The organism is Paracoccus sigandri (assembly GCF_003709565.1).
GTDB classification, from domain to species: Bacteria; Pseudomonadota; Alphaproteobacteria; order Rhodobacterales; family Rhodobacteraceae; genus Paracoccus; species Paracoccus siganidrum.
This window is the reverse complement of sequence record NZ_QNRC01000008.1, coordinates 113,501-165,925: the sequence shown is the minus strand read 5'-3', so window position 1 is coordinate 165,925 and position 52,425 is coordinate 113,501. Positions and strand designations below refer to the sequence as shown.

At 67.9% G+C, this 52,425-nt stretch carries 65 protein-coding genes and 1 other RNA gene (2 of these 66 only partly in view); 24 read left to right on the top strand and 42 right to left on the bottom strand.

All coding sequences use genetic code 11. From position 1 onward, the window contains the following. From C9E82_RS09885 to C9E82_RS09870, 4 genes are all read right to left on the bottom strand, one after another. Positions 1-428 carry the start of a bifunctional riboflavin kinase/FAD synthetase gene (locus C9E82_RS09885; protein WP_119897403.1) on the bottom strand. The gene continues 502 nt to the left of window position 1, outside the view, so the window shows 428 of its 930 coding nt (coding positions 1-428); its start codon is at positions 426-428; its stop codon lies off the left edge, out of view. A 29-nt stretch (positions 429-457) separates the two neighbouring features. Continuing rightward, positions 458-901 (bottom strand): MaoC family dehydratase, encoded by a 444-nt coding sequence (locus C9E82_RS09880; RefSeq protein ID WP_119897429.1) that lies wholly within the window; start codon positions 899-901, stop codon positions 458-460. Between the two features lie 193 nt (positions 902-1,094). Then, positions 1,095-1,964 carry a TIGR01459 family HAD-type hydrolase gene (locus C9E82_RS09875; RefSeq protein WP_119897404.1) on the bottom strand — a complete coding sequence of 290 codons (870 nt, stop codon included), beginning with the start codon at positions 1,962-1,964 and terminating at the stop codon, positions 1,095-1,097. Beyond that, positions 1,964-2,881, bottom strand: coding sequence for a manganese-dependent inorganic pyrophosphatase (locus C9E82_RS09870; protein ID WP_119897405.1), 918 nt, complete (start codon positions 2,879-2,881; stop codon positions 1,964-1,966). Before C9E82_RS09870 ends, C9E82_RS09875 begins: the two co-directional genes overlap by 1 nt. A gap of 254 nt (positions 2,882-3,135) precedes the next feature. Here C9E82_RS09870 and C9E82_RS09865 point away from each other — a divergent pair, with 254 nt between their 5' ends. Then, positions 3,136-3,651 (top strand): hypothetical protein, encoded by a 516-nt coding sequence (locus C9E82_RS09865; protein WP_119897406.1) that lies wholly within the window; start codon positions 3,136-3,138, stop codon positions 3,649-3,651. Positions 3,652-3,654: 3 nt separating this feature from the next. Here C9E82_RS09865 and C9E82_RS09860 read toward each other — a convergent pair whose 3' ends face one another. Next, positions 3,655-4,449, bottom strand: a complete 795-nt coding sequence (locus C9E82_RS09860) for a metal ABC transporter permease (RefSeq protein WP_119897407.1) — start codon at positions 4,447-4,449, stop codon at positions 3,655-3,657. Then, positions 4,442-5,299, bottom strand: a complete 858-nt coding sequence (locus C9E82_RS09855) for an ATP-binding cassette domain-containing protein (RefSeq protein ID WP_240643476.1) — start codon at positions 5,297-5,299, stop codon at positions 4,442-4,444. The genes C9E82_RS09860 and C9E82_RS09855 overlap by 8 nt, the downstream gene beginning before the upstream one ends. Before the next feature lie 60 nt (positions 5,300-5,359). On the opposite strand from C9E82_RS09855, the gene C9E82_RS09850 reads away from it, so the two are divergent. The 3 genes from C9E82_RS09850 (at position 5,360) to ssrA (ending at position 7,273) form a co-directional block, all read left to right on the top strand. Then, positions 5,360-6,382 (top strand): zinc ABC transporter substrate-binding protein, encoded by a 1,023-nt coding sequence (locus C9E82_RS09850; RefSeq protein WP_119897408.1) that lies wholly within the window; start codon positions 5,360-5,362, stop codon positions 6,380-6,382. A 75-nt stretch (positions 6,383-6,457) separates the two neighbouring features. Continuing rightward, complete coding sequence (locus tag C9E82_RS09845; protein ID WP_205962147.1) at positions 6,458-6,916, top strand: PaaI family thioesterase; 459 nt, start codon at positions 6,458-6,460, stop codon at positions 6,914-6,916. 3 nt (positions 6,917-6,919) lie between these two features. Continuing rightward, positions 6,920-7,273, top strand: a transfer-messenger RNA (tmRNA) gene (ssrA, locus tag C9E82_RS09840). A 27-nt stretch (positions 7,274-7,300) separates the two neighbouring features. Here ssrA and C9E82_RS09835 read toward each other — a convergent pair. The 4 genes from C9E82_RS09835 to C9E82_RS09820 all read right to left on the bottom strand — a co-directional run bounded on the left by C9E82_RS09835 (position 7,301) and on the right by C9E82_RS09820 (position 9,371). Beyond that, positions 7,301-8,356, bottom strand: a complete 1,056-nt coding sequence (locus tag C9E82_RS09835) for a tyrosine-type recombinase/integrase (protein WP_244936011.1) — start codon at positions 8,354-8,356, stop codon at positions 7,301-7,303. Between the two features lie 19 nt (positions 8,357-8,375). Further along, positions 8,376-8,618 carry a helix-turn-helix transcriptional regulator gene (locus C9E82_RS09830; protein ID WP_119897410.1) on the bottom strand — a complete coding sequence of 81 codons (243 nt, stop codon included), beginning with the start codon at positions 8,616-8,618 and terminating at the stop codon, positions 8,376-8,378. Between the two features lie 271 nt (positions 8,619-8,889). Continuing rightward, on the bottom strand, positions 8,890-9,216 hold the full coding sequence (locus C9E82_RS09825) for a helix-turn-helix domain-containing protein (protein WP_119897411.1): 327 nt from the start codon (positions 9,214-9,216) through the stop codon (positions 8,890-8,892). Continuing rightward, positions 9,213-9,371 (bottom strand): hypothetical protein, encoded by a 159-nt coding sequence (locus C9E82_RS09820; protein ID WP_240643478.1) that lies wholly within the window; start codon positions 9,369-9,371, stop codon positions 9,213-9,215. The genes C9E82_RS09825 and C9E82_RS09820 overlap by 4 nt, the downstream gene beginning before the upstream one ends. 121 nt (positions 9,372-9,492) lie before the next feature. Between C9E82_RS09820 and C9E82_RS24085 the strand changes: the two genes are divergently transcribed. Then, complete coding sequence (locus C9E82_RS24085; RefSeq protein WP_147393053.1) at positions 9,493-9,687, top strand: hypothetical protein; 195 nt, start codon at positions 9,493-9,495, stop codon at positions 9,685-9,687. Continuing rightward, positions 9,684-9,842, top strand: a complete 159-nt coding sequence (locus C9E82_RS09815; RefSeq protein WP_119897413.1) for a YodC family protein — start codon at positions 9,684-9,686, stop codon at positions 9,840-9,842. Before C9E82_RS24085 ends, C9E82_RS09815 begins: the two co-directional genes overlap by 4 nt. A gap of 490 nt (positions 9,843-10,332) precedes the next feature. Here the strand turns inward: C9E82_RS09815 and C9E82_RS09810 are convergent, their stop codons facing one another. The 10 genes from C9E82_RS09810 to C9E82_RS09770 all read right to left on the bottom strand — a co-directional run bounded on the left by C9E82_RS09810 (position 10,333) and on the right by C9E82_RS09770 (position 17,341). Continuing rightward, a complete protein-coding gene (locus C9E82_RS09810; RefSeq protein WP_119897432.1) occupies positions 10,333-10,839 on the bottom strand; it encodes a hypothetical protein in 507 nt (168 codons plus the stop codon). Next, positions 10,839-11,915, bottom strand: a complete 1,077-nt coding sequence (locus tag C9E82_RS09805) for a phage portal protein (RefSeq protein WP_119897414.1) — start codon at positions 11,913-11,915, stop codon at positions 10,839-10,841. The genes C9E82_RS09810 and C9E82_RS09805 overlap by 1 nt, the downstream gene beginning before the upstream one ends. 1 nt (position 11,916) lies before the next feature. Next, positions 11,917-12,471, bottom strand: coding sequence for an HK97 family phage prohead protease (locus C9E82_RS09800; RefSeq protein WP_119897415.1), 555 nt, complete (start codon positions 12,469-12,471; stop codon positions 11,917-11,919). Further along, complete coding sequence (locus tag C9E82_RS09795) at positions 12,471-13,712, bottom strand: phage major capsid protein (RefSeq protein WP_119897416.1); 1,242 nt, start codon at positions 13,710-13,712, stop codon at positions 12,471-12,473. The genes C9E82_RS09800 and C9E82_RS09795 overlap by 1 nt, the downstream gene beginning before the upstream one ends. Positions 13,713-13,720: 8 nt before the next feature. Beyond that, the gene (locus C9E82_RS09790) at positions 13,721-14,059 is read right to left on the bottom strand and encodes an HNH endonuclease (protein ID WP_119897417.1); all 339 of its coding nucleotides are present in this window, start codon (positions 14,057-14,059) and stop codon (positions 13,721-13,723) included. Then, positions 14,050-15,699, bottom strand: a complete 1,650-nt coding sequence (locus tag C9E82_RS09785) for a terminase large subunit domain-containing protein (RefSeq protein WP_420849809.1) — start codon at positions 15,697-15,699, stop codon at positions 14,050-14,052. The genes C9E82_RS09790 and C9E82_RS09785 overlap by 10 nt, the downstream gene beginning before the upstream one ends. Beyond that, positions 15,696-15,920 carry a hypothetical protein gene (locus tag C9E82_RS24080; protein ID WP_183154058.1) on the bottom strand — a complete coding sequence of 75 codons (225 nt, stop codon included), beginning with the start codon at positions 15,918-15,920 and terminating at the stop codon, positions 15,696-15,698. Before C9E82_RS24080 ends, C9E82_RS09785 begins: the two co-directional genes overlap by 4 nt. 352 nt (positions 15,921-16,272) lie before the next feature. Then, positions 16,273-16,536, bottom strand: coding sequence for a hypothetical protein (locus C9E82_RS09780; protein WP_119897419.1), 264 nt, complete (start codon positions 16,534-16,536; stop codon positions 16,273-16,275). Then, positions 16,533-17,060: a head-tail connector protein gene (locus C9E82_RS09775; RefSeq protein ID WP_119897420.1), complete on the bottom strand. Its 528-nt coding sequence runs from the start codon at positions 17,058-17,060 to the stop codon at positions 16,533-16,535. The genes C9E82_RS09780 and C9E82_RS09775 overlap by 4 nt, the downstream gene beginning before the upstream one ends. Next, positions 17,057-17,341, bottom strand: coding sequence for a hypothetical protein (locus tag C9E82_RS09770; RefSeq protein WP_119897421.1), 285 nt, complete (start codon positions 17,339-17,341; stop codon positions 17,057-17,059). Before C9E82_RS09770 ends, C9E82_RS09775 begins: the two co-directional genes overlap by 4 nt. Positions 17,342-17,610: 269 nt before the next feature. Between C9E82_RS09770 and C9E82_RS09765 the strand changes: the two genes are divergently transcribed. The 5 genes from C9E82_RS09765 (at position 17,611) to C9E82_RS09745 (ending at position 20,382) form a co-directional block, all read left to right on the top strand. After that, positions 17,611-18,087 (top strand): SspB family protein, encoded by a 477-nt coding sequence (locus C9E82_RS09765; RefSeq protein ID WP_420849810.1) that lies wholly within the window; start codon positions 17,611-17,613, stop codon positions 18,085-18,087. Between the two features lie 109 nt (positions 18,088-18,196). Further along, a complete protein-coding gene (gene fumC, locus C9E82_RS09760; protein WP_119897423.1) occupies positions 18,197-19,591 on the top strand; it encodes a class II fumarate hydratase in 1,395 nt (464 codons plus the stop codon). 20 nt (positions 19,592-19,611) lie between these two features. After that, positions 19,612-19,959: a VOC family protein gene (locus C9E82_RS09755; RefSeq protein ID WP_119897433.1), complete on the top strand. Its 348-nt coding sequence runs from the start codon at positions 19,612-19,614 to the stop codon at positions 19,957-19,959. Beyond that, positions 19,956-20,156, top strand: a complete 201-nt coding sequence (locus C9E82_RS09750) for a DUF4169 family protein (protein WP_119897424.1) — start codon at positions 19,956-19,958, stop codon at positions 20,154-20,156. The genes C9E82_RS09755 and C9E82_RS09750 overlap by 4 nt, the downstream gene beginning before the upstream one ends. Then, a complete protein-coding gene (locus C9E82_RS09745) occupies positions 20,149-20,382 on the top strand; it encodes a ribbon-helix-helix domain-containing protein (protein WP_119897425.1) in 234 nt (77 codons plus the stop codon). The genes C9E82_RS09750 and C9E82_RS09745 overlap by 8 nt, the downstream gene beginning before the upstream one ends. A gap of 8 nt (positions 20,383-20,390) precedes the next feature. Here C9E82_RS09745 and C9E82_RS09740 read toward each other — a convergent pair whose 3' ends face one another. Continuing rightward, complete coding sequence (locus C9E82_RS09740; protein WP_119897426.1) at positions 20,391-20,789, bottom strand: DUF2147 domain-containing protein; 399 nt, start codon at positions 20,787-20,789, stop codon at positions 20,391-20,393. Between the two features lie 132 nt (positions 20,790-20,921). Between C9E82_RS09740 and hisA the strand changes: the two genes are divergently transcribed. The 6 genes from hisA (at position 20,922) to aat (ending at position 25,467) form a co-directional block, all read left to right on the top strand. Continuing rightward, positions 20,922-21,638, top strand: coding sequence for a 1-(5-phosphoribosyl)-5-[(5-phosphoribosylamino)methylideneamino]imidazole-4-carboxamide isomerase (gene hisA, locus C9E82_RS09735; RefSeq protein WP_119897427.1), 717 nt, complete (start codon positions 20,922-20,924; stop codon positions 21,636-21,638). Between the two features lie 105 nt (positions 21,639-21,743). Beyond that, positions 21,744-22,505 carry an imidazole glycerol phosphate synthase subunit HisF gene (gene hisF, locus C9E82_RS09730; RefSeq protein WP_119901244.1) on the top strand — a complete coding sequence of 254 codons (762 nt, stop codon included), beginning with the start codon at positions 21,744-21,746 and terminating at the stop codon, positions 22,503-22,505. Further along, complete coding sequence (locus C9E82_RS09725) at positions 22,502-22,846, top strand: phosphoribosyl-ATP diphosphatase (protein ID WP_119901243.1); 345 nt, start codon at positions 22,502-22,504, stop codon at positions 22,844-22,846. The genes hisF and C9E82_RS09725 overlap by 4 nt, the downstream gene beginning before the upstream one ends. Before the next feature lie 121 nt (positions 22,847-22,967). Next, positions 22,968-23,474, top strand: a complete 507-nt coding sequence (gene accB / locus C9E82_RS09720) for an acetyl-CoA carboxylase biotin carboxyl carrier protein (protein WP_122449254.1) — start codon at positions 22,968-22,970, stop codon at positions 23,472-23,474. A 7-nt stretch (positions 23,475-23,481) separates the two neighbouring features. Then, on the top strand, positions 23,482-24,828 hold the full coding sequence (gene accC, locus C9E82_RS09715; protein ID WP_119897434.1) for an acetyl-CoA carboxylase biotin carboxylase subunit: 1,347 nt from the start codon (positions 23,482-23,484) through the stop codon (positions 24,826-24,828). A 9-nt stretch (positions 24,829-24,837) separates the two neighbouring features. After that, complete coding sequence (gene aat, locus C9E82_RS09710; RefSeq protein WP_119897435.1) at positions 24,838-25,467, top strand: leucyl/phenylalanyl-tRNA--protein transferase; 630 nt, start codon at positions 24,838-24,840, stop codon at positions 25,465-25,467. Here the strand turns inward: aat and C9E82_RS09705 are convergent. The 5 genes from C9E82_RS09705 to C9E82_RS09685 form a co-directional block, all read right to left on the bottom strand. After that, positions 25,434-25,793: a DUF2155 domain-containing protein gene (locus C9E82_RS09705; RefSeq protein WP_119897436.1), complete on the bottom strand. Its 360-nt coding sequence runs from the start codon at positions 25,791-25,793 to the stop codon at positions 25,434-25,436. The genes aat and C9E82_RS09705 overlap by 34 nt on opposite strands. Continuing rightward, on the bottom strand, positions 25,790-26,260 hold the full coding sequence (mlaD, locus tag C9E82_RS09700) for an outer membrane lipid asymmetry maintenance protein MlaD (RefSeq protein ID WP_119897437.1): 471 nt from the start codon (positions 26,258-26,260) through the stop codon (positions 25,790-25,792). The genes C9E82_RS09705 and mlaD overlap by 4 nt, the downstream gene beginning before the upstream one ends. Beyond that, entirely contained in the window at positions 26,261-26,635 is a 375-nt protein-coding gene (locus C9E82_RS09695; RefSeq protein WP_119897438.1) for an NADH:ubiquinone oxidoreductase subunit NDUFA12, read from the bottom strand. A gap of 230 nt (positions 26,636-26,865) precedes the next feature. Beyond that, the gene (gene clpX, locus C9E82_RS09690; RefSeq protein ID WP_119897439.1) at positions 26,866-28,131 is read right to left on the bottom strand and encodes an ATP-dependent Clp protease ATP-binding subunit ClpX; all 1,266 of its coding nucleotides are present in this window, start codon (positions 28,129-28,131) and stop codon (positions 26,866-26,868) included. 175 nt (positions 28,132-28,306) lie between these two features. Then, the gene (locus tag C9E82_RS09685) at positions 28,307-28,939 is read right to left on the bottom strand and encodes an ATP-dependent Clp protease proteolytic subunit (RefSeq protein ID WP_119897440.1); all 633 of its coding nucleotides are present in this window, start codon (positions 28,937-28,939) and stop codon (positions 28,307-28,309) included. A 163-nt stretch (positions 28,940-29,102) separates the two neighbouring features. Here C9E82_RS09685 and pth point away from each other — a divergent pair, with 163 nt between their 5' ends. The 4 genes from pth (at position 29,103) to C9E82_RS09665 (ending at position 31,941) form a co-directional block, all read left to right on the top strand. After that, positions 29,103-29,807, top strand: a complete 705-nt coding sequence (gene pth / locus C9E82_RS09680) for an aminoacyl-tRNA hydrolase (protein ID WP_119897441.1) — start codon at positions 29,103-29,105, stop codon at positions 29,805-29,807. Further along, positions 29,804-30,919, top strand: a complete 1,116-nt coding sequence (locus C9E82_RS09675) for a DUF2332 domain-containing protein (RefSeq protein WP_119897442.1) — start codon at positions 29,804-29,806, stop codon at positions 30,917-30,919. Before pth ends, C9E82_RS09675 begins: the two co-directional genes overlap by 4 nt. Positions 30,920-30,989: 70 nt before the next feature. Further along, positions 30,990-31,364, top strand: coding sequence for a DUF2237 family protein (locus C9E82_RS09670; RefSeq protein WP_119897443.1), 375 nt, complete (start codon positions 30,990-30,992; stop codon positions 31,362-31,364). After that, positions 31,348-31,941 carry a DUF4893 domain-containing protein gene (locus C9E82_RS09665; protein WP_221035977.1) on the top strand — a complete coding sequence of 198 codons (594 nt, stop codon included), beginning with the start codon at positions 31,348-31,350 and terminating at the stop codon, positions 31,939-31,941. Before C9E82_RS09670 ends, C9E82_RS09665 begins: the two co-directional genes overlap by 17 nt. 56 nt (positions 31,942-31,997) lie before the next feature. Here the strand turns inward: C9E82_RS09665 and trpB are convergent, their stop codons facing one another. From trpB to rpsA, 6 genes are all read right to left on the bottom strand, one after another. After that, entirely contained in the window at positions 31,998-33,224 is a 1,227-nt protein-coding gene (gene trpB, locus C9E82_RS09660; protein ID WP_119897445.1) for a tryptophan synthase subunit beta, read from the bottom strand. Between the two features lie 50 nt (positions 33,225-33,274). Further along, positions 33,275-33,721, bottom strand: coding sequence for a GNAT family N-acetyltransferase (locus tag C9E82_RS09655; RefSeq protein WP_119897446.1), 447 nt, complete (start codon positions 33,719-33,721; stop codon positions 33,275-33,277). After that, the gene (locus C9E82_RS09650; protein ID WP_119897447.1) at positions 33,718-34,353 is read right to left on the bottom strand and encodes a phosphoribosylanthranilate isomerase; all 636 of its coding nucleotides are present in this window, start codon (positions 34,351-34,353) and stop codon (positions 33,718-33,720) included. The genes C9E82_RS09655 and C9E82_RS09650 overlap by 4 nt, the downstream gene beginning before the upstream one ends. Before the next feature lie 8 nt (positions 34,354-34,361). Beyond that, on the bottom strand, positions 34,362-34,772 hold the full coding sequence (locus C9E82_RS09645; protein ID WP_119897448.1) for a LapA family protein: 411 nt from the start codon (positions 34,770-34,772) through the stop codon (positions 34,362-34,364). Positions 34,773-34,837: 65 nt separating this feature from the next. Beyond that, a complete protein-coding gene (gene ihfB, locus C9E82_RS09640; protein WP_119897449.1) occupies positions 34,838-35,122 on the bottom strand; it encodes an integration host factor subunit beta in 285 nt (94 codons plus the stop codon). A 239-nt stretch (positions 35,123-35,361) separates the two neighbouring features. Further along, entirely contained in the window at positions 35,362-37,041 is a 1,680-nt protein-coding gene (gene rpsA / locus C9E82_RS09635; protein WP_119897450.1) for a 30S ribosomal protein S1, read from the bottom strand. Between the two features lie 320 nt (positions 37,042-37,361). Here rpsA and modA point away from each other — a divergent pair, with 320 nt between their 5' ends. The 3 genes from modA to modC are packed head-to-tail and all read left to right on the top strand — an operon-like array spanning position 37,362 to position 39,908. After that, positions 37,362-38,114 carry a molybdate ABC transporter substrate-binding protein gene (gene modA, locus C9E82_RS09630; protein WP_119897451.1) on the top strand — a complete coding sequence of 251 codons (753 nt, stop codon included), beginning with the start codon at positions 37,362-37,364 and terminating at the stop codon, positions 38,112-38,114. Between the two features lie 4 nt (positions 38,115-38,118). Further along, the gene (gene modB / locus C9E82_RS09625) at positions 38,119-38,817 is read left to right on the top strand and encodes a molybdate ABC transporter permease subunit (RefSeq protein ID WP_119897452.1); all 699 of its coding nucleotides are present in this window, start codon (positions 38,119-38,121) and stop codon (positions 38,815-38,817) included. Continuing rightward, complete coding sequence (modC, locus tag C9E82_RS09620) at positions 38,814-39,908, top strand: molybdenum ABC transporter ATP-binding protein (protein ID WP_119897472.1); 1,095 nt, start codon at positions 38,814-38,816, stop codon at positions 39,906-39,908. The genes modB and modC overlap by 4 nt, the downstream gene beginning before the upstream one ends. On the opposite strand, the gene C9E82_RS09615 is transcribed toward modC, so the two are convergent. The 10 genes from C9E82_RS09615 to C9E82_RS09570 all read right to left on the bottom strand — a co-directional run. Next, a complete protein-coding gene (locus C9E82_RS09615; RefSeq protein ID WP_119897453.1) occupies positions 39,845-40,711 on the bottom strand; it encodes a metallophosphoesterase family protein in 867 nt (288 codons plus the stop codon). The two genes, modC and C9E82_RS09615, sit on opposite strands and share 64 nt — an antisense overlap. Continuing rightward, positions 40,708-41,658, bottom strand: coding sequence for a diacylglycerol/lipid kinase family protein (locus C9E82_RS09610; protein WP_119897454.1), 951 nt, complete (start codon positions 41,656-41,658; stop codon positions 40,708-40,710). Before C9E82_RS09610 ends, C9E82_RS09615 begins: the two co-directional genes overlap by 4 nt. A gap of 81 nt (positions 41,659-41,739) precedes the next feature. Further along, entirely contained in the window at positions 41,740-41,943 is a 204-nt protein-coding gene (locus C9E82_RS09605; protein WP_119897455.1) for a formate dehydrogenase subunit delta, read from the bottom strand. Next, positions 41,933-42,757 carry a formate dehydrogenase accessory sulfurtransferase FdhD gene (gene fdhD, locus C9E82_RS09600; protein WP_420849811.1) on the bottom strand — a complete coding sequence of 275 codons (825 nt, stop codon included), beginning with the start codon at positions 42,755-42,757 and terminating at the stop codon, positions 41,933-41,935. The genes C9E82_RS09605 and fdhD overlap by 11 nt, the downstream gene beginning before the upstream one ends. 7 nt (positions 42,758-42,764) lie before the next feature. Then, positions 42,765-45,686 carry a formate dehydrogenase subunit alpha gene (gene fdhF, locus C9E82_RS09595; RefSeq protein ID WP_119897456.1) on the bottom strand — a complete coding sequence of 974 codons (2,922 nt, stop codon included), beginning with the start codon at positions 45,684-45,686 and terminating at the stop codon, positions 42,765-42,767. Further along, positions 45,683-47,203, bottom strand: coding sequence for a formate dehydrogenase beta subunit (locus tag C9E82_RS09590; RefSeq protein WP_119897457.1), 1,521 nt, complete (start codon positions 47,201-47,203; stop codon positions 45,683-45,685). The genes fdhF and C9E82_RS09590 overlap by 4 nt, the downstream gene beginning before the upstream one ends. Beyond that, positions 47,200-47,676, bottom strand: coding sequence for a formate dehydrogenase subunit gamma (locus C9E82_RS09585; protein ID WP_119897458.1), 477 nt, complete (start codon positions 47,674-47,676; stop codon positions 47,200-47,202). Before C9E82_RS09585 ends, C9E82_RS09590 begins: the two co-directional genes overlap by 4 nt. An 86-nt stretch (positions 47,677-47,762) precedes the next feature. Next, a complete protein-coding gene (locus C9E82_RS09580; protein WP_119897459.1) occupies positions 47,763-48,650 on the bottom strand; it encodes a LysR family transcriptional regulator in 888 nt (295 codons plus the stop codon). Between the two features lie 100 nt (positions 48,651-48,750). After that, a complete protein-coding gene (locus C9E82_RS09575; protein ID WP_119897460.1) occupies positions 48,751-51,885 on the bottom strand; it encodes an efflux RND transporter permease subunit in 3,135 nt (1,044 codons plus the stop codon). A gap of 27 nt (positions 51,886-51,912) precedes the next feature. Continuing rightward, on the bottom strand, positions 51,913-52,425 hold the 3' end of the coding sequence (locus C9E82_RS09570) for an efflux RND transporter periplasmic adaptor subunit (protein ID WP_119897474.1). 765 nt of this gene lie beyond the right edge of the window; 513 of the gene's 1,278 nt are visible here — the last part of the coding sequence; its start codon lies off the right edge, out of view; it ends in the stop codon at positions 51,913-51,915.

Sequence of the window (52,425 nt, the reverse complement as noted above, 5' to 3'; positions counted from 1 at the left end):
AGCGCGCCGCCCAGCTCGGCCAGGGTGGCGGCGCTGCCGGCGCGGTCCTTGCCGAAGCAGAAGTCGCGGCCGACGGTGACATGGGCGACGCCCAGCCCCTCGACCAGCACCTCGCGCGCGAAGGCCTCGGGCGACAGGCCGGCCAGGACCGGGCCGAAGGGCAGCTCGTAAAGCTGCTGGACCCCCAGCCGCGCCAGCCGGTTGGCGCGCGATTCGGCATTCATCAGCCGGAAGGGCGGCGCGTCGGGGGCGAAATACTGGCGCGGATGGGGCTCGAAGGTCAGCACGCCCAGGGGCGCGTCGGCCGCCTGCCGCGCGGCGTCGATCACCGCGCGATGGCCCAGATGCACCCCGTCGAAATTCCCCAGCGCGATGCTGGCGCCCCTGGCGCTGGCTGGCAGTCCGGTCCAATCGCGATGGATGTGCAATGCGCCCCCTCGGGGCCGGTCGCGCCCCGTCAGTCGAACTTGCGGCTTGGCGCCAGAACGACCGCCTCGCCTTTCAGAACGACCGTATCGCCGACGAGGCAGCGGGTTGCAAGCGTCACCCGGCGTTTTGCATGTTCGATCGCCTCGACCGTCACTTCGGCGCGCACCATGTCGCCGGGACGCACGGGCGCCATGAATTTCAGCGTCTGGCCCAGATAGACGGTGCCATGGCCCGGCAATTGCTCGCCGATCACGGCCGAGATCAGCCCGGCGGTCAGCATCCCATGGGCGATGCGCCCCTCGAAGATCGTGTCCTGCGCGTAATCGTCGTCCAGATGCACCGGATTGCGGTCGGTCGAGACCTCGGCGAACAGCTCGATATCGCGATCGGTCACCTGCTTCTGCAGGTAGCGGGTCATCCCGACCTCGAGATCCTCGATGACGATCGTGCCGCGCGGAAGATTGTCAAACATGTCGCGTTCCATTGGTCTTTGCCGATGTGCTGTCGGATGCTGCATAGCAGCATGAAACCCGGTACGCAAGAAAATATCTCAATCCCGGTACAAAAGTATAACATTCTTACCCTGCCGCTTTTGCGGGCAGTCCCGGAACGCAAGACGCCCGCATCGGGCGATGCGGGCGTCGGGGCGGTTCCGTGGCGGGCGATCAGCGCAGGCGGCCGATGCTGTATTCGGGATCCTGAAGGCGTGTGGCCAGCCATTCCTGCAACAGTTCCGGGTCGGGATTCTCGACATCCGGCCCCATCGCATCGGCAGCCAGGCCGCCGGTCACGAACAGCGCGTCGACCCCCTCCTGCCGGGCGCCCAGGATGTCGGTGTTGATCCCGTCGCCGACGGCCAGGTAGCGGGCGCCCTCGCCCAGGCCCAGCAGCCGCCGGGCGCGCTCATAGATCGGCGGATGCGGCTTGCCGAAATACAGCGCCGAACCGCCCTGGTCCTCGTAGAATTCGGCCAGCGCGCCGGCGCAATAGATCCGCGTCTCGCCCATGTCGACGACGATGTCGGGATTGGCGCAGAGCATCGGCAGACCCATCTGCCGGGCCAGCAGGAAGCGGGCGCGGTAATCCTCGGGGGCCTCGGTCAGCTCGTCGAAGGGGCCGGTGCAGACGATGCCCTCGGCGTCCTCCAGCGCGACGCGGGTGATCGGCGCGGCATCGGCCCATTCCGGCGGGACCAGGGTGAAGAAGCCGTCGTCCTTCTCGGGGCCGACATGCCAGACCTTGCGGCCCACGGCGCCCGCGAACATCGCGTCCTGCGCCGCGTCGCCCGAGCTGACCACCAGGTCCCAGGCGTCGCGCGGCACGCCCATGCGGTCCAGCTGCGCGATCACCAGCGCGTTCGGGCGCGGCGCATTGGTCATCAGGCAGACCTTGCCGCCCCCCTGCCGGAAGGATTGCAGCGCGGCCACGGCGGCGGGATAGGCTTGCTTGCCGTTATGCAAGCAGCCCCAGAGATCGCAGAACAGCGCGTCATATTGCGTGCCGATCTGCGACAGGCGCTCGATGATGCGGGTCATCAGGCGGCCAGCGCCGGGATGATCTGCTTCTTGCGGCTCATGATGCCGGGCAGCACGACGCTGTCGCCCGAGACCGTGGCGCCGAAGCTCTTTTCGGCCACCTGGCGCACGAAGTCGTTGGGCACCAGGAGCGTGGCTTCCTCGCGCAGGATGTCGATGATGAACAGCAGCACCTCGTCGGCGCCATCGGCGGCGGCGACGGCGGGCATGGCGGCCATCAGCGCCGGCTTGCGGTCCAGCAGCACCTGCGGCGCGGTGGTCTCCAGCACCGAGATCCGCAGCTGCTTGCCGCCCAGTTCGTATTCCTTGCTGTCCATGCGCAGCAGCGCCTCGTCGCTGAAGGCGCTGACATCGGATTTCGCCGCGAACATCTCGGCCGCGAAATCGGTGATGTTGACGCCCAGGTCGGCGGCCAGCTTCTCGGCCACGGCGCGATCATGGGGCGTGGTGGTCGGGCTGCGGAATTCCAGCGTGTCCGACAGGATGCAGGTCAGCATCGCGCCCTTGATCCCTTCGGGAGCGCGGTCCATGTCCTCGCCGATCAGGTCGTGCATGATCGTCGCGGTGCAGGCCAGCGGGCGGACGGTGATGTTGATCGGCGTGCGGGTCTTGATGCCGCCGGCCAGCAGGTGGTGGTCGATGATCTCGATCACCTCGGCCTCGTGGATCGAGGCGGGCAGCTCGGCCGGGTTGTTGGTGTCCACGATCACGCATTGCTCGCCCGCGGCCAGGTCGCCGATGATCTCGGGCTTGTCCAGCTTCCAGCGGTCCAGCATCCAGGCGGCTTCGGTATTGGGTTCGCCCTGCAGCACGGCCTTGGCGGGCGTCTTGCGGACCTCGTTCAGATACCAGGCCCAGATGATGGGCGAGCCGGTCGAATCGGTGTCGGGGGAGGTGTGGCCGAATACCTTGATCATGATGCGCCTCTGCGGGTTCGGAATTCGCGGGCGTTATAGGCGCGCGCCCCGCTGATGTCCACGCGGCCCCGCATGACGGTCCGATGACGATGCCGGAAAGCCCGGATTCGCCGCGTTTTTCGCCTCTTGATATTTCATGGTGTTTTTGTCAGAAATTGGACCGAGCCAGCTTTCCTCACCCCTCTTGTGCCAGCCGACAATGCCGCCGGGCGGCAGGGCGATGACAGGAGGTCGGGAATGACATTGGCGCAGGAATGCATCTGTATGGCGGGCGGGTGCGGCAGATGACGGGGCACAGGCATCACCGGCCCGGCGCGCCGGATCAGCGCCTGCCGCGGCTGCAGCCGACCGAGGCCGCCGTCCTGACCGTCGCGCGCCATTTCTTCCAAAGCTTCGCGCGCCCCGAGACCGAGGGCTGGCTGGCCGCCTTCGACCATGCCGCGCGGTTCTTCGGCGCAGAGGACGGCCCCCGCATCGCGATCTCGGTCCTGCAATCGGTGCAGCGGATGCGCGAGGCGCGGCGCAGCTGCTTCCATTTCTCGAATCCCGACTGCCCGCATTGCGCCGAGGTGATCGGCGAATCCGAGCGGCATTTCATCGGCGCCTTCCGCGGCATGGCCCATGGCCGGCTGAGCGAGGCCTACGGCCACGCGCTGATCCTGTGCGAGGGCCATGACGCCGACCCGCTTCTGGCCGAGATGCGCCGCCTGGCGGGGCTGCTGCTGGACCGGGACCCGCAGCCGATGGCCGCGGCGGCGGGGCTGCACTGAACGTCAGCGCCGCGCACGCAGCGCCGAGAACAGGCTGGCGGCCAGGAAGGCCAGCGCCGCGATGCAGACGATGGTCGGGCCGGTCGGCGTGTCCAGCCGCCAGGACGCGCCCAGCCCCGCCAGCGCCGCGGCGCCGCCGATCAGCCCGGCCAGCAGCGCCATCGTCTCGGGCGTGCGGCTGAAGGGACGGGCGGCGGCGGCGGGGATGATCAGCATGGCCGAGATCAGCAGCGCGCCGACCACCTTGATCGCCACCGCGACGACGATGGCCAGCGCCAGGGTCAGCACCATCTGCTCGCGCCGCGGGTCGATATCGGCGGCCGTGGCCAGGTCCGGGTTCAGCGTCGCCGTCAGCAGCGCCGACCAGCGCCAGCCCAGCATCGCCAGGACCAGCGCCGCACCGCCCCAGATCACCGCCAGGTCGGCGGGCGTGACCGCCAGGATGTCGCCGAACAGATAGGCCATCAGGTCGACCCGCACCCCCGACAGGAACGAGGCCGCGACCAGCCCGAAGGCCAGCGCCGAATGGGCCAGCACGCCCAGCAGCGTGTCCATCGCATAGCCGCGCCCGCCCAAGCCCGATACCGTCAGCGCCATGGCCAGCGCCACCGCCAGCACGCCCAGGAAGACCGAGACCGACAGCGCCAGCGCGATCGCCACCCCCAGCACCGCCGCATGGGCGGTCGCGTCGCCGAAATAGGCCATCCGCCGCCAGACCACGAAACAGCCAAGCGGCGCGGCGGCGATCGCCACGCCCAGGCCGGCCAGCGCCGCGCGCAGCAGGAAATCGTCAAGCATCCTCGTCCCCGCCGCAGCAATGCTTGTGGTCATGGTCGTGATCGTGGCTGTGGCCGTGATGGTGGTGGCGATACAGCGCCAGCGCGCCCTGCGTGCCCTCGCCGAACAAGGCCCGGTATTCGGGGGCCGAGGCGACATGGGCCGGCGCGCCCTCGCAGCAGATATGGCCGTTCAGACAGATCACCCGGTCGCTGGCGCTCATCACCACATGCAGGTCGTGGCTGACCATCAGCACCGCGCAGCCCAGGCGCTGGCGGACCTCCTCGATGCGCAGATAGAAGGCGGCCGCGCCGGGCTGGTCCAGCCCCTGCGTCGCCTCGTCCAGGATCAAGAGGTCGGGCCGCGCCAGCAGCGCGCGGGCCAGCAGCACCCGCTGGAACTGCCCGCCCGACAGCCCGTCCATCTGCCGCCCGGCCAGCTGGCCGACGCCCGCCTGTTCCAGCGCCTCGGCCGCCGCGGCCGGAGCAACGCGCCGCGGCAGGCCGAGGAACCGGCCCACGGTCATGGGCAGGGTCGGGTCGATATGCAGCCGCTGCGGCACATAGCCGATGCGCAGCCCCGGCCGCCGCCACAGCTTCCCCTGGCTGGGCCGCTGCGCGCCGATCACCACCTTCAGCAGCGTCGACTTGCCCGAACCGTTGGGGCCGACCACGGTGACGATCTCGCCCGGCGCCAGCGACAGGCCGACATCGCGCAGGATCGTGTTGCCGCCCAGCCGCACCGCCAGGTCCTCGATGCGGAACAGCGGTCCGGCGACCGCCTCTCTTGCAGCCGCGCGGCCCGCAAGCGCGCCGCCTGCCGCCCCGTCCGTCACAACCATGCCCGTCGCCGCCATGCCCGTCATCGCCATGAGTCGTTCCGCCTCTGATCCGATATTGATATGTGATAGTATAATGCTATAAGGCAGGCAATGTTACATCATAACATCGAGGCCACCATGCGCATTTTCGTCCCCGCCACCGCCCTGCCCCTGATCCTCGCCGCCGCCGCCAGCGCCGAGGTGCCCTCGGTCGCCGTGGACATCGCGCCGGTCCATTCGCTGGTCGCGCGGGTCATGGAGGGCGTCGGCGATCCTGGGCTGATCCTGCCGCCCGGCGCCTCTCCGCATGGCCATTCGATGCGCCCGTCCGAGGCGCGGATGCTGCAGAATGCCGACCTGGTGGTCTGGATCGGGGAAGACCTGACCCCCTGGCTGGCCGGTCCGGTGGCGACGCTGGCGGGCAAGGCCGAATCGCTGGAACTGCTCGAGGCCGAGGGGACGACGGTGCTGGAGTTCCGCGAAGGCGCGACCTTCGAGGCGCATGGGCACGACGAGGAGGATCATGACCACGAGGGCGACGGGCATGAGGATCATGGGCACGAGGATGATGGGCACGACCACGACCACGCGCATGACGACGGCGATGGCCACGACCATCACGGCCATGACCCCCACGCCTGGCTGGACCCGCAGAATGCCCGGCTGTGGCTGGGGGTGATCGCCGAGCGGCTGGCCGGGCTCGACCCGGAAAACGCCGAGACCTATGCCGCCAATGCCGCCGCCGGCCAGGCCGAGCTGGACGCGCTGAGCGGCCAGATCGAGGCCGCGCTGGCCCCCGTGCGCGCGGCGCCCTTCGTGGTCTTCCACGATGCCTACCAGTATTTCGAGACTCGCTTCGGCGTGACGGCGGCCGGCTCGATCTCGCTGGCGGATGCCTCGGATCCCAGCCCGGCGCGAATCGCCGAGATCCAGCGGAAGGTGGCTGAGCTGGGCGTGACCTGCGCCTTCGCCGAGCCGCAATTCAATCCCGGCCTGATCGACACGGTGTTTCGCGGAACCGAGGCGCGGATCGGCACCATGGACCCGCTGGGGTCCGCCCTGCAGCCCGGCACACAGCTCTATCCGCAGCTGCTGACCGAGATGGCCGACAGCCTGGTCGCCTGCCTGCAATAGCCGGTGACGCAAGGTCACGTTTGCCCCCGCCGTCCGCCCTGCCAGACTGCCCGCGACAACGGGAAGGAGGGGCAGATGACGATTGGCGATCCGCTGGAGCAATCGGTGCAGGACCGCATCCGCGACAGTTTCGAGCGGCAGGGGCTGATGCGGCACCTGGGGGCCGAGCTGGCCGCGATCCGGCGGGGCGAGGTGGTGATTCGCCTGCCCTTCCGGCCGGAACTGACCCAGCAGCACGGGTTCTTCCATGCCGGCGGCACCGCCTCGATCGCCGACAGCGCCGGGGGCTATGCGGGCTATACGCTGTTTCCCGAGGACAGCTCGGTCCTGACGGTCGAATTCAAGCTGAACCTGATCAACCCGGCGCGGGGCGAGTGGCTGGAGGCGGTGGGCCGCGTCGTCAAGCCGGGGCGGACGCTGACCATCTGCCAGCTGGATGTCTGGGGCGTCGGCGAGGCGCGCGTCCATGTGGCGACGGGGCTGCAGACCCTGATCTGCATGCACGGCCGCCCCGACCAGGGCGCGAAAGACTGAGCGGCGCTTGCGGTGCCCCGGCCGGCGCCCTATATTCACCCTGTCCGGTGCAAGCCGGACTATGGACATAAACGCGCTCGTAATAAGCGGATCGGACCCGGGGGCGGTACCCGGCGGCTCCACCATTCACCTTCGTTGGGGGAACATGGGGCCGAAACAGGATCGACGAACGTCTAAAGGGGTTTGCTTTGTCCCGGTGAGCTACCACCGTTATCGGTGCAAAATGTACAGTTGCCAACGACAACCGTGCTCCGGTGGCTCTGGCTGCGTAAGCAGTTCGAGTTATCGAAACCTAAGCCCTTGCGCCTAGCAGCGTAAGGCGGGGCCCGCAGGAGCCTGGCAACAGAATCCTGCACTTTTCCACATCAGCATTAAGCATCTGATTTACTTGCCCTTCTGCTGTAAATTTTTCAGCGGTTTTACATTCCCGCTGTTTTGACGTTCACGAAGTTCCCTCACGGTCGCCTGCGCGACCGCCTTGCGGTCGGCATGACGGCAGTAGCGTTCGACCATTTCGACGGACAGGCCAACCATGTCGCTGATCTGCATCGCGGTCTTTCCTTCCAGCCGGTGACGGATACAGGCATTCGCCCGCAGCCCGTGCCAGACGGCGCCTTCAAGCTCGGGAAGATCAGCCCGCACCTCGTTGAAGACCTTCCACAGCTGGTTGGTGGTGAACGGCTTCCCGGCATTGCGGCCGCGCTCTTGCAACAGGAACGGGCCGGGCCGCTTTTCCCACGTCCGCATTTCCTGTTCGAGTTCCGGCAAGATCGGACAGACGGGGAAGGCGCCGCTTTTTTTCTGACGCAGCGGGATCACATCACCGTCAACATCGTTCCAGCCGAGCCGGATCACATCGGACACCCGCTGGCCGGTATAGCGCCCCAGCACATACGCCCGCCGCAATGCCCCGGTGAAATTGTCATCGGCACATTGCAGCTGCGCCGGCGTCCACGGCTTGAAGCCTTCGCCGCCCGTGAACTTCACGACGCCATGCGTCGGGTCATGATGCAGCAGCTCGCGCGGGCCGCGCGCCCAATTGCACATGGCCTTGAGCGCATCCAGGATGTTGTTCGCGGAAGCGGGCTTCTCGGCCCCGATCTTCTCCATCAGCGCCTGGACATGCTTCGGCCGAAGATCCTCGGCCCGCAAGCTACCCCATGCCATGCGGACCCGCTTCAGATACCTGAGGTAATGCGCCTGCGTCGAGGGCGCCAGTTTGCGCGGCAGGCCGGGCCAGGCAGCGACATAGGCGTCGATGAGGCCTCCGATTGTGTCGGTCGGAACGGCATCGTTGATGCCCTGCGCCTGCTGAACCGCGGCCCAGAACGCGGGTGAATGGGGATCATCGGGCAGACGGATGCGCGGCCCGGCATGGGCGGTCCCCCTGCCCTCCTGATAATAGAAATAATCCTTGCCCTTGGACGTGACCCAATGCACGGATCTCGGCAGCTTGATCCTACGCGACATTGGAAATCCCCGCCATGAAGGGATCGGCTTGGGGGGCAGCAAGGCCGTTCAGCCGCGCCACAACCTCGGCCCAGGACCAGCGGACGGACGAACCCGCACGGATCGGCCTCGGAAGAACGCCACGCCTCACCCATTCATCAACGGTCGATTCGCTGATGCACAGTTCAGCCGCCAGCGCGGCCTTGTCGGGATAGGCAGGGGGGCGATCCCCCGCCACAGGACGGCGGGCCATTGCTCAGCCCTCAAGGGGGATAACATGGCCCCCGGAAATAGTGCTATGATTAAGCATGTCTGATTCCTCGTTGGTTTCAGTCTAGGGCCGGGGCGGGGTAGTTTGGCGACGATGCCGCTCCGGCTTACTTATCCAAACTAAGGCTTGGGCCTTGGCGTCGTAAACTATACTTGGTGGCCTAAGCGTGGGTAATTGAGTAAAAGCGCTGATTTCACTTGAAAATCTCGCTTTTTCCTGTCCCTATTTGATAGGCACATTGCACGCTGGGAGATTAACTTTCCGAGCATGACGGACTATGAATTGTGCTGTGACGCCGGGCCGCTTCCCTCTTCACCGCCGCAACGATGGTCGTGTGATCCCGGTTCAAGACCCGCCCGATCTGCTGATAGGTCATCCCCTTCTGTCGAGCGATGAAGCAAACGATTTGGCGAACGCGGACGATTTCGGCTTTTCGGGACTTCCCAGTGATCTGGTCGGCCGTAACGCCAGTGGCGGCGGCCAGCTCCTGCACGATGGCCTTGACAGTCGCACGGGGAGCATGAATCTCCTGGGCGGCGTCAACGTCCTGCGCTGTGACGAAGTGAAAATGCGCGGTCATGCCTCCGCCTCCATCAACTTGATGATCTGGCGCAGCGCGGCGCGGACATAAGAGCGTGCCTCGCGTTCGGACTGGCTGTAGCCGGTCGGGCGCTCGGTTGCGTCCAGGGCGAGGGTCAGGCAGTCGTGGATTTCGTGAAGTCTGGTGACAGGCAAAGCGCCTGTGCTATGGCAATGAACAGCCATTCGCGATCCTCCTAACAGATCGTGTTTCGGTTAGGGCCGGGAAGTGTTACCAGCACTTGTCCCGGCTCGTCTTTTATGGTTGCCTAAATCCATGACTGATGCAACAGAAAAAATGCAACCACAAAAGAGAGGCCGTCCTGCGATTGGGAAGGGAACGCCGGTGCAGGTTCGCCTGCAACCTGACCTATTGGCCTGGGTCGATGCTGAACGGGCGAAGGTGAAACCAGAGCCAACGCGGCCTGAAATGATCAGGCATATCCTTGAGAAAGTGAAAGGTCAAAAATGAGCAATATCAATACCGGAATCGTCGTTCAGTTGAGATCGGGCGGCCCTAAAATGACCGTCAGATGGGTAGAAAATGGAGAAGCTTATTGCGAATGGTTCGCAGGAGCAGATGTTAAAGGCGCCAAGTTTGCAGTTGAACAGCTCGCGCCTGTCTAACGAATGGACAGCCGAATAGGCCGGGGCGCGCCAACACCCCGGCCATGTCAGCCCCGGTTTCGCCGTGCTGACCTGCGCCACGCCCGGAAGGAATGCGAGCCGCGCCATGACGGGGTTATGGCTCAGACAAGCCGGGCACTCACCGTCTAACCCCAATCGCTTCACGGATTACCGCAGGGCGCGATCAGGCCCTATGCTTCGCCGCTTGGCTGCGCGGCAGGGATGGGAATGCGCATCGCGGTTCACTTGCGAGCACGCCAAGCCTTCATCTGGCAGGACGTTGAACAGAAGCGGGCCACGGATCGCTTGCGTGCTGGCACCAATCCCCCGCACCATTCGCACGGAGGCCGGGCGGCCTTGGCTTCCAGCCGCGCGGCGCGCTCGATGACGCGGTATTCGCGCATGTAGCAGGCATACGAGCAATAGCATGCGTCCGAGCGGCGTCCCGCCGGGATCTGCCCCCCGCATCCTTTGCAACGATCGGTGAAGTCTAGAGCCAGTTCACCGCCAGGTCGGCCGCCGCGCCCTCGTCCGCCTCCCTGAGACGGGCGATATGATTGTGATGGGACGTCGCGCAAATACGGCTGCAGTATTTGCGCTGTTCGCCCGTCAGCGGCTTGTGGCAGCGAACGCAGCGGGTCCGCTCGATCAGGGTTCCAGCCTCGATTGTCCATTCCGGTTGCCCCTCATACCAGTCGGGACGCTCGGCCCCGATGCGCTTGAACACTTCGGCCAGCAGGTCGCGGGCCATCAGGTCGGCAGACAGCCAGCCCCATCCTTGCAGGCAGAAGTCGGCGCGCAGCCCGGCCCGCAACGGACCTTCCAGGCCGAAGATCGATGCCGTCGCGCCCGACTCGAAGGTCATGCGGACCAGCGCCGCCAGGTCCCTGACCAGCGCCTGAAACCGGCCGGCGCCGACCCTGCCGCGCAAGGCATCGCGTTCCCGGTTCCTTTCCTTGCGCAGAAGCCTTTTCGCTTCGGGGGTCATGACCAGCATCATTCCGCCCAATCGATGAAGGCCAGCGCGTCCTTGACGGTGGCGGGGTCCAGCCCGGCCTCTTTCGCCGTCGCCATGGCCTGCAGCATGGTCGCGACCGCCCGCGCCTTGCCGCCGTGGTCATAGGCCTGCATCGGCCGCACCACGTCGATGGCGACGGCTGCGCCCAGCTTCTCGGTCGCTTCCTCGGCCATCAGGTTGGCGATGGGTTGCAGCACCAGCTGCGCCAGGTGGCGCTGCGCCTCGCGCACCAGCGGGCCGGTGGTCGCCGGGTTGGTCAGGCCGGGCAGGATGCCGAAGACGTTGTAGATCTCGCCCCTGGCTTCGGTCAGCAGCTTGTCGGCCAGCGTCTTGTCCAGTTGCGGCGAAAGCTGGTCCGGGGATTTGCCGATATTGGGGTTCATGCCGGCGGCCGTCGCCTGGGCCACGCCCTCGATGACAAGGGACGCCCCCCGGTTGCCCCGGAAGCTGCGCCGCATGCTGTCCATGTCGTCGGCGCTGCCCTCGGGCACGGGGATGATCTGCGATCCGATGGGCGCATCGCGGAACACGTCGCGCAGGGCCATGGTGATTTCGTCCAGGAGGGACGCCGACAGCTTGGCACGGGCCAGCGGCGCCGATCCGGCCCAGGGGGTGACGGCATCGCAGCCGATGCGGAAATGCAGCACCTCGCCGGCCAGAACAGTTTCCGAGCGGCCGCCGCCGATCTCGGGCAGGCCGACGCGATAGGCGCGCGGCTGGCCGTATCGGGTGGACAGGTCCCAATCGGTGGCCGGAACGAGCCGGTCGCGGATCAGGAACAGGCATTCGCCCCGCAAGGCCAGCGCGCGGGCGCAGATCGCCATGCTGCGCCGGTCCAGCAGGTCGGTGCCGGTCACGTCAGCCAGCGACAAGCCGCTTTCCCAGAGGATGACCGAGGCCTGCACGGCCGAGGTCAGTTCGGCCAGCCCGGAGCCGCCGGCGATCCAGGCCTCGCGCGCCGCCATCAGCGCGGCGGTATAGCCGGGCTGCGCGGCGCGGGTTTCGGTCTGTGCAGATTTGCTCACACCCCGGCGGAAGATATCCATCAGCCCCATGTCAGGCCCTCCAGCGGTTCAGGTGATAGGCCGGGCCGCGATAAGGCTGCCGGTCCTGGTGGGTTTCCCAGGCGCGCGCCTCGATCTGGGCTTGCGAATAGGCCGGCCGGGTGACGGTCGAGATTTCGAACAGATCGGCGCGGGTGATGGTGCGCAGCGTCCCGGCCGCGCGGCGCTCGATCCGCTCGCCGCCGCGGTGGACGCGGAAACCCGGCGACAGCCCCCGGATCAGGCCCGAGGCATGGGCCGCAAGGAAGTCCCGCGCCCAGCTGGTGCCGCCGTCGATCTCGGCCTCGATCTCCAGGGCGGCATCGGTATCGCGCAGTTGCAGGGTGCCGGCCGCGCGCGAGGCCAGCGGGCGGTTGAAGTCGTGACCGGCCAGCAGGTGGATATCCTCGCCCCGCTCGATCCGATCCGCGAAGGCACGGGCAGCGATGATCTCATACCGCCCGGCTGCCAGTTCGGTTTCAGCGCCATAAGGGAACGTCGCCCGAAGGCGGGTTGCCCCGCCCTCGCTGCGCAGTTCCAGCGCCCCGAGTGACGCTCCCCACAGCATCAGTCGCCGCCTTCCGCGATGCCGGTCAGGATCCGGGTCTGCAGCCCCCGCGGCACGGTGAAATCAGCCGTGACCAGCGCCGTCAGCACCAGCTGGCCCGAAGCCGCCTTGGTGTAGGGATCGCGGATCAGGTCCACGCCGCCATAGATGCCCAGATAGCCCGGCGCGATGCCCTGGACGGTCGCGGTCAGGATCGTGGACTCGGCCGGGATGACGTTGCTGATCGCCGGGCCGGCGATGTGCTTGGTCAGGCGGTCCCATTCCGAAACGGCGGTGCCGGCGATCAGCGCATCATCCAGCTCGGCCCAGATATCCGGGCCGAAGCCCAGATTGACCTGGCTGGCCGAAGTGATCGCGTTGGCCTGCATGAAGGCCACCACCTGCGCCCGGAACGCCGCCCAGGTCGCGGCCGCGCCAACGGCGGTCGAGGCGATGCCATAGGCTGCCGCGCCGGGGATGATGCCCAGAGGCTGGCCGGCCGCGCCGCTGCCATTGACCACCACCCGGTCAAGCTCGGTGCCGATCACCGCGTTCAGGTCGCGGCGAATGGCCGATTCCAGCCCCTCGCCCGCCTGTTTCAGCGCCTTGCGGCTGATCACCATCTGCGCCCCGCCCGTCTGATCGGGGTTCAGGCTGCGCTCGGTGGTCTGGTATTCCGAGGCCGCGCCCACGTTGCCCAGCTCGGTGGTCTGCCAGCCGAACACGGCGCCTGCGGTCGCAACCGGAAACTCCAGCTCGCCCGAGGTGATGTTGATGGACTGGACGCCGAGGCGCGAGGCCACCGAAGCCGGGAACAGCCGGTCGATCACCGGGCGGATGGTCTTGGGGTTGATCTGGTCGGCCGCGACGGTTTCGCCGGCGCGGGTTTCCAGCGCCGCCAGCGGAACCGGAACGCCCTGATAGCCGCCCTTGCTGCGAAGCTCCTCCACGACCTCCCTGGTCGCGCCGGTCAGCGCCCGGCCTTCGTCGAGGGCAAGCGCCACCTGACGCAGCTCGAAACGGCCGACCAGTTCGGCATATTCGCGCTCGGAGCGGGTTTCCAGTTCCTCGCCCGCCTCGCGCCGTTCGCTATCTTCCGCGATCAGCGCGGCGCGATAGCGGGTTTCGTTGGCGCGATATTCCGCGTCCATGGTCTCCATGGAGCGGGTTTCGTCCTCGGTCGGGCTTTCCTTACCGACCAGGCCCGCCAGCGCCTGCCGGATTTCCGACTGGCGACGGGCGATCTTCACAGAATCCAGCATGTGATACCTCATGTTGCTGGGGTGGGTTGTGTCGGCAGATCGGCAACGGCTTGCGCCCAGGCATCGCGCTCGGGCGACCGGATCGGCGCGGGATGGCCGCACTCGATCCGGGTTTTCTTGGTGTGGCAGGAGCTGCACCGGGTGGCGCAATTGGCCGGGTCGAAGGCCAGCTCGGGATTGCTGCGAACCGGCCTGACGTGGTCGATTTCCAGCCGGCCGCGCTTCGTGCCGCAATCGACACAGGCCCAGCCGTCCCGTTCCAAGACGATCTGGCGCAGCACCTGCCAGCGCCTGGTTTTCAGGACCGGCCGGGAAAAGCGCCGCCATTCGTCGCGCTTCACGCCCATGTCGCCCTCGCTTTCCGCACCGGCGCGGCCTTCATCCGCGCGCCCTGCGCGACCGCCAGCACCGCAGCCGCCGCCGCATCAATCCGGCCCAGGGAACGGGCTTTCGCCAGCTTGGCATTCCCGGCCGGGTCGATCAGCGTGACGGCATCCGCGAAGGCGAAGCGCAGCAGCAGCGACGGCAGCACCTTGATCTCGCCGTCGAACAGGCTGCGCCGGAACCGCTCGATATCCTCGGCCCCGTCCTTCCAGCCGAAGCCGCGCCAGATGAACGGGACACGGCCAAGCCCTGCCGCCTGCATGGCCTCGGTGAATTCGGCATGGCGGAAGCGGTCGCCGACGATGCAGGCTGGCTGGATACCGTCCAGCTGGCGCACGATCTCGGCCAGCCATGGGCCGGGCGGAACGGTATTGTCGCCCATCACGGACAACTCGCCGCGTTCCTGCATTTCGACATAGCGCCCGGCGACGGCATCGGCCGCGCCGCGATCCGCCAGCGACGGGAAGGCCGGGAAGGTGCCGAGGGCTTCCAGCCGCCCGGTTTCCGGCCAGTAGAACGCCGCCGCCGACATGGAGCGCGACCCGCCCAGATCCACGCCGAGAATGCAGGGGCCTTCCCGCGCCGGCAGATCCTCGGGCGAAACCTCGGCCGAAAGCCATTCGTCCACCGTGACCAGCACCGAGCGGTTCTCGATCGACACCCGCTCGTTGCGGTTCAGGTTGCGGAAGCTGGACAGGGCCGCGCCGCCGCGCGCGATGGCGGTGCGGGCAGCAGAGACCAGCCATTCCGGGGTCGAGCCGATGCCTTCGGACGCGCCGGGGTTCGCTTCCAGCAGCGACGGCAGATCATCGGCCGGCAGTCCGAAGGCGGGGCGATGTTCCTGGACGTAGCTGCCGGGCGGCGGTTCATCCAGCCAGCGCGAAAAGGTGTTGGTATCGTCGGGGGCCGAGGTCGAGATGATCAGCGCCCGGCCGTCGCGCTTGCCGAGGCCCGAGAGGATGGCGTTTTCGAGATTGTCGCCCTTCTCGCGTTCCCAGGCCGCGCGTTCGTCCATGATCGCCAGCGTTGGGGCGCCGCCGAGGATCGACTTGCCGTCAGCGGCGATGCAGCGCGCCAGCCCGCCGCCGTTCCCCGCGAATTCTATCTCCAGCTTGGAGCCGCGCCGGATGGTGAATTGCGCCTGGTCATCTTCCGGCAGCCCGTTGATGTAGCCCAGCACGAAATTGAAGGCGATGCGCGCCTGGTCGCGGTTGCGGGCAGCGAAGATGATCTCGCGATTCGGCTGCGGGTTCTCTTGCAGCGCGCCGACCAGCTCGGCCAGCGCGAGGCCCGCCGAAAGCGCCGTCTTGGCGTTGCCGCGCCCGATGGACAGCACGCCGACCGTCACGCCCTTGCCAAACGACCCTTTCACGAAATTCCGCTGGAAATTCGCCAGTTTGAGGGGTTTTCCGGCCTTTTTGCCTTCGGGGACGCGCAACAGCCCCAAAAACTGGATCGCGCGCATCGACGGCGATTTTCCCCGGATTTTTTCCAGAAGGGAGAGCGGAACACTCCGCCGCCGGTCCCCAGACACAGACGAATTCCGGGCATTGGGACCATCTCCGAGCAGGTCTTGCACGGCGGCTTCGGGTCCGGTGATCATGCCGGCACCTCGGGACAGCGGGCGATCCAGCCGAGACATTCCATCACCTCGTAGCAGTACCGCTTGGCGCTGCCGGGGGCGGGATGCGCGATGCCGTGATGATCAGCCAGACGTTCGGCAAGCTCACCCCAGTTGGAAACATGCTTGACGCCGACACCATGACGCCGAGCGATCCGCGCCAACCGTGTTCTGTGATTTTTCGCTCGCGTGTTTCTCGGCATAGCCTTCCTCTCTAACTTCACCGTCGCCCCCTGCTGGTTGGTGAGGGCTTGAGCTAAGGGCATAGGACGACCAGCCCCGGCACATGGCCCGGACTAGTCCCTATGCCCTGGGCGATCTTGCTGGCCGGAGCCGGGCCGTCGCTTTGGGCCGAGCCGTGCGCGTGACCTGCGCCGGATCGTCGGTTGCAGCTTTCAGGACGTGGTCACTGTCCTGGGGAACGGGCCTCAACCTTTCGGACTGCCCTTGCCTATGTTCCCGCCCCGTGGTGGGCGCTCGCGATCCAGAGCCACCGTGTGCTAACCGTCCTCTGGTCGGCCCCCGCGTATCGTCGCGCGCGGGGGAACGCGTCGCTTAGTCCTCCTCGATCAGCGTCACATCGTCGGGCAGATCGTCGTCATGACCGATCACACCGCGATCCTGCCGCGTGGCGGCAACCAGACGCTCCATGACGGCCAGTTGCTTGTGAGAGGGGCGCCAGTCCGGCCTGCGCCGCGCTCGCTGGATGGACAGCGCAAAGCCGCGCTCCCAGCCTCGGGCGTTCGCAATCACTCGCCCCCAACTGAACAGCAGGTCATCCACCTCGGCATCGCCCGTGTATGCGTGTTCGGCCCTCATGCCCGCACCCCGCGATAGCGCCCGACGATGCGGACGAAATGGGGCGACAGGGCATTCCTGTCCGTCGAACCGCGCGCATCGTAATAGGCCGCGACCTGATCCAGCAGGGCGTGGCGCAGATCATCGGGGATATCCTCGGGCTGATCGCCAAAGCCTGCGAGGTAATCGATGATGATCTCGCCGGCCGGGCGAGGCCCTGTCAGCCGCAGCGCGGGGCGCCGGCCGGTCATTACCGCGAAATCCTCAAAAGCTTCCCCGCCCGCCGTCACGCTGACGCTGGACCAGTCCAGCAGCGGCGTGATCGGAAGATGGAAGATCGAGGCACGCGGCCAGGCCGACATGCAGACGCGGATCGTCTGCGTCAGCAGGGCAATCTGGGCGTAATCCTCGGCCTCGCGGGTGACGGCTCCGCCCATCACTTCCAGATCGGCATCATCGTCCCCGAAGTCGATGCGCCCGCGCAGCTTGGCGGCAGGCAGATCGACAGCGGCGGTGGCCGGGCGGTTCAGGCGTTCGATGATCATGCCGCCCTCTCTTGGCTGATGAAGGCGCGGAAGGCGTCCTGGTCTTCGGGCGGCATGTGGGCGAACGCGGCGGCACCATAGGCTTTCAGCTCGGCCCGGCTGGCGTTCTCAGCCCAGAAATTGGCTTCGCGCATGATCTGGGCGAATGCGGCAATCGGCATCCCGGCCCGCAGGCCATGCAGGATCGCTTCCAGAAACGGCAGGCGGTCGGCCGGATCACAGCTCATCAGCGCCTCGATCAGCGCATGAGCCTTGGCTTCGCGGCGCATGTTGTGGATCATCTCAGCGGGCGCGTTTTCCGTTTTACAGTGAAGCGGATTGTTCTGGCTCCGTTCATCGGAAGTTCCGCTTTGGCTGGAAAACGGTTCTCTTTGAAGATCAGTCGCATGGGGATATTGCGGTGAAATCCTGCACCTTCCCCCTATCTTGACGCGCCGGACGCCCTTGACCCCTTATCTGGGCCGCAGATCGTGCCCGATGGCCAATCGCCCCCTTTTCATCTTCTGACGACGCCCTATGCTGGCGCCAGGCGAGAGAGGGTGACTGAATGGTGCGGCCGGGAATTGACTATGGTGGGATGATGCATCGCGCGATGCAGCGGCTGATCGCCGACGTGCTGCGGGACGTGGCCGCGAACGGCCTGCCCGGAGAGCATCATTTCTTCATCACCTTCGACACGCGGGAGGAAGGCGTCGAGATGGCCGACTGGCTGCGCGACCGCTATCCCGAGGAAATGACCATCGTCATCCAGCACTGGTTCGACAACCTGACCGTGGATGCCGACGGCTTCACCATCACGCTGAATTTCGGCAACTCGCCCGAGCCGCTGCGCATCCCCTTCGACGCGCTGCGCACCTTCGTCGACCCCTCGGTCGAGTTCGGCCTGCGTTTCGAGACGCAGGACCACGACGAGGATGACGAGGACGAGGATGAGGACGAGGCGCCCGACGACGATGGCGGCGACGGCCCCGACAGCCCGCCTCCGGGCGGCGGCGAGGTCGTGCAGCTGGACCGCTGGCGGAAATAGGCCCGTCCCCGGCGGGGCGATGTTTGTGTCAGCATACCGTTGCATACGAATTGCGAATCCGGGTCGCGGGGGCTAGAACCCGCGCAGAACCGTGAGGGAGCCATCCGAAATGACCAAGACCCGCACCGAAACCGACAGCTTCGGCCCGCTGGAGGTTGACGCCTCGAAATACTGGGGCGCGCAGACCCAGCGCTCGATCCTGAACTTCCCCATCGGCTGGGAACGCCAGCCCACAGCCATCATCCGCGCGCTTGGCGCCGTCAAGCTGGCCGCCGCCCGCATCAACATGGCCGAGGGCAAGCTGGACCCGACGATCGGCCGCGCGATGGAACAGGCCGCGACCGAGGTTTTCGAAGGCAGGTTCGACGACAATTTCCCGCTGGTCGTCTGGCAGACCGGATCCGGCACCCAGTCGAACATGAACGCCAACGAGGTGATCTCGAATCGCGCCATCGAGATCCTGGGCGGCGTGATGGGCTCGAAGGATCCGGTCCACCCGAACGACCATGTGAACATGGGCCAGAGCTCGAACGACACCTTCCCGACCGCGATGCATGTCGCCATCGGCATGATGGCCCGCGACGTGCTGCTGCCGGGGCTGGAAAAGCTGCACGGGGCGCTGGACGCCAAGGCGCAGGAATTCAAGGACATCATCAAGATCGGCCGCACCCATACCCAGGACGCGACGCCGCTGACCCTGGGCCAGGAATTCGGCGGCTATGCCCACCAGGTCGCCAAGGGGATCGAGCGCGTCAAGCTGGCCCTGACCGACATCTACGAGCTGGCGCAGGGCGGCACCGCCGTCGGCACCGGGCTGAACACCAGGAAGGGCTGGGACAAGGCCATCGCCGCGGAAATCGCGAAGATCACCGGCCTGCCCTTCGTCACCGCGCCGAACAAGTTCGAGGCGCTGGCCGCCCATGACGCGATGGTGTTCTTCTCGGGCGCGCTGAAGACAGTGGCGGCAAGCCTGTTCAAGATCGCCAACGACATGCGCCTCCTGGGCTCCGGCCCCCGCTCGGGCCTGGGCGAGCTGATCCTGCCGGAAAACGAGCCGGGCAGCTCGATCATGCCGGGCAAGGTGAACCCGACCCAGGCCGAGGCGCTGACCATGGTCTGCGCCCATGTCATGGGCAATGACGCGGCCATCGGCTTTGCCGGCAGCCAGGGCCATTTCGAGCTGAACGTCTACAACCCGATGATGTCCTACAACGTGCTGCAATCCATGCAGCTTCTGGGCGACGCGGCGGGCAGCTTCACCGACAACATGGTGGTCGGCACCCAGGCGAACATCCCGCGGATCGAGAAGCTGATGAAGGAATCGCTGATGCTGGTGACGGCGCTGGCGCCGACCATCGGCTATGACAACGCGACCAAGGTGGCCAAGACCGCGCACAAAAACGGCACCACCCTGCGCGAGGAAGCGATCGCGCTTGGCTTCGTGGATGGCGAGACCTTCGACCGCGTCGTCCGCCCCGAGGACATGATCGGGCCGAAGGATTGATCGCGGCGATCCCGCATCTGATGTTTCAGGGCGCGATGGCGGATGCCGTCGCGCTCTGGTCCCGCGCCTTCCCGGACCTGAAGGCCGAACAGCGGGGCAAGGACACGCTGCATGTCACCGTGGCCGGCCAGCCGCTGATGCTGTTCGACAGCCCGCCGGTCCATGACTTCACCTTCACCCCCGCCATCTCGCTGCTGATCACCTGCGACCATGCCGCCGAGGTCGACCGGATCGCGGGAATTCTTGCCGAGGGCGGGCATGTCTTCATGCCGCTTGATGCCTATCCCTTCTCGCCGGGCTATACTTGGATCGCCGACAGGTTCGGCGTCAGCTGGCAGATCATGCTGCCGCCCGAGGAGACGCGATGACAGGGGTGATCAATCTGCGCCAGGCGCGCAAGCGGCGCGACCGGGCCGAACGCCGCGCGACAGGCGACGCCAACGCCGCGAAATTCGGCGAGGCCAAGCCCCTGCGCGCCGCGCGCGAGGCCGAGGCATCGCGCAGCGCCCGCGCCCATCAGGCGCATCTGCTTCGGGACGATACTGCCGGGACAGCCGATGATTGACCTGCCCCCGATGACGCCGCCGCTGAAACGCTCGGTGACGATCGAGGGACATCGCACATCCGTCTCGCTGGAAGAGGCCTTCTGGCAGGAACTGGGCCGGATCGCCGCGGCGCGGGACGAGACGCGGGCGGTGCTGATCGCCCGCATCGACCGCGCCCGCCCGGCCGAGGTCGGCCTGGCCACCGCGATCCGGCTGTTCGTGCTGGCCGAACTGCAGGCCCGCTAAGGGCGCGCCTATTGCACCCGCACCCAGGTCTGGCTCTTGCACAGAAGCCCGCCCGCGACGCAGCCCGACAGGCTCATCCGGTCGCCGCCGACGCTGGCCTTGCCGTTATAGATCCGGTCGTTCGCCGGCCGCCAGACGCGGCCCTGGTAATTGCCGCCGCCGGTGGGCGCCATGTCGATGACGATCTGCCGGCCGATATTGGGCGACTGGTATTCGGCCCGGTCCTTGAAGGTCCGGGTGATGGTGCCGCAAAAGGCCGCGCCGCAGGGGGCGATGGTGACATGGGCGAAGGCGCCCTCGTCGGGCTGGGTCTGCCAGACCCCCTCGATCGGATCGGCAAGCGCCGCACCCGCCCCCAGCACGCCCGCAACCGCCGCGAACGCGCCCGCAATGATGAATTTCCGCATGATCCCTCCTCCTCAAGGATGGGGGCAATTCTGCGCGCCGGGGGGATTCTGGCAAGCGTGACGTGAGGTCCTTTCCCTTTCCGGCGCGGCATGGCAAAGGGGCGCAAGCTCTGCATCCAGACGAGGCCCGACATGATCCTCTATCCCGCCATCGACCTGAAGGACGGCAATTGCGTGCGCCTGCTGCGCGGCGAGATGGAGGCGGCGACGGTCTTCGGCACCGACCCGGCCGCCCAGGCCCGCGCCTTCCAGGATGCCGGCGCGGAATGGCTGCACCTGGTCGACCTGAACGGCGCCTTCGCCGGCCGCCCGGTCAATGCCCAGGCGGTCGAGGCGATCCTGGCCGCGATCCGCATCCCCGCCCAGCTGGGCGGCGGCATCCGCGACATGGCGACGATCGAAAGCTGGCTGGAGCGGGGCCTGGCGCGGGTGATCCTGGGCACCGTCGCGGTCGAGGATCCCGACCTGGTGCATCAGGCGGCGCTGGCCTTCCCCGGCAAGGTCGCGGTCGGCATCGACGCCCGCAAGGGCCGCGTGGCGACCCGCGGCTGGGCCACGGAAACCGATCTCGAGGCGACCGACCTGGCCCGCCGCTTCGAGGATGCCGGCGTGGCCGCGATCATCTATACCGATATCGACCGCGACGGCGCGATGGCCGGCCCGAATGTCGCCGCGACGGAATCGCTGGCCCGCGCGGTCTCCATCCCGGTCATCGCCTCGGGCGGGGTCTCCTCGATGGCGGACCTGACGGCGCTGGCCGCGACCGGGGTGATCGCCGGCGCGATCTCGGGCCGGGCGCTCTATGACGGCGCGCTGGACCTGGCCGAGGCGCTCGCCGCCCTGCGCTGAGCAACCAGCCCGCTTCTCTGTTGCCCAAATACCCCCTTCCCGGCCGCCCCCGTCGCGACCAGGACCCCCCTTCCCCGCCACCTGATCCCGCGCTAGAACCGGCCCATGCTCAAGACCCGCATCATCCCCTGTCTCGATGTCGCCGACGGCCGCGTGGTCAAGGGCGTGAATTTCGTCGACCTGGTCGACGCGGGCGACCCGGTCGAGGCGGCGCGCGCCTATGACGCGGCCGGCGCGGACGAGATCTGCTTTCTCGACATCCACGCCACGCATGAGAACCGCGGCACCATGTACGACCTCGTCACCCGCACGGCCGAGCAATGTTTCGTGCCGCTGACCGTCGGCGGGGGCGTGCGCAGCCATCGCGACGTGCGCGACCTGCTGCTGGCCGGGGCCGACAAGGTCAGCTTCAATTCCGCCGCCGTCGCCGATCCCGATGTCGTCTCCGACGCCGCCGACCGTTTCGGCAGCCAGTGCATCGTGGTGGCGATCGACGCCAAGACCGTGGCGCCCGGCGAATGGCAGATCTTCACCCATGGCGGGCGCAAGCCCACCGGCATCGACGCGGTCGAATTCGCCCGCATCGTCGCGGCGAAGGGCGCGGGCGAGATCCTGCTGACCTCGATGGACCGCGACGGCACGCGGGCCGGGTTCAACATCCCGCTGACCCGCGCCATCGCCGATGCGGTCTCCATCCCGGTCATCGCCTCGGGCGGGGTCGGCACGCTGGACCACCTGGTCGAGGGCGTGACAGAAGGCCATGCCAGCGCCGTCCTGGCCGCCTCGATCTTCCATTTCGGCACCTTCACCATCGCCGAGGCCAAGGCCCACATGGCCGCGGCCGGCATCCCGATGAGGCTGGCATGACTGCCGCGACGGAACGCGCGCTGGACCGGCTTGCCGCCACCATCGCCGCGCGCAAGGGCGCCGATCCCGACAGCAGCTGGACCGCGAAACTGCTGGCCAGGGGCCCCGAGAAATGCGCCGAGAAATTCGGCGAGGAGGCCATCGAGGCGATCATCGAGGCCACGAAGGGCGACCGCGCCAGGCTGGCCAGCGAGGCGGCGGACGTGCTCTATCACCTCCTGGTCATGCTGGCGGCGCATGACCTGACGCTGAGCGATATCGAGGCCGAACTGGAACGGCGCGAGGGCGTCTCGGGCCTGGCCGAGAAAGCGTCGCGCGGCGCCGGGGCCACGAAGCCATGATCGGGCGCCGGCAAGGGAACCCTTTTCCTTGCCCCCCGCAAACGGTTATAAGCGCGTAATTCGCGCCGCAGGACAGCATGGCGCGCCACGCAAGAACATGGCGAACACGGCAGAGGTCAGCATGAGCAACGATTCCGAAAACGGCAAGCATCACGAAGGCGACGTGGCCTTCATCCAATCCCTTGCGGAACTGCTGAATGCCAGCAATCTTTCCGACATCTCTGTCAAGCGGGAATATGGCGAACATGACCGGCTGACCGTCAGCCTGTCCAAGCACGGCAAGACCGTCGCCGTCCACGCGGCCCCCGCCGCCCAGCCCGCGCCCGCCGCCGCTGCAACCGCGCCCGCCGCGACCCCCGCCCCGGCCGGCGGCGGCGAGGACCCCGCCTCGCTGCCCGGCGCCGTCACCTCGCCCATGGTCGGCACCGCCTATCTGGCGGCCGAGCCCGGCGCCACGCCCTTCGTCCAGATCGGCCAGAAGGTCGCCGAGGGCGACACGCTGCTGATCGTCGAGGCGATGAAGACGATGAACCACATCCCCTCGCCCCGCGCCGGCACGGTCAAGCGGATCCTGGTCGATGACGGCACGCCGGTCGAATTCGGCGCGCCCCTGATGGTCGTCGAGTGAGGCGGGCATGTTCGACAAGATCCTGATCGCCAATCGCGGCGAGATCGCGCTGCGCGTGATCCGCGCCTGCCGCGAGATGGGCATCGCCTCGGTCGCGGTCCATTCCACCGCCGATGCCGATGCGATGCATGTGCGCATGGCCGACGAATCGGTCTGCATCGGCCCGCCGCCCTCGACCGCCAGCTACCTGTCGATGCCCGCCCTGATCTCGGCCTGCGAGATCACCGGCGCGCAGGCGATCCATCCCGGCTATGGCTTCCTGTCGGAAAACGCGGCCTTCGTGCAGATGCTGGAAGACCACGACATCACCTTCATCGGGCCGCGCGCGGAACATATCCGCATCATGGGCGACAAGATCACCGCCAAGGAGACGATGAAGGCGCTTGGCGTGCCCTGCGTTCCCGGCAGCGAGGGCGGCGTCGACGATGTCGACCAGGCCCGCAAGGTCGCGGCCGAGATCGGCTATCCGGTCATCATCAAGGCCACCGCCGGCGGCGGCGGGCGCGGCATGAAGGTCGCGCAGGACGAGAAGGGCCTGGAGGTCGCCTTCCGCACCGCCCGCGCCGAGGCCAAGGCCGCCTTCGGCAATCCCGACGTCTATATCGAGAAATACCTGCAGCGGCCGCGCCATATCGAGATCCAGGTCTTCGGCGACGGCAAGGGCCGCGCCGTGCATCTGGGCGAGCGCGACTGTTCGCTGCAGCGCCGCCACCAGAAGGTCTTCGAGGAGGCGCCGGGGCCCGTCATCACCGCCGAGCAGCGCAACCGCATCGGCGGGATCTGCGCCGATGCGGTGGCCAAGATCGGCTATGCGGGGGCGGGCACGATCGAATTCCTGTTCGAGGATGGCGAGTTCTATTTCATCGAGATGAACACCCGCCTGCAGGTCGAGCATCCGGTGACCGAGGCGATCTTCGATGTCGACCTGGTCCGCCAGCAGATCCTGGTCGCGGCGGGCGAGGAGATGGAGTTCCTGCAAGAGGACCTGTCGATCCGCGGCCATGCCATCGAGGTGCGCATCAATGCCGAGAAGGTGCCGGGCTTCACCCCCTGCCCCGGCCGCATCACCCAGTATCACGCGCCGGGGGGCCTGGGCGTGCGGATGGATTCGGCGCTTTACGACGGCTATTCGATCCCGCCCTATTACGACAGCCTGATCGGCAAGCTGATCGTCCACGGCCGCGACCGGCCCGAGGCGCTGGCCCGGCTGTCGCGCGCCCTGGGCGAGCTGATCGTCGATGGCGTGGATACGACCGTGCCGCTGTTCACCGCCCTGCTGCAGGAACCCGACATTCAGGCCGGGAACTACTCGATCCACTGGCTGGAACGCTGGCTGGACCAGAAATTCAGCTGAGGCAGGTCCATGCTGACGCCCGCGCAACTGCTGAACGGCTATGCGCGCGGCGTCTTTCCGATGGCCGAAAGCGCGGATGATCCGCGGCTGTTCTGGTTCGACCCGCCGATGCGCGGCGTGCTGCCGGTCGGCGGCGTCCATGCCTCGCGCTCATTGCGGCGCGAGTTGCGGCGCGGCGGCTGGTCGGCCCATATCGACGGCGATTTCGACATGGTGGTCCGGGCCTGCGCGGATCGCGATCTGACCTGGATCAACGCGCCGCTGGCCCGGCTCTATCACAGGCTGCATCTGGCCGGCCACGCCCATGCACTGGAAGTCCGCCATGACGGACAGTTCGCGGGCGGCATCTTCGGGGTCACGCTGGGGGCGGCCTTCTTCGGCGAGTCGATGGTCTCGGCGCGCAGCAACGGCTCGAAACTGGCGCTGCTCTGGACCTCGAACCAGCTGGCGCGCTGCGGCTTCACCCTGTTCGACACGCAGTTCCTGACCCCGCATCTGGCGCGGATGGGCGGCCACGAGATCCCGCGCCATGTCTATCGCCAGCAGCTGGAACGCGCCCTGCGGCGCGAGGCCGATTTCCGCGCGGTGCCGCCGCTGACCGCCGCTCAGCTCTGGCAGGAAATCACCCAGACGTCATAGCGCGCGTCGTCCAGCGCCGACAGCGCCGGCGAGGAAGCGATCATCCAGCCGCTGAACAGCGTCACATTGCGCGAGCGGTCGGTGATGGTCAGCTGCGCGAAGGCGTCCGAGCTGGGATCGTCCGCAGGATAGCGGCATTCGCCCAGCCGCACCTCCAGCCGGCCATAGCGCAGCGCCTCGCCGACGCCCAGCTCCATGTCCGTGGTCCGGCCCGAGACCTTGTCCAGCCCGCGCAGCAAGGCGCCATTGCCGCGGGCAACCTCCTGCGCGGCCAGCGGCGGCGCCAGGGCCAGAAGCGTCGCGGCCAGCAGCAGCTTGCGGATCATTCTGCGCCCCCTTCGCCGTCGCGGGACTGGCTGTCGACGAATTTCATCATCAGCTGCAGCAGGCTGACCGCGCCCTGCACATCCTCGATCTCGTCGCCGGGGGCCAGGTCGTCGAGGCTGCCACCGGGCTGGATCTGGATATAGGCGCCGCCCAGCAACCCGTCCGACTGGATCAGCGCCGCGCTGTCGGCGGGCAGGACCACCTCCTTCGGGATCGTCAGCCGCGCATCCGCCATGTAGGTCTGCGGGTTGAGCGTGACCGCGCTGACCCGGCCGATCCTGACCCCGGCCAGCCGCACCTCGGTGCCGACATCGACGCCGTCGACATCGGGAAACGAGGCGGTCAGCTCATAGCCGCCGCGCGGCAGCAGCTCGCCCCCCGCGGCCCAGGCCAGGAACCCCGCCGCCACCGCCAGGACCACCCCGCCGGCGATCAGTTCGGCCCGCTGCTCGGCAGAGGCCGTCATCTATTCGGGTTGCCAGGCGTCGTAGTCGCGGCGGGTGGCGGGTTCCGCGCGATACAGCGATCCCTCGGGGAAATAGGCCCCGGTGGTCCCGGTCAGGTTCGGCTGGTGCGGCTTTTCCCAGGCCTTGTGCGGCAGCGGCGCCTCGGTCGGCGGTTCCTTCCAGGTGTGGTGCAGCCAGCCATGCCATTCAGGGCTGACCCGGCTGGCCTCGGCCTCGCCCTTGTAGATCACCCAGCGGCGCTTGCCGTCCTTGCTCTGGTAGAAGACGTTGCCCTCGGCATCCTCGCCGACCTTGGTGCCGTTGCGCCAGGTCCAGAACTGGGTGTTGATGGTCTGGCTGTTCCACCAGGTCAGGGCGCGAAGCAGAAAATTCATGAGCCGGGCCTCGTCAATCGGATCTGCCGCAAGATATGGCCCAAACCGGCCCGAAGGTCCAGATCCGCCATGACCCTGCGAGGACAACAAATGGCGCGCATTGTCGGAAATCGCTGCAGGCGGGGGGCGATCTTCCGCACCCGGCCCGGCAAGCGCGGGCGCCCTTGGCAAAAGGGCGCCCGCGGGGGACGCCCTTCCTCGATCACGCGCACCGCGGCGTGGGGGCCGGATCAGCCCGCCGAGGCGGTTTCCTTCTTCGCGTCGGTATGGATCAGCAACGGTTTCGCGGCGGCGTTCTCGACCGCTTCCTCGTTGACGACCACTTCCTCGACGCTGTCCATGCCGGGCAGTTCGAACATGGTGTCCAGGAGGATCTCCTCCATGATCGAGCGCAGCCCGCGCGCGCCGGTCTTGCGCTTGATGGCGCGCTTGGCGATGGCGCTCAGCGCGTCCTCGGTAAAGGTCAGCTCGACCCCCTCCAGCTCGAACAGGCGCTGATACTGCTTGACCAGGGCGTTCTTCGGCTTGGTCAGGATGATGATCAGCGCTTCCTCGTCCAGGTCGGTCAGGGTCGCGATGACCGGCAGGCGGCCGACGAATTCCGGGATCAGGCCGAATTTCAGCAGGTCCTCGGGCTCCAGCTCCTTGAACAGCTCGCCCACGCCGCGGTCGTCGTTTTCCTTGACCGAGGCGCCGAAGCCCATCGCCGTGCCCTTGTTCCTCTGCGCGATGATCCGGTCCAGGCCCGCGAAGGCGCCGCCGCAGATGAACAGGATGTTCGTGGTGTCCACCTGCAGGAATTCCTGCTGCGGATGCTTGCGCCCGCCCTGCGGCGGCACCGAGGCGACCGTGCCCTCCATGATCTTCAGGAGCGCCTGCTGCACCCCCTCGCCCGAGACGTCGCGGGTGATCGAGGGATTGTCGGACTTGCGGGTGATCTTGTCGACCTCGTCGATATAGACGATGCCGCGCTGCGCGCGCTCGACATTGTATTCGCTGGCCTGCAACAGCTTCAGGATGATGTTCTCGACATCCTCGCCCACGTAGCCCGCCTCGGTCAGCGTGGTCGCGTCGGCCATGGTGAAGGGCACGTCGAGGATCCGCGCCAGGGTCTGCGCCAGAAGCGTCTTGCCGCAGCCGGTCGGGCCGATCAGCAGGATGTTCGACTTCGCCAGCTCGATATCGGATTTCGCGCCGTGGTTCAGCCGCTTGTAGTGGTTGTGGACCGCCACCGACAGCACGCGCTTGGCATGTTCCTGGCCGATGACGTAATCGTCGAGAACCCCGCAGATCTCCTTCGGGGTCGGCACGCCGTCGCCGGATTTCAGCCCGCTGGACTTGGTTTCCTCGCGGATGATGTCCATGCACAGCTCGACGCATTCATCGCAGATGAAGACGGTCGGCCCCGCGATCAGCTTGCGGACCTCATGCTGGCTCTTGCCGCAGAAGCTGCAATAGAGCGTGTTCTTGCTGTCGCCGCCGGACTGGTTTGCCATCGTCCATTTCCTTCATTGCCGTGCCGCCTTCCGGTGACACGGGCGGCGCCGGAACCCCCGCGCGCCGCAGCTTCGATCATCCGCCACGCAACCCCCGAGCCGTGGCGGACAGCGTCTGGCCATATGTTAAGGATGACGTGCTTCCGTCACAATCCCCAACGGGCCGCCACCGGCCTTATTTCTTCTCGGGCTCGGCCTTGCCGCGCGGCTCCAGAACCTCGTCGATCAGGCCCCATTCCTTCGCTTCCTCGGGCGACATGAAGCGGTCGCGCTCCAGCGCCTGCTCCACCTCGGGCAGGGTCCGGCCGGTATGCTTCACGTAGATTTCATTCAGCCGGCGCTTCAGCTTCTCGGTCTCGCGGGCATGGATCAGGATGTCGGTCGCCTGGCCCTGGAAGCCGCCCGAGGGCTGGTGGACCATCACCCGGCTGTTGGGCAGCGAATAGCGCAGCCCCGGCTCTCCCGCGGCCAGCAGAAGCGAGCCCATCGAGGCCGCCTGCCCCACCACCAGCGTCGAGACGCGCGGGCGGATATACTGCATCGTGTCGTAGATCGACAGGCCCGAGGTCACCACGCCGCCGGGGCTGTTGATATACATGCTGATGTCCTTCGAGGGGTTTTCCGCCTCGAGAAACAGCAGCTGCGCGCAGATCAGCGTCGACATGCCGTCATGGACCGGCCCCGAGACGAAGATGATCCGTTCCTTCAAGAGGCGCGAGAAGATGTCGTAGGCCCGTTCCCCGCGAGAGGTCTGTTCGACCACCATGGGAACGAGGGTATTCATGTAGAATTCTGCCGGATCGCTCATCTTCTGTCCTTGCCTGTCAGTTCCCGTCCCCGCGATTCGTCCGGGTTTGATACCTGTCTTAGCCGCGAAAGGTTGACAGAGTCTTAGTAACCGGCAAGGTCCGCCGCAAGGGATGGAACGAATTTCGCCCTTCTGGTCGAGGGTGCCAAGGCAGGAGAACGCGGTGAAACTGATCGTCGGACTGGGCAATCCGGGCGCGAAATACGAGGGAAACCGGCATAATATCGGCTTCATGGCGCTGGACCGGATCGCCGCCGATCACGGGCTGGGGCCTTGGAAGGCGCGCTTCCAGGGGCTTGTGGCCGAGGGGCGGCTGGGCACCGTGCGCGTCATGCTGCTGAAGCCGCAGACCTTCATGAACCTGTCGGGCCAGTCGGTGGGCGAGGCGATGCGCTATCTGAAGCTGACCCCCGCCGATGTCGTGGTGCTGCATGACGAGCTGGACCTGGCGCCCGGCAAATGCCGGCTGAAGCAGGGCGGCGGCCATGCCGGGCATAACGGGCTGCGCTCGCTGCACCAGCATATCGGCGCGGATTACCAGCGCCTGCGGCTGGGGATCGGCCATCCGGGGCACAAGGACCGGGTCTCGGGCTGGGTGCTGTCGGATTTCGCCAAGCCCGACCGGGACTGGCTGGAGGACCTCTTGCGCGGGATCTCGGACGGGGCGCCGATGCTGGCGGCGGGCGATGGCGCGCGTTTCCTCAATGCCGTCGCCGCCCGCGTGGCGCCGGCCCGCAACAGCGGCGAGGCGGCGCCCGCGCCGCGCGCAACGCCTGCCCCGGCCGGGAAAGCCGCGGCCGAGGATCCCCCGGAGCCGCCGCAGAGCCTTGCCGACCGGCTGCGCGCGTTGACCGAGCGGTTCAGATGAGCGGCGACGCGGTCCGCGCCGCCTTCCGCCGCCAGGCCGAGGCCTGCCGCGTGCTGGGGTCGCCGCTGACGGCGCAGCTCTGCGACCATCTGGCCGAGGCATTGCAGCCCGGCCAGGGCGCCCTCGCGCGCCGCGTGCTGGGCTGGACCGGCGATCCGGGGCCCGCGGCGGATTCGCTGCCGCTGCGGCTCTGCGGCGGCTTGCACGGGCTGGTCCTGGCCGGCCGGGCGCCCGAGCTGCGCGCGGCTTATGCGCGGGGGGAGGTCGGGGCGGAGCTGCTGCTGGAGGTCCTGGCCCGCCACGAGGACGACTTGCTGGGCTGGCTGGACAACCCGCCGCAGACCAACGAGGTCGCGCGCTCGGCCGCGATCATCGCGGCGGCGCGTTTCGCGCAGGCCCTGGCGCCGCTGCCGATCCGGGCGCTGGAGCTGGGGGCCTCGGCCGGGCTGAACCTGAACTTTCATCGCTATCACCTGGCGCCGCAGGGGGTGCAGGAGGGGGCACAGAAGGGGACAGAGAAGGGGGCGCTGCCCCCATCCGGGGCAAGGGCCCCGGATTCCCCCGGGATATTTGGGCCAGGTGAAAAGTCTGGGCGGGTGGTCCTGGCGCCGGAATGGCGGGGCGAGGTGCCGGGCGGGCGCCTGGAGGTCGCCGAGGCCGTGGGGGTCGATCTGCGGCCGGTCGATCCGGTGGCCGATGCGTTGCGGCTGACGGCCTATTGCTGGGCGGACCAGGAGGCGCGGCTGGAGCGGCTGCGCGGGGCGCTGGAGATCGCGCGGCGCCATCGGCCGAAGGTGGCGGCCGGGGATGCGGGTGCCTGGCTGGAGGCGCGGTTGGCCGAGCCCGCGCCGGGCCGGCTGGGTTTCGTCTTTCACACCGTCGCCTGGCAGTATTTCCCCGCCGCCACGCAGGCGGATTGCGAAGGCGCGATCCGGCGGGCGGGGGCGCGGGCCGGCGTCTCGGCGCCGCTGGCGCATTTCTCGATGGAGGCCGATGGCGGGCAAGGCGCCGCGCTGCGGCTGAGGCTGTGGGACGGAAAAGAGCGATGCTGGTCGCTGGGGCGGGCGGATTTCCACGGCCGCTGGATCGACTGGGCGCCCGAGCAACTGTGATCCCCTCCGCCGGAGGAAGGGGTTGGCGGATCGCCCCGGCCGGGCTAGCCTTGTCGGGAAGGAGGCGAGGATGGAGCCATCTCTGAACGTCCTTGGCGGGGAGCTGCGGCCCTGCTCGACCGCGCCGATGACCGGCTTCTTTCGCAACGGCTGTTGCGATACCGGCCCCGAGGATCGCGGCAGCCACACGGTCTGCGTCGTCGTCACCGCCGAGTTCCTGGCCATGTCCAAATATCTGGGCAACGACCTGTCCACGCCCCGGCCCGAATATGGTTTCGCGGGACTGCAGCCCGGCGACCGCTGGTGCCTTTGCGCGGCGCGGTTCCTGCAGGCGGCCCAGGAATATGCCGCGCCGCAGGTGGTCCTGGAATCCACCCATCTTCGGGCGCTGGACATCATCCCGCTGGAATTGCTGCAAGCCCATGCACTTGACCGGCAAAGTTAAGGCGCTTTCTGCGATGGCGGCGCTGCTGATGCCGCTTGCCGCAATGGGCGAGCCGTTGCGCAGCGACGACCAGGAGAGGCTTGCGGCACTGGATGCCAGCCTGGGCAGGGCGCTGCGGGCCGCCTTTGCCGGTGGCGGCGCGGATGACCTGGCCCTGTTGCGGGACGGGCTGCGCGGGACGGCGATGGCGCCCGAGGCGGCGATGGACCTCTTGCCGGGCGACTGGAACTGCCGGATGATCAAGCTGGGCCGCAACCTGCCGATCGTCGCCTATCAGCCCTTCCGCTGCCGCGCGAATGGCGATGGCGGTTTCGAGAAGCTGACCGGGTCGCAGCGGACGCGCGGCGCGCTGCACCTGGTCGAGGGACAGCTGGTCTATCTGGGCACCGGCTTCGTCGCCGGCGAGACGCCGCCCGATTATGCGGACCTGCCCGAGGCTGTGGAGCCGCAGTCCGTCCCGCAATTCATGCCGGAGATCGGCCTGGTCGAGATGGTCTCGGAAACGGCGGGACGGATCATCTTTCCGCAGCCGCACCTGGAATCCGAGACCAACCTGCTGGTCCTGACCCGCGACTGAGCGGGCCGGGGCGCCGGTCGGGCCTGCCGGTCAGGTCTGCCGGTCAGGTCTGCCGGTCAGGTCTGGATGTCGAAGCCCAGATGCTTGGCGACGGTGAAGATGTCCTTGTCGCCGCGCCCGCACATGTTCATCACGATCAGGTGGTCGGCGGGCAGGTCCGGGGCGATCTTCATCACATGGGCCAGCGCATGGCTGGGCTCGAGCGCCGGGATGATGCCTTCGGTCGCACAGCAGAGCTGGAAGGCGGCCAGCGCCTCGTCATCGGTGATCGCGACATATTCGGCGCGGCCCATGTCCTTCAGCCAGGCATGTTCCGGGCCGATGCCAGGATAGTCGAGCCCGGCGCTGATCGAATGACCTTCGAGGATCTGGCCGTCCTCATCCTGCAGCAGATAGGTGCGGTTGCCGTGCAGCACGCCCGCGCGCCCGCCCGACAGGCTGGCGCAATGTTCCATCCGGTCGTCCACGCCCTTGCCGCCGGCCTCGACCCCGATGATGCGCACCGACTGGTCGTCGAGGAAGGGGAAGAACAGCCCCATCGCGTTCGAGCCGCCGCCGATGGCCGCGATGATGGTGTCGGGCAGCCGGCCCTCGCGCGCCAGGATCTGCTCGCGCGCCTCCTTGCCGATGATCGACTGGAAGTCGCGCACCATCGCCGGATAGGGATGCGGGCCGGCGACCGTGCCGATGCAGTAGAAGGTGTCGCGCACATTGGTCACCCAGTCGCGCAGCGCGTCGTTCATCGCGTCCTTCAGCGTGCCGCGGCCCGAGGTGACCGGCACGACCTCGGCGCCCAGAAGGCGCATCCGGAAGACGTTGGGCGCCTGGCGTTCCACGTCATGGGCGCCCATGTAGACCACGCATTTCAGCCCGAAGCGGGCGCAGACCGTGGCGGTGGCGACGCCGTGCTGGCCGGCGCCGGTCTCGGCGATGATGCGGGTCTTGCCCATGCGCCGCGCCAGCAGGATCTGGCCCAGCACGTTGTTGATCTTGTGGGCGCCGGTATGGTTCAGCTCGTCGCGCTTCAGGTAGATCTTCGCGCCGCCCAGATGCTCGGTCAGCCGCTCGGCGAAATACAAGGGCGAGGGGCGGCCGACATAATGGGTCCAGAGATCGTCCATCTGCGCCCAGAATTCCGGGTCGGTCTTGGCGCGCTCGTATTCGGTCTCGAGATCCAGGATCAGCGGCATCAGCGTCTCGCTGACGAAGCGGCCGCCATAGATGCCGAAGCGGCCCTGCTCGTCGGGTCCGGTCTTGAAGCTGTTCAGCAGGTCATCGGCCATGGGATGCGCCTTCGCGGTTCGGATTTCGGGTATTTGGGCAACGAAGAAGTCTAGAGCGGTTTCTTATAGCCGATATGGCTTGGGGTGAAGCCCATGCGGTCATAGAAGCGATGCGCGTCGCCGCGGGCCTTGTTGGTGGTGAAGTGGATCAGCCGGCAGCCGGCAGCGCGGGCACGGGCCTCGGCATCGGCGACCAGGGCCTCGCCGATGCGCTGGCCGCGATGGGTCGAGGCGACGCGCACCCCCTCCAGCAGCGCGCGGCGCGCGGCCGAGAGCGACAGGCCCGAGATCAGGGTCAGCTGGTAGCAGGCGACGATCGCCGCGCCGATCCGGCCCACATAGAGGGTGTTGCCGCCCTCGGCGCGCATGGCGTCGAAGGCGGCGAGATAGGGGGCGAGATCGGCGGTTTCCCGGCCGCGGCCCAGGATGTCGTCGGCCAGCAGGGCGACCACGGCGGGCACGTCGGCGCGGGTGGCGGGCTGGAAGGCGACGGTCATGGGGCGGCCTCGCGGATGAAGTCGCGGATCAGGGCGGCGTCCTTGACGCCGGGAGCGGTCTCGACGCCGGAACTTACATCGACGCCGGGCGCGCCGGTCAGGCGGATCGCCTCGGCCACGTTGGCGGGGGTCAGCCCGCCCGCCAGAAGCCAGGGCTTCAGCCATTTGCGCCCGACCAGCAGCCGCCAGTCGAAGGCCAGCCCGTTGCCGCCCGGCAGCACCGCATCCTTTGGCGGCTTGGCATCGACCAGCAGCATGTCGGCGACCAGCGCGTAATCCCACAGCGCGTCCAGGTCCTGGGGCCCGGCGATGCCCACCGCCTTCATCACCGGCAGGCCGAAGCGCGCCTTGATCTGCGAGACGCGGGCGGGGGATTCCGCGCCGTGCAGCTGGATCAGGTCAAGCGGCGCCGCGGCCAGGGTCGCTTCGAGCAGCGCGTCACCCGGATCGACGAAGAGCCCCACGCGGGCGACGCCCGGCGGCACCTCGGCGGCCAGGGCGGCGGCCTGGGCGGGCAGGATGGCGCGCGGCGATTTCGGGAAGAAGACGAAGCCCAGATAGCGGGCGCCGGCCTCGACCGCGGCGGCGACATGGGCCGCTTCGCGCAATCCGCAGATCTTGACCTGAGCCATCGGGCCGCTCAGCGCGGCGCGGGCAGCGAGGCAGCCGCGGCGGGATCGGCCGGGGCCGCAGCGGGCGCGGATTTCGGCCGGTCGAGGATCGCCAGGACCTCGTCGCGCGGACTGGCATGGCGGTCGCGCAGGTGGCTGACCTCCTGCTCCAGCCGCTGGACCTCGGTCGAGCGGCGGCGTGCCTCGCGGCGGATATGCGCCTCGCGCAGGTATTCCCAGACCAGGCCGGCCAGCATCCCCAGCGCGAAGGCCAGGAAGATCACCAGGAACAGCGGCAGCCGCACCGACCATTGCCCGCCCAGATACTGGTCGAAATTCGCCGGAAAGGCGCTGAGCGTGACCATGTCGCGATTCGCGAGCGCGACGGCGATCAGCACGATGGCCAGCAGGATGACGAAGGACAGGCGGATGAAACGCATGGCAGACCCCTTGGGATGGCGCGTCGGGCCGGAACGGCCGCGTGGCTGGCCGCTGTTTACCCCGCTCAGGCGTCGCCGTTCAACCGGTCGCGCAGCAATTTGCCGGTCTTGAAGAAGGGCACGTGCTTTTCCTCGACTTCGACGGATTCGCCGGTGCGCGGGTTGCGGCCGGTGCGGGATTCGCGCTTCTTCACCGAGAAGGCGCCGAAGCCGCGCAGCTCGACCCGGTCGCCCCGCGCCATCGCGTCGATGATTTCCTCGAAAACCGTGTTCACGATCCGCTCGACATCCCGGCGGAACAGATGCGGATTTTCTTCGGCGATCTTCTGGATCAGTTCGGACCGGATCATCGCACTCCCCTTATGCTGCGACATTCTTGCGCGGGGCGGTCTTTCGGTCAGCCGAAACGCAGCTGCCAGCCTCGCATCCTCTTGGCCAAACGCCGAAACAACGACTTGGTTTCATAGCGATGCCAGCTTTGCCCCGCGCGCGCAAGAGGCCGCTGCTTGCGCTAGCACCGGTTTCAGGCAAGAAAAACCCCGCCCCCGGAACGAACCGGGGACGGGGCGGATCAGGGCGTGCCGGCCGCTCAGTTGTTGCGGTTCAGCGCGGCACCAAGGATATCACCCAGCGAGGCGCCCGAATCCGAGCTGCCATACTGGTCGATGGCCTCTTTCTCCTCGGCGATCTCGCGGGCCTTGATCGACAGGCCCAGGCGGCGGGTCTTGGTGTCGATGTTGGTGACGCGGGCATCGACCTTGTCGCCGACCTGGAAACGCTCGGGGCGCTGGTCCTGGCGGTCGCGGGCCAGGTCGCTGCGGCGGATGAACGACTTGACGCCGTTATATTCCACCTCGATGCCGCCATCCTCGATGGCGGTGACCTGCGCGGTCACGATGGTGCCACGCTTCACGCCGTCGACGGCTTCGGCCATGTGCTCGTTTTCCAGGGCCTTGATCGACAGCGAGATGCGCTCTTTCTCGACATCCACGTCCTGGACCACGGCTTTCACCACGTCGCCCTTGCGGAAGTCCTGGATGGCATCCTCGCCACGGGCATCCCACGAGATGTCCGAGAGGTGGACCATGCCGTCGATATCGCCGTCCAGGCCGATGAACAGACCGAATTCGGTGATGTTCTTGACCTCGCCCTCGATGACGGTGCCGCTCGGGTGGGTTTCGGCGAAGACTTCCCACGGGTTGCGCATGGTCTGCTTCAGACCCAGGCTGACCCGGCGCTTGGCCTCGTCGATCTCCAGCACCATCACATCGACTTCTTGCGAGGTCGAGACGATCTTGCCCGGATGGACGTTCTTCTTGGTCCAGCTCATTTCGCTGACATGGACCAGGCCCTCGACACCGGCTTCCAGCTCCACGAAGGCGCCGTAATCGGTGATGTTGGTCACGCGGCCCTGGTGAACCGAGCCGATCGGGAACTTGTCGCCGACGGTATCCCAGGGATCGGCCTGCAGCTGCTTCATGCCCAGGCTGATGCGGTGGCTGTCCTTGTTGATCTTGATGACCTGGACCTTGAGGGTCTCGCCGATCGACAGGATCTCGGAGGGGTGGTTGACGCGGCGCCAGGCCATGTCGGTGACGTGCAGCAGGCCGTCGACACCGCCCAGATCCACGAAGGCGCCGTATTCGGTGATGTTCTTGACGACACCGTCCACGGTCTGGCCTTCGGTCAGGTTGGCGATGACCTCGGCGCGCTGCTCGGCGCGGCTCTCTTCCAGGATGGCGCGGCGCGACACGACGATATTGCCGCGGCGGCGGTCCATCTTCAGGATCTGGAAGGGCTGCTTCAGGCCCATCAGCGGGCCGGCGTCGCGCACGGGGCGGACATCCACTTGCGAACCGGGCAGGAAGGCCACGGCACCGCCCAGATCGACGGTGAAGCCGCCCTTGACGCGGCCGAAGATGGCGCCTTCGACGCGCTCTTCATCGCCATAGGCACGCTCCAGACGATCCCAGGCCTCTTCGCGGCGGGCTTTCTCGCGGCTGATCGAGGCTTCGCCGCGGGCGTTTTCCACGCGGTCCAGATAGACCTCGACCTCGTCGCCGACGGCGATCTTGGCTTCCTCGCCGGGATTTGCGAATTCCTTCAGATCGACGCGGCCTTCCATCTTGTAGCCGACATCGATGATGGCCTGGCCCGCCTCGATGGCGATGACCTTGCCCTTGACGACCGAACCCTCTTCGGGCGTGTCGATCTCGAAGCTTTCGTTCAGGAGGGCTTCGAATTCCTCCATGGTCGCTTTAGCGCACATATATGATCAGTTTCCTTTACGTCTGTTTGACTGGCCTGACGGTTGGCTCCGCCGGTCTGTTGGGCGTCTTTCGGAACGACAAAGGGTCGAAGCGTGACGCCCGACCCGTATGCAGCGGTCTGTTGTGACCATGTCGCCCGATTGACTGGGGCGGCATATAAGCGCCCAAGGGCCATAAATCAACATTTAGTTGAATAGCGCAGCGATAATCCGGGGATGTATCCAGCTGGAAATATCGCTTGCGCCGGGGCACGGCGCGGCGTTAGCTTCCTTCCGACATATCGTCCCGGACGGACGACCATCACTCGAAAGGACCCCCGATGCTGCGCCCTGCCCTGACCGCCCTTGCCCTTCTGGCCCCCCTGCCCGCCGCCGCGGACGAGGTCGTGGTCTTCGCCGCCGCCTCGCTGAAGAACGCGCTGGACGAGATCGCCGCCGAATGGAGCGCCGAGACCGGCCACGAGGTCACGCTGTCCTATGCCGGCTCGAACGCGCTGGCCAAGCAGATCATCGAGGGCGCGCCGGCCGACCTGTTCATCTCGGCCAATGTCGAATGGATGGATGCGGTCGACCAGGAAGGCATGGTGGCCGAGGGCGCGCGCACCGACCTGCTGGGCAACCGGCTGGTGCTGATCGCCCATGGGCAAGGGGCCGAGCCGGTCGAGATCGGGCCGGGCTTCCCCCTGGACCAGCTGCTGGACGGCGAGAAGCTGGCCATGGCGCTGGTCGATTCCGTGCCGGCAGGCCAATACGGCAAGGCCGCGCTGGAAACCCTTGGCGTCTGGCAGGCGGTCGAGGCCGATGTCGCGCAATCCGACAATGTCCGCGCCGCGCTGACGCTGGTCTCGACCGGCGAGGCGCCTTATGGCATCGTCTACGCGACCGATGCCGCAGCCGAGGACAACGTGACCATCGTGGGCGACTTCCCTGCCGACAGCTATCCCGAGATCACCTATCCCGCCGGCCTGCTGACCGGCGCCGCCGACCAGGCCGACCGCGACTTCTACGAGGCGCTGTCGGGCGAATCCGCCGGGGCGATCTTCCAGGCGCATGGCTTCACGGTGCTGAACTGACCCGGTGACGGACTGGCTGACCCCGGCGGAATGGCAGGCGGTCCGCCTGTCGGTGAAGGTCTCGCTCTGGGCCGTGGCGGCCAGCCTGCCCCTGGGCGTGCTGGTCGCCTATGCGCTGGCCCGCTGGCGCTTTCCGGGACATGGACTGCTGAACGGGCTGGTGCATCTGCCGCTGGTGCTGCCGCCGGTCGTGACCGGCTATCTGCTGCTCTTGACCTTCGGGCGGCGCGGCACGGTGGGGCAGTTCCTGGACCAGTGGTTCGGCATCACCTTCGCCTTCCGCTGGACCGGCGCGGCCCTGGCCGCCGCGATCATGGCCTTCCCGCTGATGGTCCGCGCGATCCGGCTGGCGATCGAGGCGGTGGACCCGAAGCTGGAACAGGCGGCCTCGACGCTGGGGGCCTCGCGCGTCTGGGTGTTTCTGACCGTGACCCTGCCGCTGATCCTGCCCGGCATCCTGGCGGGCATGGTGCTGGCCTTCGCCAAGGCGATGGGCGAATTCGGCGCGACGATCACTTTCGTCTCGAACATCCCCGGCCAGACCCAGACCCTGCCCTCGGCCATCTATGCCTTCCTGCAGGTGCCCGGCGGCGAAGGCGCGGCGGCGCGGCTGGTGATGATCGCCATCGTGATCGCCATGGCGGCGCTGTTCCTGTCGGAATGGATCGCCCGTGCCGTCGCGCGGCGCATCGGGGGCGGCTGATGCTGTCCCTGGCCATCCGCCACCGCTTCGCGGGTTTCACGCTGGACGCCGCCTTCGACGCGCCCGCCGGGCTGACCGCGCTGTTCGGGCAATCGGGATCGGGCAAGACCACCATCATCAATGCCGTGGCCGGGCTGATGCGCCCCGACCAGGGCCGGATCGAGGCGGGCGGGCTGGTCCTGTCGGACAGCACCACCGGCCGCTTCCTGCCGCCGCATCGCCGCAGCCTGGGCTATGTCTTCCAGGAGGCGCGGCTGTTTCCGCATCTGACGGTGCGGCAGAACCTGCTTTACGGGCGCTGGTTCGCCCGCGGCCGCCAGGGCGCCGAGATGGCGCGCATCGTCGAGATGCTGGGGATCGGCCCGCTGCTGCTGCGCCGCCCCGGCGCGCTGTCGGGCGGCGAAAGGCAGCGCGTCGCGCTTGGCCGGGCGATCCTGTCCAATCCGCGCATCCTGCTGATGGACGAACCCCTTGCCGCGCTGGACGAGGCGCGCAAGGCCGAGATCCTGCCCTATCTGGAGCGGCTGCGGGACGAGACCGGGCTGCCGATCCTCTATGTCAGCCATTCCCCGGCCGAGGTAGCGCGGCTGGCCACCACCGTCGTGCTGATCGACGCGGGCCGCGTGACCGCCGCGGGCCCCGCCGGCGCGATCCTGTCCGATCCGGCCACCGCGCCGCTTCTGGGACTGCGCGAGGCCGGGGCGATCATCTCGGCCCGCGTCGAGGCGCAGGAGGGTGACGGCCTGACGCGGCTGGGGACGGCGGCGGGGCCGGTCTGGCTGCCGCAGGTGGATGCCGCGCCGGGCACCGCGCTGCGGCTGCGCATCCTGGCGCAGGACGTGATGCTGGCGCGGACCCGGCCCGAGGGGATCTCGGCGCTGAACGTGCTGGCGGTCACGATCCGCGACCTGACCCCGATCGGCGATTCCGGGATGCTGGTGCGGCTGGAGGCCGGGGGCGAGGCACTGCTGGCGCGGATCACCCGCCGCTCGGCCACGGCGCTGGGGCTGGCGCCGGGCCAGTCCCTCTATGCGGTCCTGAAGGCGGTCTCGGTCGCGCCGGGATCGGTGGGGATCGGCTCGGTTTCCTGATCCGGGCTGTGGCCCAGGGGGTGCCACGCCCCCGAGGCGCGCGAGAAATGCAGGTATTCGGGCGGGCGGAAGCCGGGCTCGTCCATCGGGGCGACATGGCGCTCGATGGTCAGCTCCGCGCCCTGGATGTCCAGCAGGCAGAATTCGTTGCGCAGATCGCCGGGCCGGGCGCAAAGCGCGGTGCCGGCCTGGATCTGCAGGATGCCGCGCCCCGCCACCGGGTCCAGGAAGGCCCCCGCCGCCCAGACATGCAGATGCCCGCTCAGCACGATCTGCGCGCCCACGCCCTCAAGCCGCGCCAGCGCCTGTTCCGCGCCGCGCGCAAGCGCCTTGTCCACCTCGGGGCGGTGCTGCAGCGGATGGTGCAGCGCCACGATGTTCACCGGCGCCTGCGCCAGCCGCGCCAGCAGGCCATCGACCATCCGGCGCGGCAGCCTGCCCCGCTGGATCGCCAGGGGATCGGCGCTGTTCACGCCCAGCACCTGCACCGCGCCGATCCGGCGCATCGGCGCCAGCTCGCGGCAGATCGCGGCGCGATAGCCGGCATAGGGCCGGAAGATCCGCCCCGGAAGGTTGAACAGCGGCAGGTCGTGATTGCCCGGCACGGCGATCCAGTCGGGACCGATCCGGCGCAGGAAATCCGCCGCCTGCCGATATTGCGCGGGCCGGGCGCGATGGGTCAGGTCGCCGGTGACGACCACCAGATCGGCCTGCGCGGTATTGATCCGCCGCAGCAGGGGCTCGACCAGCGCGGCGCGATGGAAGCCGAAATGCAGGTCCGACAGGTGCAGGATCCGGGTCATTCCGCCCCGTCGGTCTTGTTGCTGCCATCGGCGGGCAACAAGACCTGCAGCCCGTCATGCAGCACCTTCAGGTGGAACGGCGCCCGCATCAGGGTCTTTTCGCCGTCATGGGCGACCAGCTGGCGCGGCTTGTCGGTCTCGATGGTCAGCTCCTCGGTCAGGATCAGGTCGAAATCGCTGTCCTTCGCGCTGCGCCCGAAGGCCAGCCGGAAGGCCGAGCCCATCAGCGGCAGCGGGCGCTTCGCCTTGGCGACCAGCACCGCGAACTGGCCGTTGCGGATCGCCTCGGCCCCGTCCAGCCCGAAGCTTTCCAGCTGATAGGCGCTGCGGGCGACGAAGACCAGCGCGGTGCTGAAATGACGCTTTTGCCCGCCGACCCGCGCGGTCAGCCGCATCGGGCGGCGCAGGCGGCGCAGCGCGACCAGCACCGACCAATAGGCGGCAAGGCGCGACCGGCCCCAGCGGCGATAGATCCCCTCGCGCGTCTTCAGGATGTGCGGATAGGCGCCGAAGCTGACATTGTTGAGGAAGATCAGGTCGTTGATCTGCCCGACATCGACCCTGTGGACCCGCGCCTCCAGGATCGTCTCCAGCGCGTCCTCCAGTTCTTCGCCGACGCCCAGGTCGCGGGCGAAATAGTTGAAGGTGCCGCCCGGCAGGACCCCCATCACCGCATCCGTCCCGGCCAGCGCGCCCGCCACCGCCGATTGCGTGCCGTCGCCGCCCGCCGCAAGGATCAGGTCGAAGCCGTCCTCCACCGCCTGCCGCGCCAGATCGGCCAGGTTCCCGCCCTCGCCGGTGCGGCGCAGGGCGAATTCCGCCGCGCGCGGCTCAAGCGCCCCGGTCACGGCCTCGATGAATTCCGCGTCGTCCTTGCTGCCCGAGCCGCGGTTGAAGATCACGCAGACCCGAGCCTGCGACAGATCGAATATGGCGCTGTCCTGCATGATCCCCTGTCCCGGCACGCATCCGCTTTCACCGGGACAACCCGCAAGGGGGGGCCTGGGTTTCCATGCCGGGCGGCGGGCTCACAGCTGGCGGGCGGCCTCGGCCACGGTGGGGTTCAGCCCGGCGCCGCCGGCGGCGACGTATTCCTTCAGCTGCGCGCGCATCCGGGGCTCCCAGAAATCGCGCAGATGGGCGGCGACATTCTCGGCCGCCTTGTCGCCGGGCTGGGTGTTGAAGAAGGTGGCGATCTGGTTCGCCATCATCACCATTTTCTCAGGCGACATCTGTTACCTCGCAATTCAGGCGCTGGGGATGGGTGAAAAGGTCGAAGCCCTCGCCGCGCGCGAAGGCGGCAAGGGTGATGCCGGCGCCCTGGGCCAGGCGCAGCGCATGGGCGGTGGGGGCCGAGACGGCGATCAGGATGCCCGCGCCGGCCATGGCGCATTTCTGCACCATCTCGACCGAGACGCGGCTGGTCAGCACGAAGGCGCCCTCCGCCCCCGCGATCCCCTGCCGGGCCATCGCGCCGATCAGCTTGTCCAGCGCATTGTGGCGGCCGACATCCTCGCGCGCCAGCACCACGCCCTGCCCCGGCAGCAGGAAGCCCGCCGCATGGACGGCGCGGGTGCGGTCGTGCAGGGGCTGCCAGCCGCGCAGCGCCTCGGTCGCGGCCATCACCTCGACCTCGGGCAGGATCGGGCCCACGCCATGCAGGTCGGGCAGCGGGCGCAGCGCCTGATCCAGGCTGTCGATGCCGCAGAGCCCGCAGCCCACCGGGCCGGCCAGGGTGCGGCGGCGCGCGGCCAGCGCCTCGGCGCGGTCTTCGGCCAGCCAGAGCCGCGCCTCGATGCCCTGGTCATGGGCCACCGCCTCGAAATCGGCGACCTGGGCCGGGTCGGTCACGATCCCCTCGGTCAGCGAGAAGCCCAGGGCGAAATCATGGATGTCGCCGGGGCTGGCCATCATCACCGCATGGGTCGTGCCGTCATAGACCATCGCCACCGGCACTTCCTCGGGCAGCGTGCGCAGGACCGGGACGCGGCTGCCCTTGCGGACGGACAGCGCCTCGGCGGTCAGGGTCGGCGGCGGCAGGCTCAAGGCGCGCTCACTCGGCCGCGGGCAGGATCCGGCGCGAGCGTTCGGCCTGTTCGTTGTAACGCTCCTGCCATTCCGAAGGCCCGTTCGAGGGGCTGACCTGCACCGCCGTCACCTTGAATTCCGGGCAGTTCGTGGCCCAGTCCGAGAAATCGGTGGTGACGACATTGGCCTGCGTGTCCGGGTGGTGGAAGGTCGTGTAGACCACGCCCGGCGACACCCGATCGGTCAGCAGCGCCCTGAGCGTCGTCTCGCCCGAACGCGAGGCCAGCCGCACCCAGTCGCCCTGCTTGACGCCGCGAACCTCGGCATCGTGGGGGTGGATCTCCAGCACGTCCTCGGGATGCCAGGCGACGTTGTCGGTGCGCCGCGTCTGCGCGCCGACATTGTAATGCGCCAGGATCCGGCCCGTGGTCAGCAGCAGCGGATAGCGCGGACCCGAGCGTTCGTCGGTCGCCACGTATTCGGTGATCATCAGCCGTCCCTTGCCCGAGGCGAAGCCGTCGATATGCATCATCGGCGTGCCCTGGGGCGCGGCTTCGTTGCAGGGCCACTGGACCGAGCCGACCTCTTCCAGAAGCTCGTAGCTGACGCCGGCGAAGCTGGGCGTGGTGGCGGCGATCTCGTCCATGATCTGGGCGGGATGGGTATAGGTCCATTTCGCGCCCCCCATTTCCTGCAACATCGCATTGGCCAGAAGCTGGGTGATCTCCCAGTCCTCATAGCCGTTGCGGGGCGCCATCACCTTGCGCACGCGGTTGATGCGGCGTTCGGCATTGGTGAAGGTGCCGTCCTTTTCCAGGAAGCTGGAGCCCGGCAGGAAGACATGGGCGTAATTGGCGGTCTCGTTCAGGAACAGGTCATGGACGATGACGCATTCCATCGCCGCCAGCCCGGCCGCGACATGCTTGGTGTCGGGATCCGACTGCAGGATGTCCTCGCCCTGGCAATAGAGCCCCTTGAAGCTGCCCTCGACCGCCGCGTCCAGCATGTTGGGGATGCGCAGGCCGGGCTCGGGGTCGATCTCGACGCCCCAGGCCTTCTCGTAGATCTCGCGCACGTCGGGCAGCTTCACATGGCGATAGCCCGGCAGCTCGTGCGGGAAGGAGCCCATGTCGCAAGAGCCCTGCACGTTGTTCTGGCCGCGCAGCGGGTTCACGCCGACGCCCTCGCGGCCGATATTGCCGGTCAGCATGGCAAGGTTCGCGATGCCCATCACGGTGGTCGAGCCCTGGCTGTGCTCGGTCACGCCCAACCCGTAATAGATCGAGCCGTTGCCGCCGGTCGCGAACAGCCGCGCGGCCGCCCGCAGATCCGCCGCCGGCACGCCGGTCAGCATCTCGGTGGCCTCGGGGCTGTGGCGCGGCTGGCTGACGAATTCGGCATATTGCTGGAATTCGTCCCAGTCGCAGCGGGTGCGGATGAAATCCTCGTCCATCAGCCCTTCGGTCACGATCACATGGGCCATGGCGGTGACCACGGCGACATTGGTGCCGGGCCGCAGCGGCAGGTGATGGGCCGCCTCGACATGGGCCGAGCGCACGATGTCGACGCGGCGCGGATCGACCACGATCAGCTTCGCCCCCGCCCGCAGCCGCTTCTTCAGGCGGCTGGCGAAGACCGGATGGCCGTCGGTCGGGTTGGCGCCGATGATCATGACCACGTCGGAATGCATGACGCTGTCGAAATCCTGCGTCCCGGCCGAGGTGCCGAAGGCCTTGCCCAGCCCGTATCCGGTGGGCGAATGGCAGACGCGGGCGCAGGTGTCGGTATTGTTGTTCATGAAGACCGCGCGGGTCAGCTTCTGCACCAGATAGGTTTCCTCGTTGGTGCAGCGCGACGAGGTGATGACGCCCACCGAGCGGCGGCCGTATTTCTTCTGGATGCCCAGCATCCTGCCGGCCGCGAAGGCCAGCGCCTCGTCCCATTCGACCTCGCGCCAGGGCTCGTCGATGCTGTCGCGGATCATCGGCTTCAGGATCCGGTCCTTGTGGCTGGCATAGCCATAGGCGAAGCGGCCCTTGACGCAGCTGTGGCCGCGATTGGCCTTGCCGTGCTTGTAAGGCACCATGCGCACCAGCTGGTCGCCGTTCAGTTCCGCCTTGAAGCTGCAGCCGACCCCGCAATAGGCGCAGGTGGTGATGACCGAGCGTTCGGGCGTGCCCAGCTCGTAGACGGATTTCTCCTGCAGGGTCGCGGTCGGGCAGGCCTGCACGCAGGCGCCGCAACTGACGCAATCCGAGGTCAGGAAGCTGTCATCCGGTCCGCCCGCCTTGACGCGGCTGTCGAAGCCGCGCCCCTCGATGGTCAGCGCGAAGGTGCCCTGCACCTCCTCGCAGGCGCGCACGCAGCGCGAGCAGACGATGCATTTCGCGGGATCATAGGTGAAATAGGGGTTGCTCTCGTCCTTGGGGACATAGCGCGCATTGGTGCCCGCGCCCTCGCGGATGGTGAAGTGGTTGTCCAGCCGCCCGCCCTCGGGCGCCTTGTAGCGCACGTCGCGCAGGCCCACCTCGCCCGCCATGTCCTGCAATTCGCAATCGCCATTGGCGGCGCAGGTCAGGCAGTCCAGCGGGTGGTCGCTGATGTAAAGCTCCATCACCCCGCGCCGCATCCGGCGCAGCTTGTCGGACTGGGTATGGACCACCATGCCCTCGGAGACCGGCGTGGTGCAGCTTGCCGGCGTGCCGCGGCGGCCGTCGATCTCGACCAGGCACAGCCGGCAGGACCCGAAGGCCTCCATGTTGTCGCTGGCGCAGAGCTTCGGGACCATGATCCCGGCCTCGGCGGCGGCGCGCATGACCGAGGTTCCCTCGGGCACCGTCACGTCGATTCCGTCCACGGTCAGCGTGACCGGCGCGCCGGTCCGGGCGGGAGTGCCCATGTCGCGGTCGTCGCCGGGGGGGTAAGCGGGAATGATGAAGTCCTTCATTCGGCGGCCTCCTTGCGTTCGCAGGCGAAATCGTCGGGGAAATGGGTCAGCGCCGACATCACCGGGTAAGGCGTGAAGCCCCCCAGCGCGCAGAGCGAGCCCTCCTTCATGGTGGCGCAGAGATCGGTCAGCAGCTCGACCGCCTGGCCGTCGCCTTCGGCGATGCGGTCGATGGTCTCGACGCCGCGGACGGCGCCGATCCGGCAGGGGGTGCATTTGCCGCAGCTTTCGACGGCGCAGAACTCCATCGCGAACCGCGCCATCCGCAGCATGTCGGCGGTATCGTCGAACACGACCAGCCCGGCATGGCCGATCAGCCCGCCCTGGCTGTCGAACTCCTCATAGCCGATGGGCGTGTCGAATTTCTCCACCGGCATGTAGGCGCCCAGGGGCCCGCCGACCTGCACCGCCTTGACCGGCCGGCCCGAGGCGGTGCCGCCGCCGATATCGTTGACGACCTCGCCCAGGGACAGGCCGAAGGCGGTCTCGAACAGCCCGCCATGGCGGACATTGCCGGCGATCTGCAGCGTGACCGTGCCGCGAGAGCGGCCCAGCCCGAAATCGGCGTAATGCTGCGCGCCCTTCTCGAAGATGACCGGGACGGTGGCCAGCGAGATCACGTTGTTGACCACGGTCGGCCGGCCCAGGAAGCCTTCCAGCGCGGGCAGCGGCGGCTTGGCGCGGACCACGCCGCGCTTGCCTTCCAGGCTGTTCAGCAGGCTGGTCTCCTCGCCGCAGACATAGGCGCCGGCGCCCATGCGCACCTCCATGTCGAAGGCGCGGCCCGATCCCAGCACGTCCGCCCCCAGCACGCCGCGTTCGCGGGCGATGCGGATGGCGGCTTCCAGCACGCGGATCGCCACCGGATATTCGGAACGCAGATAGACATAGCCGCGCGTCGCGCCCACGCCCAGGCCGGCGATCGCCATGCCCTCGATCAGCACGAAGGGATCGCCCTCGATGATCATGCGGTCGGCGAAGGTGCCGCTGTCGCCCTCGTCGGCATTGCAGACGATGTATTTCTGCGGCGCCTCGGCCTCCATCACCGTCTTCCACTTGATGCCGGTCGGGAAACCCGCGCCGCCGCGGCCGCGCAGCCCCGAGGCGGTGACTTCCGCCACGATCTCCTGCGGGGTCATGCCGATGGCGCGGCGCAAGCCGGCCAGGCCGCCATGCGCAGCGTAGGCGTCCAGGTCCAGCGGGTCGATCAGGCCGCAGCGGGCGAAGGTCAGCCGGGTCTGGCGGGCGAAGAAGGGGATCTCCTCGACCGGGCCCAGGCTGTCCAGCTTGCCGTCCAGCAGCGCGGGCACGTCGCCCGCCGCCACCGGGCCATAGCCGATGCGCCTGCCGTCTTCCTCGATCTCGACCAGGGGCTCCAGCCAGACCATGCCGCGGGTGCCGTTGCGGATCAGCTGGACCTCGATGCCGCGGGCCTGGGCCTCGCGGGTGATCGCCTGTGCCACCTCGTCGGCCCCCAGCGCCACGGCGGCGCTGTCCATCGGAACATAGATCCTCATGGGCGCGCCTCCTCCAGCAGCCGGTCCATGCGGGCATCGTCGAGGCGGCCGACCAGCCGGTCGTCCAGCATCGCGGCAGGCGCGCAGGCGCAAAGGCCAAGGCAATAGACCGGCTCCACCGTCACCCGCCCGTCGGGGGTCGTGTCATGCCAGCCGATGCCCAGCTTCTTCAGCGTCTCCTCGGCCAGCGCATTGGCGCCCATCGACTGGCAGGCCTCGGCCCGGCAGATCTTCAGCACATGCCGCCCGGCCGGATGGTCGCGGAAGTCGTGATAGAAGCTGATGACGCCATGGACCTCGGCGCGGCCCAGGTTCAGCACATCGGCAAGAACCGGAATGGCGGCAGAGGGCACATGGCCATAGGCATCCTGCAACGCGTGCAGCATCGGCAGAAGTGGCCCCTCGAGCGCGGCAAATCCGGCGACAATCTCGCGAATCTCCTCCTCGGTCGGGGCTGGCGCATTATGGTGCATGGCTGGCCTTTCGACTTGTTCTGGTATCCCACCAAACAGCTTTCTCGATACAGAATCAATATCGACGTTCCGTTGGTCGATAGAAGTTATCTATCAGAAACCATCCGCCGCGCCTCGGCCAGAAGCGCCTCCAGGACCGGGGTGTGGGGCTCGCGATAGGGGGCGACCAGGCCGACGGCATGGCTGGGCTCGGGGCCTTCCAGCCGGATCAGCCGGATCGGCTTGCCATCGGCCAGGAAGCTGGCGATGTCCTCGGGCAGCACGGTCAGCCAGTCCCCCGCCAGCACATGCGCCGCCAGCACCACGGTCGAGTTCGATTCGACCGTCGCCTGCGGCGTGACCCCGGCGCTGGCCAGGTTGCGGTTGATGATGCGCCGGTTCTGCATGTCCGAGGTCAGCAGGCACAGCCTGCGCCCCTGCAATTCCTGCCAGCTTACGCTGTCGCGCGCCGCCAGGTCGCAATCGGCCCCGCAGACCAGCATGAACCGCTCGTCATAAAGGGGAACCGTGCTGACCTTCCCCAAAGGCTCGTTGTCCAGGTAGGAGATCCCCGCATCCACGTCCAGATCGTCGATCATCTGCAGGATCTCGACCGAGGTGCGCGACAGGATGGTGAAGCCGACATTGGGATGGTTCGCGCCGAAACGGGCGCTGATCTTGGCGGCCCAGGTCAGCGCGGTGGGGATGACGGCGATGCGCAGCCGCCCCGACAGCCCGTGGCGCGTGGCGCGCATCTCCTCGCGCAGCTGGCGGCTGTCGCCGACGATGCGGCGCGCCCAGACCAGCGCGCTCTGGCCCTCGGGCGTCAGCCCGCCATAACGCGAGCCGCGAAAGATCAGCAGCACGCCCAGCTGTTCCTCGAGCTGCTTGATGCCGGCCGAAAGCGTCGGCTGGGTAATGCCGAGCGAGGCGGCGGCGCGGCCGAAATGGCCCTCCTTGGCGACGGCCAGGAACATTTCCAGCTTGTCGATCACCGCGATCCTCCCCACCCGGTCCCCGATTGCCGATAGAACCGGCGGCGGCGCGCGGCGTCAACCGCACGCAGGCCGAAACCGCGTCAGCCGGCCGGGCGGGTCAGCCTGCCGGGCGGGCCGGGGCGGGCTGCGGGTCGTCCCAGGCGTCCTTGCGCCCCAGAAGCCGGCGCATCAGCACATAGAACAGCGGCGCGAACAGGATGCCCAGCACGGTCGAGGCGATGGTGCCGCCCATCACCGTCGAGCCGATGGCGTTGCGGCCATTCGCGCCGGCGCCGGTGGACAGCACCAGCGGCAGCACCCCCAGCGAAAACGCGATCGAGGTCATGATGATCGGCCGGAAACGCTGGCGCGCGGCCTCGACCACGGCGCGATACAGCGGCACGCCGGATTCGGACTGCTCGCGCGCGAATTCGACGATCAGGATGGCGTTCTTGCCGGTCAGCCCGATCACCGTCAGCAGGCCCACCTGGAAGAAGACGCCATTGTCGAACTGCCCCGCCCAGGCGCCCACCAGCGCCCCCAGGATGCCGATGGGCATGACCAGGATGACCGCCAGCGGGATCGACCAGCTTTCGTAAAGCGCGGCGAGGCACAGAAACACCGCCGCCAGCGACAAGGCGTAGAGCAGCATGGTCTGGTCGCCCGATTCCCGTTCCTCCAGCGACAGGCCGGTCCAGGCCACGGCATAGCCGGCGGGCAGCTGCGCGGCCAGCCGCTCGATCTCGGCCATGCCCTCGCCGCTGCTGACGCCGGGGATGGGATTGCCCTGGATCTGCATCGCCGGCACGCCGTTATAGCGCTTCATCCCCTGCGCCCCATAGGTCCAGTCGCCGGTCGCGAAATTCGAGAAGGGCACCAGCCCGCCCGAGGCATTGCGCACCCGCCATTTCTCCAGGTCGCTGGGGACCGCGCGCGAATCCGCCTCGCCCTGCACATAGACGCGCTTGATGCGGCCGCGATCGACGAAATCGTTCACATAGGACCCGGTCCAGGCGATCTGCAGCATGGTTGCGACATCGGTCGCCGTCACCCCCATCGCGCCGGCCTTGCGCCAGTCGATGTCCAGGTTGAACTGCGCCGCGTCCTCCAGCCCCGAGGGCCGGATCTGCTCGATCAGCGGGCTCTGCATGGCCATGCCCAGAAGCTGGTCGCGCGCGTCCAGCAGCTGTTCATGCGACTGCCCGCCGCGCGCCTGCAGATAGAAGTCGAAGCCCGAGACATTGCCCAGCTCGATCACCGAGGGCGGCACGATCGGGAAGACCATCGCGTCGCGGATCTGGCTCAGCGCCCCGAAGGCGCGCCCGGCGATGGCCTGCACCGACTGGTCGGGATTCGGCCGCTCCTTCCAGTCCTTCAGCCGGATGAAGGCCATGCCGGTATTCTGCCCAGAGCCGCCGAAGCTGAAGCCGGCCACGGCGAAGACCGATTCCACATTCGCGGCCTCGTCCTCCAGGAAATACTGGCGGACTTGGTCGATCACCTTCTCGGTGCGCTCGGTCGTGGCGCCGGTCGGGCCCTGGATCAGCACGAACATGATGCCCTGGTCCTCGTCGGGCAGGAAACCCTCGGGCGTGCGCAGGAACATCAGCACCATCGCCGCCCCCAGCGCGGCATAGATCAGCAGCATGCGCAGCGGGCGCCGCACCAGCCAGCCGACCGCGCCGGTATAGCCGCGCGTGGTGCCGTCGAAGCCGCGGTTGAACCAGCCAAGCGGGCCGCGCCGGATCGTATGCGCCTTGTGCTTCAGCATCGAGGCGCAGAGCGCCGGCGTCAGCGTCAGCGCCACGACGACCGACAGGCCCATGGCCGAGACGATGGTGATCGCGAATTGCTGGTAGATGACCCCGGTCGAGCCGCCGAAGAAGGCCATCGGCACGAAGACCGCCGACAGGACCAGCGCGATGCCGATCAGCGCCCCGGTGATCTGGCCCATGGACTTGCGCGTCGCCTCGCGCGGGGGCAGGCCTTCCTCCTCCATGATCCGCTCGACGTTTTCCACAACGACGATGGCATCGTCGACCAGAAGGCCGATGGCCAGCACCATCGCCAGCATGGTCAGCGTGTTGATGGTGAAGCCGAAGGCCGCCATGATCCCGAAGGTCCCCAAGAGCACGATCGGCACCGCCAGCGTCGGGATCAGCGTCGCCCGCCAGTTCTGCAGGAACAGGAACATGACCAGGCAGACCAGCACGATGGCCTCGATCAGCGTCTTGACCACCTCCTCGATCGAGATCTCGACGAAGGGCGTGGTGTCGAAGGGGATGACGTAGCTGACGCCCTCGGGGAAGAACTGGGCGAATTCCTCCATCCGCTCCTTCACCCGCTCGGCCGTGTCCAGCGCGTTGGCGCCGGGCGCCAGGCTGATCGCCATCCCCGAGGCCGGCTGGCCGTTATAGGTGCCCTCGGCGAAATAGCTTTCCGAGCCGATCTCGACCCGCGCCACGTCCTGCAGCAGCACCAGCCCGCCATTCTCCTCGGCGCGCAGCACGATCTGGCGGAAATCCTCGGGCGTGGACAGCAGCGACTGCGCCGTCACAGTCGCGTTCAGCTGCTGGCCGTCGACCGTCGGGCGGGTGCCGAAGGCGCCGGCCGAGATCTGCGTGTTCTGCGCCGAGACCGCCGCCGTCACGTCGCCCGGCGTCAGCTCGTAGGCGGCCAGCTTGGACGGGTCCAGCCAGATCCGCATCGCGTATTTCGCCCCGAAGACCTCGACGCTGCCCACCCCCTCGATCCGGCTCAGGTCGTCCACCAGGTTTGTGGTCATATAGTCGGACAGGTCGGTCTGGTCGTATTCCTCGTTGCCGATCAGGCCGACGACCATCAGGAAGCTGGCCGCCGTCTTCTCGACCCGGACGCCCTGGCGCTGCACCGGCTCGGGCAGCAGCGGCATGGCCTGGGACAGCTTGTTCTGCACCTGCACCTGCGCGATATCGGCATCGGTTCCGGTCGCGAAGGTCAGCGTCGTGGTCGATGTGCCCGCCGCGCTGGTGCTGGAGGACATGTAGCGCAGCCCGTCCAGCCCGGTCATCTGCTGCTCGATCACCTGGGTGACGGTATTGGTCACCGTCTCGGCCGAGGCGCCGGGATAGTCGGCGCTGACATTGACCGAGGGCGGCGCGATCTGCGGATATTGCGCGATCGGCAGCGACAGGATCGACAGCACGCCGATGCCCATGATGATGATCGAGATCACCCAGGCGAAAACCGGTCGGTCGATGAAGAAACGGGCCATGCTGATCGGGTCCTGGTCGGAGACGGGTTAATCGGCGGCGGCTTCGGGGGCGGGCTCGGGTTCGGCAGCATTTTCGGCGGCAGCCTCGGCCTCGGGCGGGGCGTCGCCCGCATCACCCGCATCGGCGGCGGCGGGCTCGGCCTCCTCGCCCTCGCCCTCGCCCTCGGCCGCGCCAGCGCCCGCCGCGCGTTCCTCGGGGGTGACGGCCATGCCCGGCCCGATGCGCTGCAGCCCCTCGACCACGATCCGGTCGCCATCGGCCAGCCCGTCGCTGACCACCCACATGTTGCCGCGGTCCTGCTGGATTTCCAGCAGGCGCTGCTCGATGACGTTCTGGTCGTTGACGACGAAGGCCACCGGGCGGCCGCGGCGGTCGCGGGTCACGCCTTCCTGCGGGGCCAGGACGGCATTGCGGATCTGCGCCTGCGGGATCTCGGCCTGGACATACATGCCGGGCAGCAGGAACTGGTCGGGATTGTCGAAGGCCATGCGCAGCGTGACCACGCCGGTCAGCTCGTCCACATGCGGCTCGGCCGCGGT

What these genes read in the sequence shown, in the direction of transcription:
- C9E82_RS09585 (WP_119897458.1), bottom strand. Translation starts at nt 47,676, where the DNA reads ATGCACCATAATGCGCCAGCCCCGACCGAGGAGGAGATTCGCGAGATT.
- C9E82_RS09815 (WP_119897413.1), top strand. Translation starts at nt 9,684, where the DNA reads ATGAGCAATATCAATACCGGAATCGTCGTTCAGTTGAGATCGGGCGGC.
- C9E82_RS09695 (WP_119897438.1), bottom strand. Translation starts at nt 26,635, where the DNA reads ATGAATTTTCTGCTTCGCGCCCTGACCTGGTGGAACAGCCAGACCATC.
- C9E82_RS09775 (WP_119897420.1), bottom strand. Translation starts at nt 17,060, where the DNA reads ATGATCATCGAACGCCTGAACCGCCCGGCCACCGCCGCTGTCGATCTG.
- C9E82_RS09645 (WP_119897448.1), bottom strand. Translation starts at nt 34,772, where the DNA reads ATGCGTTTCATCCGCCTGTCCTTCGTCATCCTGCTGGCCATCGTGCTG.
- C9E82_RS24085 (WP_147393053.1), top strand. Translation starts at nt 9,493, where the DNA reads ATGACTGATGCAACAGAAAAAATGCAACCACAAAAGAGAGGCCGTCCT.
- ihfB (WP_119897449.1), bottom strand. Translation starts at nt 35,122, where the DNA reads ATGATCCGGTCCGAACTGATCCAGAAGATCGCCGAAGAAAATCCGCAT.
- C9E82_RS09830 (WP_119897410.1), bottom strand. Translation starts at nt 8,618, where the DNA reads ATGGCCCGCCGTCCTGTGGCGGGGGATCGCCCCCCTGCCTATCCCGAC.
- C9E82_RS09790 (WP_119897417.1), bottom strand. Translation starts at nt 14,059, where the DNA reads ATGGGCGTGAAGCGCGACGAATGGCGGCGCTTTTCCCGGCCGGTCCTG.
- C9E82_RS09825 (WP_119897411.1), bottom strand. Translation starts at nt 9,216, where the DNA reads ATGACCGCGCATTTTCACTTCGTCACAGCGCAGGACGTTGACGCCGCC.
- accB (WP_122449254.1), top strand. Translation starts at nt 22,968, where the DNA reads ATGAGCAACGATTCCGAAAACGGCAAGCATCACGAAGGCGACGTGGCC.
- C9E82_RS09845 (WP_205962147.1), top strand. Translation starts at nt 6,458, where the DNA reads ATGACGATTGGCGATCCGCTGGAGCAATCGGTGCAGGACCGCATCCGC.
- C9E82_RS09705 (WP_119897436.1), bottom strand. Translation starts at nt 25,793, where the DNA reads ATGATCCGCAAGCTGCTGCTGGCCGCGACGCTTCTGGCCCTGGCGCCG.
- C9E82_RS09675 (WP_119897442.1), top strand. Translation starts at nt 29,804, where the DNA reads ATGAGCGGCGACGCGGTCCGCGCCGCCTTCCGCCGCCAGGCCGAGGCC.
- hisF (WP_119901244.1), top strand. Translation starts at nt 21,744, where the DNA reads ATGCTCAAGACCCGCATCATCCCCTGTCTCGATGTCGCCGACGGCCGC.
- C9E82_RS09575 (WP_119897460.1), bottom strand. Translation starts at nt 51,885, where the DNA reads ATGGCCCGTTTCTTCATCGACCGACCGGTTTTCGCCTGGGTGATCTCG.
- C9E82_RS09810 (WP_119897432.1), bottom strand. Translation starts at nt 10,839, where the DNA reads ATGCTGGTCATGACCCCCGAAGCGAAAAGGCTTCTGCGCAAGGAAAGG.
- hisA (WP_119897427.1), top strand. Translation starts at nt 20,922, where the DNA reads ATGATCCTCTATCCCGCCATCGACCTGAAGGACGGCAATTGCGTGCGC.
- C9E82_RS09770 (WP_119897421.1), bottom strand. Translation starts at nt 17,341, where the DNA reads ATGATCCACAACATGCGCCGCGAAGCCAAGGCTCATGCGCTGATCGAG.
- C9E82_RS09650 (WP_119897447.1), bottom strand. Translation starts at nt 34,353, where the DNA reads ATGGCTCAGGTCAAGATCTGCGGATTGCGCGAAGCGGCCCATGTCGCC.
- rpsA (WP_119897450.1), bottom strand. Translation starts at nt 37,041, where the DNA reads ATGTGCGCTAAAGCGACCATGGAGGAATTCGAAGCCCTCCTGAACGAA.
- C9E82_RS09850 (WP_119897408.1), top strand. Translation starts at nt 5,360, where the DNA reads ATGTTACATCATAACATCGAGGCCACCATGCGCATTTTCGTCCCCGCC.
- aat (WP_119897435.1), top strand. Translation starts at nt 24,838, where the DNA reads ATGCTGACGCCCGCGCAACTGCTGAACGGCTATGCGCGCGGCGTCTTT.
- C9E82_RS09880 (WP_119897429.1), bottom strand. Translation starts at nt 901, where the DNA reads ATGTTTGACAATCTTCCGCGCGGCACGATCGTCATCGAGGATCTCGAG.
- C9E82_RS09795 (WP_119897416.1), bottom strand. Translation starts at nt 13,712, where the DNA reads ATGCTGGATTCTGTGAAGATCGCCCGTCGCCAGTCGGAAATCCGGCAG.
- C9E82_RS09805 (WP_119897414.1), bottom strand. Translation starts at nt 11,915, where the DNA reads ATGGGGCTGATGGATATCTTCCGCCGGGGTGTGAGCAAATCTGCACAG.
- C9E82_RS09725 (WP_119901243.1), top strand. Translation starts at nt 22,502, where the DNA reads ATGACTGCCGCGACGGAACGCGCGCTGGACCGGCTTGCCGCCACCATC.
- C9E82_RS09860 (WP_119897407.1), bottom strand. Translation starts at nt 4,449, where the DNA reads ATGCTTGACGATTTCCTGCTGCGCGCGGCGCTGGCCGGCCTGGGCGTG.
- C9E82_RS09740 (WP_119897426.1), bottom strand. Translation starts at nt 20,789, where the DNA reads ATGCGGAAATTCATCATTGCGGGCGCGTTCGCGGCGGTTGCGGGCGTG.
- C9E82_RS09865 (WP_119897406.1), top strand. Translation starts at nt 3,136, where the DNA reads ATGCATCTGTATGGCGGGCGGGTGCGGCAGATGACGGGGCACAGGCAT.
- mlaD (WP_119897437.1), bottom strand. Translation starts at nt 26,260, where the DNA reads ATGACGGCCTCTGCCGAGCAGCGGGCCGAACTGATCGCCGGCGGGGTG.
- C9E82_RS09655 (WP_119897446.1), bottom strand. Translation starts at nt 33,721, where the DNA reads ATGACCGTCGCCTTCCAGCCCGCCACCCGCGCCGACGTGCCCGCCGTG.
- C9E82_RS09605 (WP_119897455.1), bottom strand. Translation starts at nt 41,943, where the DNA reads ATGTCGCCTGAGAAAATGGTGATGATGGCGAACCAGATCGCCACCTTC.
- C9E82_RS09870 (WP_119897405.1), bottom strand. Translation starts at nt 2,881, where the DNA reads ATGATCAAGGTATTCGGCCACACCTCCCCCGACACCGATTCGACCGGC.
- modA (WP_119897451.1), top strand. Translation starts at nt 37,362, where the DNA reads ATGCTGCGCCCTGCCCTGACCGCCCTTGCCCTTCTGGCCCCCCTGCCC.
- C9E82_RS09685 (WP_119897440.1), bottom strand. Translation starts at nt 28,939, where the DNA reads ATGAGCGATCCGGCAGAATTCTACATGAATACCCTCGTTCCCATGGTG.
- fdhF (WP_119897456.1), bottom strand. Translation starts at nt 45,686, where the DNA reads ATGAAGGACTTCATCATTCCCGCTTACCCCCCCGGCGACGACCGCGAC.
- C9E82_RS09780 (WP_119897419.1), bottom strand. Translation starts at nt 16,536, where the DNA reads ATGAGGGCCGAACACGCATACACGGGCGATGCCGAGGTGGATGACCTG.
- C9E82_RS24080 (WP_183154058.1), bottom strand. Translation starts at nt 15,920, where the DNA reads ATGCCGAGAAACACGCGAGCGAAAAATCACAGAACACGGTTGGCGCGG.
- C9E82_RS09590 (WP_119897457.1), bottom strand. Translation starts at nt 47,203, where the DNA reads ATGAGGATCTATGTTCCGATGGACAGCGCCGCCGTGGCGCTGGGGGCC.
- C9E82_RS09855 (WP_240643476.1), bottom strand. Translation starts at nt 5,299, where the DNA reads ATGGCGATGACGGGCATGGCGGCGACGGGCATGGTTGTGACGGACGGG.
- C9E82_RS09745 (WP_119897425.1), top strand. Translation starts at nt 20,149, where the DNA reads ATGATTGACCTGCCCCCGATGACGCCGCCGCTGAAACGCTCGGTGACG.
- C9E82_RS09800 (WP_119897415.1), bottom strand. Translation starts at nt 12,471, where the DNA reads ATGCTGTGGGGAGCGTCACTCGGGGCGCTGGAACTGCGCAGCGAGGGC.
- clpX (WP_119897439.1), bottom strand. Translation starts at nt 28,131, where the DNA reads ATGGCAAACCAGTCCGGCGGCGACAGCAAGAACACGCTCTATTGCAGC.
- C9E82_RS09615 (WP_119897453.1), bottom strand. Translation starts at nt 40,711, where the DNA reads ATGACCCGGATCCTGCACCTGTCGGACCTGCATTTCGGCTTCCATCGC.
- C9E82_RS09755 (WP_119897433.1), top strand. Translation starts at nt 19,612, where the DNA reads ATGTTTCAGGGCGCGATGGCGGATGCCGTCGCGCTCTGGTCCCGCGCC.
- accC (WP_119897434.1), top strand. Translation starts at nt 23,482, where the DNA reads ATGTTCGACAAGATCCTGATCGCCAATCGCGGCGAGATCGCGCTGCGC.
- C9E82_RS09610 (WP_119897454.1), bottom strand. Translation starts at nt 41,658, where the DNA reads ATGCAGGACAGCGCCATATTCGATCTGTCGCAGGCTCGGGTCTGCGTG.
- C9E82_RS09875 (WP_119897404.1), bottom strand. Translation starts at nt 1,964, where the DNA reads ATGACCCGCATCATCGAGCGCCTGTCGCAGATCGGCACGCAATATGAC.
- C9E82_RS09785 (WP_420849809.1), bottom strand. Translation starts at nt 15,699, where the DNA reads ATGATCACCGGACCCGAAGCCGCCGTGCAAGACCTGCTCGGAGATGGT.
- trpB (WP_119897445.1), bottom strand. Translation starts at nt 33,224, where the DNA reads ATGGCCGATGACCTGCTGAACAGCTTCAAGACCGGACCCGACGAGCAG.
- C9E82_RS09670 (WP_119897443.1), top strand. Translation starts at nt 30,990, where the DNA reads ATGGAGCCATCTCTGAACGTCCTTGGCGGGGAGCTGCGGCCCTGCTCG.
- fumC (WP_119897423.1), top strand. Translation starts at nt 18,197, where the DNA reads ATGACCAAGACCCGCACCGAAACCGACAGCTTCGGCCCGCTGGAGGTT.
- C9E82_RS09750 (WP_119897424.1), top strand. Translation starts at nt 19,956, where the DNA reads ATGACAGGGGTGATCAATCTGCGCCAGGCGCGCAAGCGGCGCGACCGG.